The organism is Arenibacter sp. F26102 (assembly GCF_023015865.1).
Lineage (GTDB): Bacteria > Bacteroidota > Bacteroidia > Flavobacteriales > Flavobacteriaceae > Arenibacter.
On sequence record NZ_JALKBC010000019.1, the window covers coordinates 1 to 56,951 of the forward strand.

The following is a 56,951-nucleotide window of genomic DNA, read 5'->3' on the forward strand; positions in this document are numbered from 1 at the left end:
CATCATAACTGGGTGGGAGAAGACTTAACTGGTCTTGGTTATTGGTCTTCCATACTACTTTTCGGCTCATAACTAAAGTTACGATCCTTTAGCAGTAATTCAAAAAAAAGAGGCCGCCTTTTTAGACAGCCTCTTTTTTTATACTGTTAATTTCAATATTTATAGAATTATACCATTCTACCATTGGCTTCCACCCACTTAAACCTATAATTGTCTTCTGGGAATTTCATCCTGGTAGCGATTCGCTCCAATCTATCGGGCAATTTCATTAAATAATCCCTTGCTCTTTCCGCATCATCGTTAAGACTTCTAATGCTATCCAATTCCCAATAGCTATTCAATTTTTTCAAAATTTCTATGTAATCCTGAGCGGTGTATACTCCGAGTCTCTGGGCACAATTGGAAAAATTTTCAAAAGCCGTTCCTATGCTTCCGCCAGATTCCCTTAAGAAATGTGCTGGCATAACAATTTTTTTCTTCATCATATCGGCAAAAGCCAACATCATCTGGCTTGGGTCGTTTTCAAAAATAACCTTAACAAACTCCCTATATGCCAAATGGTGACGCATTTCGTCTCCAGCAATAATGGTACACATTTTACCTAGAAGGGCATTTCCTCCTTTTTTACACATTTGACCTACCCTTTTATGGGAAATATTGGTAGCCAATTCTTGAAAAGAGGTATATACAAAATTCTTATAGGGATCCCTATCAGTTCCTATATCGAAACCGTCGGCTATTAAATGTTGTGTGGTTATTTCCATTTCTCTCATATTAACCCTTCCGGCCAAATAAAGATATTTGTTTAACACATCACCGTGCCTATTTTCCTCGGCCGTCCAATGACGCACCCATTTGGACCAACCATTTTTGTTTTCTCCATGTTGGTCTATTCCTTCTACATCCATAAGCCAGGATTCGTAGGTAGGCAGTGCCTCCTCGGTTATGGTATCCGCAACCAAGGTAACCCAAAGATCATACCCTAATTCCTTGGCTTCTTCCCGTATTTGATTTACATGATCCATAAACCCTTCACTTTGTGTATCGGGTAAAAAATCTGTGGGTTGCCAAATATCCTGTATTGGAATAAGGTATTGGTCTATAAAACCATCCACCTTACCCTCAATGGATTTCATCACTTCTATTCTAACGTTCTTATTAGACATTCTTCAAATTTTATGTAAATATCCTTAATAATCTTGATAATCTGCCCCCAATAGGCAGTAAATTTTAGTTCCTTCCCATTTCGGACGGATAAAACAAATATACTGGATCACTCTGCCAATATTGTTTTGAATCCACATCCATAATTGTCAACGGACCTTTAAAAGCCGCCCCAGTATCCACATTCCAAATATTGGCCGCGTTTTTTGGGGTTGTCCTACCAATCCTCGTTACCGGTGTATGGCCAATAAAAATCTCTCGGTAATGCGTTAACCGTTGAGGATAATATTCATCCTTTTCGGTGAGTGATGGATCTATAGACAGCGCCAATTCCCAAAGTGTTCTATCCCAATAAAATGTCTTGGTAAAATACTCATGGGAAACTCCCCTTAAGTTAGTAAATCCTGCATGGATATACAAGCGATTTTCAGTGTCTATAAGATAATTCTCCAAATTATCATAAAATTGGATATGGGCTTTTTTGATTTCATCACCAACTTGTTCATATGAATTTTGAGTTGCACTTCCCCCATGCTGTAACCAAAGGGGATTATGATCTCCACTTTTCAACCAATCATTGCAAAGTTCATCGTGATTTCCCCTAATAAAAGTGCACTTATGGGTTGACCTTAATTTCAGTAGGAAATTTACTGTATTAACAGCATCACTCCAACCATCCACATAGTCGCCCAAAAAAACAAGATGATCTCCTGGGGCTACATGTGCCCTTGTCAAAACTTGCTTCAAGGCTTTTAATCCCGAATGTAGATCTCCAATTACCAAAGTTCTCATTTTGCAAAAATCGCAAATACTGCCCTAATATCCATGACAATTTGAACTAAAATTCAATTATAGTTTAATAATTAGCTAGTGTCCTTTTTCAATTCATTCTACCAAATAAACAATAAGCCTTTTGGGGAATACCATAGGAAGTTACGGTATTACACAAAAAATAAAATTCCGGTACTAATTCCACGGAATCAAATTTCTTAAAACGGACCCAATAAAAAATCACAATTATAAAAAATATAATTTATTTGTTAACTTTTTATTGTTGATAAAACTATATTATCTTGATTATCAATCCTTTGACTAAATTTTCTTGTAAACTTTTATGACAATTATCATATTTGGTTTCCTAATTATTTTAATACTTTTGTCCTTTATTTTAAATACACTAACTATTAAAAACTATTCTATGCCCACAAAAATTGCGCAAGGACCCAAAAAAACCTACAGTCAAGAGGAAGCCATTAATGCTTCACTAAAATATTTTAAAGGTGACGACCTTGCGGCCAAGGTATGGGTAAATAAATATGCCCTAAAGGATTCCGAAGGGAACATTTATGAGCTAACCCCGGAGGATATGCACCGCAGGATAGCCAGGGAGATTGCCAGAATAGAACAAAAATATCCAAATCCCCTAAATGAAGGGCAAGTCTTTGACCTGATCAAGAATTTTAAATATATCGTGCCTCAGGGGAGCCCTATGGCCGGCATTGGCAATCCTTTTCAGATAGCTTCCCTTTCCAATTGCTTTGTAATTGGCACTGACGGTAAGTCAGATTCGTATGGGGGTATCTTGAAAATAGACCAGGAACAGGTACAACTAATGAAACGCCGTGGTGGAGTTGGGCACGACCTTTCCCATATACGACCAAAAAAATCCCCTGTAAAAAACTCGGCTTTGACATCGACAGGACTTGTTCCCTTTATGGAAAGATATTCCAATACTACCAGGGAAGTAGCCCAAGATGGCAGAAGAGGGGCTTTAATGTTATCGGTTTCCATAAACCATCCAGATGCAGAAGACTTTATTGACGCCAAAATGGAGCAGGGAAAAGTAACCGGAGCCAACGTTTCCGTTAGAATGGACGATGATTTTATGAAGGCTATTGAAAGCGGCCTACCCTATACCCAAAAATTTCCCGTTCATAGTCCAGAACCAAAAATTTCCAAAACTATTGATGCTAAAAAACTATGGGGCAAAATTGTCCATAATGCTTGGCAATCCGCAGAACCTGGTATACTTTTTTGGGACACCATCATCAGGGAATCGGTGCCGGATTGTTATTCAGATTTAGGTTACAAAACGGTATCCACCAACCCCTGTGGGGAAATTCCACTTTGCCCATATGATTCTTGTCGCTTACTGGCCATTAATCTTTTCTCCTATGTAGAGCAACCATTTACGGATAAGGCGAGCTTTAATTTTAAGCTGTTCAAAGAACATATTGCTGCAGCTCAACGGATTATGGACGACATTATTGACCTTGAATTGGAAAAAATCGATGTTATTCTCGAAAAAATCAAGGCAGATCCCGAACTGGAAGAGACCAAAGCCGTGGAATATAATTTGTGGAAGAACATAAAAGATAAGGCGAAGAATGGCCGCCGGACAGGAATAGGCATTACTGCGGAGGGAGATATGCTGGCAGCACTAGGCCTGCGCTATGGCAGTGATAAGGCCAACAAATTTTCAATTGAGGTGCATAAAACCATAGCCTTGGAAGCCTACAGGGGCTCAGTACATATTGCAAAAGATCGGGGAGCATTTCAAATTTTCGATCCCGAGCGTGAAAAAAACAACCCTTTTATATTACGTCTAAAGGAAGCAGATGACAAACTTTACTATGAAATGCTGGAATATGGGCGTAGAAATATAGCTTTACTTACCATTGCCCCAACCGGCACTACTAGTTTAATGACCCAAACAACATCTGGCATTGAGCCTGTTTTTCTACCCGTATATAAGCGTCGCAGAAAGGTGAATCCGAATGATAAGGATGCCCGAATTGATTTTGTGGATGAGGTTGGTGATTCTTGGGAAGAATATGTAGTCTTCCATCACAAGTTTAAACAATGGATGTCCGTAAAGGGTATTGATACAGAAAAAAATTATACCCAAGAGGAACTCCAGAAAATTGTAGAACAATCACCCTATTACAAAGCCACTTCCAATGATGTGGATTGGTTGAGCAAAGTCCGCTTGCAAGGTGCTGTTCAAAAATGGGTAGACCATTCCATAAGTGTCACAATAAACCTTCCGAACGATGTTTCTGAAGAATTGGTGGGAAAACTTTATTTGGAAGCTTGGAAAGCAGGCTGTAAGGGTGTTACTGTTTATCGTGATGGCTCTAGGTCCGGTGTTCTGATCTCCAATGAAACAAAGAAGTCCGAAAATGATGACTCCCTAACAAATTTTCCCACCAAGCGTCCCCAAATTCTGGAAGCAGACGTAGTAAGGCTTCAAAACAATAAGGAAAAATGGATTGCCTTTATTGGATTAATTAACGACCAGCCCTATGAAATTTTTACAGGTATGGCCGATGATGAGGACGGTATATTAATTCCGAGGTGGGTTAACGAAGGAGTAATCATAAAAAGTAGGAACGAGGACGGCTCTTCCCGATATGATTTTCAGTACAAGAACAAAAGAGGCTACAAAACCACTATTGAAGGGCTATCGCATAAATTTAACCCAGAATATTGGAACTATGCCAAGTTAATTTCCAGCACCTTGCGCCACGGCATGCCCATTGTAAAGGTGGTAGACCTGATCAATAGTCTACAGCTGGACAGCGAATCTATCAATACATGGAAAAATGGCGTTGCACGAGCATTAAAAAGATATGTGGAAGATGGCACAGAGGCCAAGGGACAAAAATGTGATTCCTGCAATTCCAAGAATCTGATCTACCAGGAAGGATGCCTTACCTGCAAGGATTGTGGTTCTTCCAAATGTGGATAAATCTGCGCTGATTACATCTATTAATACAGAAAACTATGCCCCTATTTGCAACCATTTAGGGGCATTTCTAGTATTACTTCATATTTCTGTTTATTTTAGACTAATCAAATAAAACCAAGACATGAAAAATGTTTTCTGCATAGGGGAATTATTAATAGATTTTGTAGCCGAAAAACAGGGCAGTGATCTTTCAAAAGCCAATGATTTTACAAAAAAAGCAGGAGGTGCACCGGCAAATGTGGCCTCGGCTATTGCAAAATTGGGAGGTAAAAGTTTTTTTATTGGTTGTGTGGGCAAAGATCCCTTTGGCACATTTCTTATCAACACCCTAACAGAAGGGGAAGTGGATGTATCCCTGGCACAGAGGTCCGACACATTCACCACCTTAGCCTTTGTTTCCCTAGCCGCAGATGGCGAGCGAGATTTTGTTTTTAGCCGCGGTGCCGACAAAGAATTAACGCACGATAACAGATTAAAGAATCTTTTTAAAGATCAAATTGTCCATTTTGGGGCGGCCACCTCATTTTTAGGGGGTAGCTTGGAAGAAGCGTATTCACTTTATCTACAAGAAGCCATTTCCAATAATAGCTTTATTTCCTTTGACCCTAATTTTAGGGCCGATCTTTGGAAACGTACGGAAGCCATATTTGTACAAAAATGTATCCCTTTTATAGAAAAATCCCATTTGTGCAAATTTAGTTTGGAAGAGGCCCAGTTGATCTCGGGAAAAGAAAATATGGAAGAGGCATGTTCTTTTTTACACCAGTTGGGTGCCAAAATAATTACGGTTACCCTAGGTGGGGAGGGCACCTACCTAAGCACCCCTGGAATAAAAAAAATTATTCCTAGCATAAAGGTAAAACCCATTGATACCACAGGTGCGGGAGATGCTTTTATTGGATGCTTGTTAAAACAAATTGCACAAACCACTGACTTATATACCCTAATGGTCCCTTCAGGACCTTTGGAAAATATGGTTGAATATGCCAATAAAGCAGGCGCAATTACCACTACCAATTATGGCGCTATTGAATCCTTACCTACACAGGAACAAATAAACAAGGTATAGGAAGTTTGACCTGCTACTAATTATATTTCATTTTTCTAATGATTCGAAGGGATTCCTTAATAGATTGATACACCCTTATATCGTAATTCTTTATTGCCGGCTTTGCGTTTTCCATAATATCCCTGGCCTCTTCGAAGCCATTGACATAGCAAATTAACAATGTATCGGACATCAAGGATAAATCCATTTTTTCGCTCGGGCTCAAAGGTATTCCCTTTTCAATTTTTTTAAGTACGGCGATATTGGTATTATAAATATGATGAAGAGTTTTTTTATCATATAGGGGAGGTTCGAAAATCAAATCACTATTAATGGTATAGGTCCCATTATCAGAAAAAGTAATGACCACTTTTTCCAAAGGGTAATATTTTTGTTGACTACTTAATCCCAACTGTACATATTCAATCGTAGTAAAGGAATTTTCATCATAAGTTATGGTGATTTCATCAAATTCAGAAAAAAACAACTTTACCTGTTCATTGATCAATTCAATATCAACACGGGAGTAATAGGTTTCATTGTTTACTTTTTTTTGATGTCCTGCCCAGCAAACTACAAATTGCTCCTTAAATACCTTGTAATGACTAGTAAGAACCTTATGCCGTTCATTTAGAAAGTCGACCACCCCATCCAGGGTAAGTTCTATGTTATTTTTGGCATGCTGTTCTATGGTAGCCACGGCTTCGGCATTTACATCGGTCAACTCAATTCCGTAAGCCTTGGGCATACTAATGCTTCCATCCCTAAAGAATACCGCTCCCCCATAATACTTCCAAATATTCTTTCGCAAAGAACAAACCTCACCATTGGACCTTATGGTTACCAAACCAACTACCTTGCCTAACGGCAAATGGGGAAATGGAATATTTTCATAGGTAATTCGCGGCGGATTGTCCAAATAGGCATTTACTAAATTTTGAATTTTGCTGTCATCAAAAAAATCGACCCCTACTATTTCGTTATCTTCATCCTCTACTCCAATGACAATAAAAGAGTTGTTTTGCGGATTACTATTGGCCAGTGCACAAACATGTTTTAAAAATTTCGCCTTCCCCTCCCTTTTTCCAATATCTATAAACCGCTTTTTATCATAAAAGCTATTCTCGTCATTATGGGCAAGAAGGTTTTTTACGAGTAAGCGTTTATTGATCATAATTTCTTATTGACAATAGTAGCACTCGCTTGTGCCGTTGGCATAACCAGTAAATCTGCAATGTTGACATGTGAAGGCCTAGTGACCATAAAATGGATAATGTCTGCGATATCTTCTGGTTGAAGCGGCTTATATCCTTTGTAGGTGTCGGAAGCCCTGCCATCATCCCCTTTAAAGCGCACTTTACTAAATTCTGTTTCCACCAATCCTGGATTTATAGCCCCAACCCGAATACCATACTTATTTAAATCTATCCTCATCCCTTGATTTAAAGCATCAACAGCATATTTACTGGCGCAGTATACATTCCCCATCGGATACACTTCCTTCCCGGCAATGGAGCCAATATTTATAATATGTCCGGCATTGTTTTTTATCATTTGTGGCATTACGGCCTTGGAAACGTACAACAGCCCCTTTACATTAATATCCAGCATTGCTTCCCAATCGTCCAAATTTCCATCCTCAATAGAATCCAGACCATGGGCGTTCCCTGCATTATTGATTAGAATATCTACATTGGAAAACTCCTTAGGAAGGGAGTCAATTGCTTTAAATACAGCCTTTTTGTCCCGCACATCAAAAGCCAAAGTAAAAACCTTGGTATGTCTGGACAGTTCTTTTTTTAGTTCAGCCAATCGCTTTTTTCGCCTCCCGCATATGACTATATTTATTTTATTGGTAGCAAAAAGTTTGGCGGTTGCAAGGCCTATTCCACTGGTTGCCCCCGTTATAAATGCAATTGGTTTCTCATTGTTGGGAATACTCATAAATTTAGTTCTAAATATTGTTTCTATTTATACCGGTAAGCCCACTATTAAGGCACGTCTTCCCCCATACTTGCCTCCAACAATAAAAACCAATCTTCCATCCCAAGATCAATATTTAGTGCGTTCATTGCGTCGGTCAACCGTTTGGGATTGGTGGTTCCTACCACTGGATGTATTCCTGCAGGATGTGCAAAAGTCCATGCCAATAATAGCTGACTTGCGTTTACCTGGTATTTCTTCTTTAATTGTTTTAATACTTTTTTTATTCTCTTGGTCCGCTTATTCTTATCTCGATAATAGCTCCCCAAGGGGCTCCAGGCCATTGCCATCCTTTTATGAACAATGCAATCGTCCCACGCTCCATTGTTCATGGCTTCATTGGCAGTTAAGGAAAATTCCAACTGATTGGATTGCACCTCCACTGTCGTCTCCAATAGACCTATTTGCGAAGGTGTAAAATTGGACACTCCAAAATCCAGTATTTTACCCTCTTTTTTCAATTGTAGTACAGCCTCCCCGATTTCTTCTGGACGCATCAACGGACTAGGCCTATGCAATAGCAACATATCCAAGTAATCTGTTTTTAAATTTTTAAGGGACTGCTCAACAGACCAAATAATATAGTCCTTGGAATAGTTGTAATGCTTAACTCTGTTCTTGCGCTCATCACAGACCATTTGAATGCCACATTTACTGATCAGCTGTATTTTATCCCGGCCAATATTGGAAGAGGCAAAGGCATTTCCAAAAAACAATTCGTTGTTATAATCACCATAAATATCTGCATGGTCAAAAGTGGTAATTCCTTGATCCAAACAATGACCAATTAATTTTGCTCCCTCCCCGACAGAAAGCTTTTTGCCCCAATTACCCCAAGTCATTGTCCCGGCAATGACTTTGGAATAAGATGTATTATTTTTCATATGTTTGTGAAATTATGAATAATTCCCTTAAATAGTTCACAAAACTAGACCCATTGCTTAACTTTTAACCATACATTAACAGCCATTAACTAAATAAATTTTCAATTTGCACCCACTTTTGGAGTTAACCACTTTAAACAATACAAAACAAAGGATTATATGGAAGAAAATACTTCGGTAGATATTAGCGCCGTGAACGAGAAAATTGCCCAAGAAAGTGCTTTTATAGACCTACTTATTTTAGAAATGAATAAAGTAATCGTCGGTCAAAAACATATGGTAGAACGATTGCTTATTGGACTTTTGGGCCAGGGCCATATTTTACTCGAAGGTGTTCCCGGTCTAGCCAAAACTTTAGCAATAAATACCTTGGCAAAAGCTGTTCAGGGAAGTTTTAGTAGAATACAATTTACTCCGGATCTTTTGCCTGCCGATGTGGTAGGTACCATGATCTACAACATGAAAGTTAACGATTTCTCCATCAAGAAAGGCCCAATATTTGCCAATTTTGTTTTGGCAGATGAGATTAACCGTGCACCTGCAAAAGTGCAATCGGCTCTTCTTGAAGCCATGCAGGAAAAACAGGTGACTATTGGGGATGAAACCTTTATTTTGGACAAACCTTTCCTGGTTATGGCCACCCAAAACCCAGTGGAGCAGGAAGGAACTTATCCATTACCGGAAGCCCAGGTAGATCGATTCATGCTAAAGACGGTTATTGATTATCCCAAACTTAGCGAGGAGCAACTAATTATTCGACAAAATCTTAAGGGCGCCTATGAAGAGGTAAAACCTGTGGTAAGTATTAAGCAGATCCTAAGTGCCCAAAAGGCGGTAAGGGATGTTTATATGGACGAGAAAATTGAAAAATATATTCTCGACATCGTATTTGCTACCCGATACCCGGAAAAATACAATTTAGAAAGCCTAAAACCTTTAATAAGTTTCGGAGCTTCTCCAAGGGGTAGTATTAATTTGGCGGTAGCTGCCAAATGCTATGCCTTTATTAAAAGGCGGGGCTATGTAGTCCCTGAAGACGTACGGGCCGTTATTCATGATGTTTTACGCCATAGAATAGGCATTACGTATGAAGCGGAGGCAGAGAATATTACCTCGGAAGAAATCATAAATAAAATCGTAAACGAAATTGAAGTACCTTAATCAGTCTACAGTTATCGGTCCACAGTTATTGGTCTTTAGGCCATAATCACTGTGCCCGAATACTTTTACTGCAAACTGCAAACTGAAAATGGATACCAAGGAATTATTAAAAAAAGTTCGCAAGATCGAGATAAAGACGAGGCGTCTCTCCGACCATATTTTTGGAGGGGAGTACCACTCCACTTTTAAGGGAAGGGGCATGACCTTTAGTGAGGTACGCCAATATCAATTTGGCGACGATGTAAGATCTATAGATTGGAATGTTACCGCGCGCTACAACGAGCCCTATGTAAAGGTTTTTGAGGAGGAAAGGGAACTTACCATGATGTTAATGGTAGACGTGAGTGGTTCAGAACTTTTTGGCACCAGCAATCAGTTTAAAAAGGAAATCATTACTGAAATATCCGCCACCCTGGCCTTTTCGGCACTTCAGAACAATGATAAAGTTGGACTTCTTTTATTTACCAACGAAGTTGAACTCTATATTCCACCAAAAAAAGGAAAAAGTCACGCCCTTAGAATAATTAGGGAATTGTTGGAGTTTTCCCCAAAAAGTACAGAGACCAATGTTGGTGCAGCTTTAAAATTCCTTACCAACGTAATGAAGAAAAAAGCCATTGTTTTTGTACTCTCAGATTTTATTACCGATGATTACCTTCAAACATTGCGCATAACAGGTAAAAAGCATGACCTGACTGGAATTAGGGTATTTGATGAAAGAGAGGAAAACATCCCCAATATAGGGATGGTACAAATGCAGGATGCCGAAACAGGGGCAATTCAATTGGTGAACACCCAATCCAAAAAAGTAAGAATGGCCTATGGCAAGCATTATAGCGAGCGAGTTGACTATTTTCAGGATACTTTTACAAAATCCGGTTGTGGGGTGTTAAGCTGTAGGGTTGATGAAAGCTATGTAAAAAAATTATTGGGCTATTTTAAGAGAAGAGGTTGATTTAAATGAGGAACTTAGATTTGAGCATAAAAAATAGTTATTCGTATTCTCTACGGTATATTGTATTGTGCCTACTATTTAGCGCAGTACAAGGTTTTTCACAAAATTCTCCCACAATTAGGTCGGAGGTGGATACCACCTATATAAAGATCGGCGAGCAGATAAATTTTAAAGTCACCGTAGAAACGGATTCTACTTCCCAAGTAATTTTCCCGGAAGGACAAACCTTTTCGCCTTTGGAAACCGTTGAGGCCTTAATGACGGATACGGTTAGAAAATTGGATAGGATTACCCTTCAAAAAATCTACGCCCTTACCCAATTTGATTCGGGGTCCTATACCCTGCCCAGACAACAGATCATGGTAAATGGGAAACCGTTTTTTACGGATTCCCTAAAAATCGATGTGGCTACGGTACCTGTGGATACCCTGGCCCAGAAAATGTATGATATAAAGCCTTTGATCAATGTAGAAAAATCCAATGGGGATCTTTGGAAAATACTCCTTTGGGTACTGGGCATCCTTATTTTGGCCGGGGCGGCCTTGTATTGGTTCGTTTTTAGAAAAAAACCGTTGAGCGAAGAGGAAAAGGTAGCCCTATTACCCCCTTTTGACAGAGCAATTTTAGGCTTGAAACAATTGGAAAAATCAAAATATTTAATACAGGATGACTATAAATCCTACTATTCCGAGCTCACGGACATTGTCCGCTCCTATTTGGAGGAAGATGTTCATGTAACCGCGCTTGAAAGTACCACAGACCAATTAATTGATAAATTGGAAATGATGAAGGATGCGGGCCAATTAAAACTGGATCATGAAACCATCCAACAGTTCAAAAAAGTTCTACAAACCTCGGATTTGGTAAAATTTGCAAAATCCAAACCCGAAAACTCAGTAGCCGAACAGGATAGAAAATCCGTGGAACAAATTGTTATAAAAACCAAGGAGGCCATTCCAGAACCTACAGAAGAAGAGTTGCTACTACGTGAAGAGTATTTGGAGGAAGTGGAGAGAAAGAAACAGAAGAAAAAAATTATCATTGTTGCAGTATCTGCTGTTCTTGTACTGTTGTTTTCTACGGCTGCTGCTATAGGTTATTACGGATTAGGATACGTCAAGGACACGGTATTGGGCCATCCGACCAAAGATTTATTGGAAGGGGAATGGGTACAGAGCCATTACGGTTTCCCACCGGTAAGTTTACAAACCCCAAAAGTATTATTGCGCCAAGCAGTAAAATTGCCTCCGGAAGCCCAGGCCTCCATAAAAGAAATGCAGGCTTTTGCTTATAGGAGTTCCTATGGACTGTTTACTATTGGCACCACCTCCATTACCTTGACGCAACCAGAGGATCCGGACCTAGATAAGGCTTCCGAGCAGATCTTGAAAAATTTTGAGGCCCAAGGCGCCAAGAATATCACTACCAAACAAGAAGAGTTTACTACCTTGACGGGAGTCAAAGGAATTAAACTTTACGGAAGTGGAAAATTTGCAGTTCCTGAATCCAAAGAATTGATTTCCGGGAATTATGTTGTCCTATTTTTTGGGGGGAAAGGCTTTCAACAAAATGTAATCTTGACATGGTTGGCAGATGATAACTATGCAGATCAAATAGTGGACCGAATATTGAATTCAGTAGAAGTAAAAACGACCTTATAGATGTTTGAGAATATTTCCTTTGCGAACCCACAGTTTTTCTGGTTGTTACTATTACTCCCAGTGGCAATGCTTTGGTATTTCTTTAAAAGAAGGGAACAAACCGCTTCCTTAAAAATATCTAGTATTAAAGGGTTTCCCAAAGGTAGCATTCTACCCAAATTGAAACCGGCTCTCTTCCTCATGCGCTTATTGGCTTTGGCAGCAATCATTGTAGCCCTTGCTAGACCGCAAACTGAGGACATCTCCACCAAGACCAAGACCACTAAAGGTATAGATATTGTTATGGCCATTGATGTTTCCTCCAGTATGTTGGCAAAAGATTTAAAGCCGTACAGATTGGCAGCTCTTAAAAAGGTAGCGGCCGATTTTATTAACGAAAGGCCAAACGATAGGATAGGTTTGGTGGCCTACGCAGGGGAAAGTTATACCAAGACTCCCATTACAAGTGATAAATCTATAGTTTTAAGGGCTTTGGACGAAATAACTTATGGCCAATTAAATGATGGCACCGCTATTGGCATGGGGCTAGCTACAGCTGTTAATAGACTTAAGGAAAGTAAGGCGCTTAGTAAAGTCATTATATTACTTACGGATGGTGTGAATAATTCAGGATTTATAGAACCCCAAACCGCTGCAGATCTAGCCGTTGAATTTGGCATTAAGACATACACTATAGGGCTGGGAACAAATGGAAACGCCATGTCTCCCATAGCCTATAATGCCGACGGATCATTCAGGTACGGGATGCGGGAGGTAGAAATAGATGAAAGTCTGTTAAAATCGATAGCAGAAACTACGGGAGGTCAGTATTTTAGAGCCACCGATAACGAAAAATTGGAAGCCATCTACGAAGAAATAAATAAATTGGAAAAAACCGAGGTAGAAGAATTTAAGTATTACAAATACGAAGAAAAATTTAGACCTTGGGTCTATTTGGCAGGAGTTTTGCTCTTGTTGGAGTGGCTGGCAAGGATTACCCTATATAGGAGTTTTATCTAGATAAAAACAAACTGGCTCCCTGGGGTTTGATTTACAAATGAAGAATACAAAATGATTCAATTAGACGAAAAATCATATTTATACCTATTATCCATCATTCCGGTGATGGTTGTCCTTTTTGTGCTACTTCAATTTTGGAAAAAAAGAACACAAAGAAAATTTGCCGACCTAACTCTTCTAAAGCGATTGACCCCTGACAGATCCAATTTTAAATCCAGTTTAAAATTAATTTTTATTCTATTGGGAATTGCATCTTTGACCATGGCCTTGGTCAATCCAAAAATTGGTACCAAATTGGAAACGGTAAAAAGGGAAGGGGTAGATATTGTGTTTGCCGTAGACGTTTCCAAAAGTATGTTAGCCGAGGATATTGCCCCCAATAGGCTGGAAAAGGCAAAACGCTTGGTTTCCGAAATTATCAATCAATTGGCAAGTGACAGAATTGGAATCATTGCCTATGCAGGTCAGGCATTTCCGCAATTGCCCATAACCACCGATTATGGTGCTGCCAAAATGTTCCTGCAAAATATGAATACCAATATGCTCTCCTCCCAAGGAACAGCTATAGATCAAGCTATAGAATTGGCATCTACTTATTATGATGATGAAGAACAAACAAATCGGGTTCTATTTATAATCTCGGACGGTGAGGACCATTCTGAAGGTAAGGTGGCCAACGCTGTTGAGGAGGCAACCAATGAAGGAATAAGAGTATTTACAATTGGGGTTGGAAAAACCAAAGGAGCACCAATACCCCTTAAAAGAAACGGCATTGTTGAAAGTCTAAAAAAGGATAACCAAGGGGAAGTCGTCATTACAAAATTAAATGAAGAAGTGCTACAAGAAATTGCCGAAGAAGGAAATGGACTGTATATAAATGGGGAAAATACCGAAGATGCTGTTTCTATCATTAAAGAGCAATTGAACCAGATGGACAAGAAGGAATTTGAGGCAAAACAATTCGCCGAATACAAAGATCAATTCCAATGGTTTTTGGGAGCAGGCCTTTTATTCTTATTTTTAGACATTTTTGTCTTGGATAGAAAAACCAAATGGTTGAAAAAACTGAATCTATTTAACGAGCGATAAACGAAGAAGAATCATGAGAAAGATTGTTTTTATCATCATATTGATCGGAAGCTTTATCCATGCCCAGGAGGCGGATAAGGATAAAGAAAAGGATATTAAAATTGCTACCAATTACACTTGGGAGGGAAATAAAGAACTTTCTGAAAGCAATTTTGTAAATGCCGAGGCCAATTATAGGAGAGCGATCTCCAAGAGTGCCGAAAACAGTATTGCCCCCTATAATTTGGGAAATGCCTATTATGAAAACAAAACTTATAGCGAGGCATTTGGACGGTTTAAGCAGGCGGGGGAAAATGCTACCAATAAAAAAGACAAGCATAAGGCCTACCATAATATGGGCAATGTCTTTATGAAAAACAAAGAATACCAAAAAGCGGTAGACGCCTATAAAGAGGCCTTAAGAAATGACCCTACTGATGAGGAGACCCGATATAATTTAGCTTTGGCAAAAGAAATGCTGAAAAAGCAACAGGAGGAAGAGCAAAAAAATGATCAAAATAAGGACGACCAGAACAAGGACGACCAAAAGGATCAAAAAGACCAAAATAAAGATAAAAACGAAGGGGATAAGGACGAAGACAATAAAGGCGACCAAAAAGAGGACCAAGGAGACAAGAAGGAAGACGGGGATAAGGGCGAGGAGAAGGAAGAAGACAAGAAAGAAGGAGAAGGAGATAATGAAGAGCAAAACGACGAGCCCTACAAGGCAGAGGAGGAGAATCAACAACAACCAAGGCCCAACCAATTATCTCCACAACAAGTAAAAAACTTGTTGGAGGCGATGCAAAACGAAGAGAAAAAAGTACAGGAAAAAATAGATGCACAGAAAGTGAAGGGTGCTAAGATCAAAAATGAAAAAGACTGGTAATACACGTGAATATTAAAAAATACATATCGTTATTTTCCTTGTTGTTCCTTGGCCTAGTATTAAATGCCCAGGATGATGAGTCCGTAACCTTCGAAATGAATCTCAGCAAAGATGTTTTGGGCATTAACGAACGTTTACGCGTCGACTTTACCATGAACAGGGATGGGGATAATTTTGCCCCCCCCGATTTTGAGGGGTTCAGGGTACTTATGGGTCCATCACAATCCATTAGCTCTTCTTGGGTAAACGGGGTAAGGAGCTTTTCCAAAACCTATACCTATACTTTGGCTCCAACAGCCAGGGGGAAGTTTACAATTAAACAGGCTACTATTGTTATCAAAGGCGAAACCTATAAATCCCTTCCTAAAGAAGTGGAGGTTACGGCGGCAGTTGAAAAGCCCAATGCGGAAAAAACGGTAGATGACGTTGCCGATGAAAGCTTACATTTGGTAGCAGAAATATCCAAAACAAGTCCATATCTAAATGAAGCTGTTACCGTAGTTTATAAACTATACGCCAGCCCCACTATAGACGTAACCAATTTTAGGGCTTTGGACAACCCTAAATATAACAATTTCTGGAGTCAGGATATTCCAGTTACTAAATACGATATTCAGAATACCACCTATAATGGCAAGTCTTACAGATCTGTCATCCTAAAAAGAGTAGTCCTATATCCCCAAAAAACAGGGGAATTGGAGATTGAACCCCTTTCGTTGGATGTGAGCCTACAGATTCCAACCAACAAACGTGATTTTTTTGGAGGAAGAATATTTGCCCAAACCAACAAGACCGTATCTGCAGGCAATAGGACAATTAATGTTAAACCCTTGCCCACAGAAGGGAAACCAGCAGATTTTAGCGGTGCTGTTGGAGAATTTCAATTTTCGGTAACCACCAGCAAAACACATTTGAACGCCTCCGAATCCCTTCAGGCCAAAGTAGCCATTAATGGGAAAGGAAATCTAAAGCTATTCGAGATTCCAGGATTAAATTTACCCAGTTCCCTAGAAGTTTATGAGCCAGAGTTCAACGAAAGTGTTCGTACCACTCTATCCGGAATGGAAGGCAACGTCAGCAATAGCTATACCGTAGTACCAACATTTAGGGGAAAGTATCCTATTCCAAGTATAGCGTTTAGTTTTTTTAATCCCAAAACAGAAAAGTATCAAACTCTGAATTCTGGGGAAATTCTGATAAATGTATTGGAAGGACCCACAAGCGGAATTGTAAATAATACTGGTCCTATTACCAATAATAAACAAAGGGTTGTGGCAACAGGGAATCAGTTTATATTTAACAAATTACAGCCAAACCTTAAAGCCATTGGTAGCAATTACTTTTTTGGTTCAAACAGCTTTTTTCTTTGGTGGCTCCTTCCTATATTGCTCATTCCCATTACCATTCTCTTTGGTAAAAAAAGAGAAGCGATTGCCAGCGACGTTGAAGGAAACAAAATTAAACGCGCCAATAAACTGGCCAGAAAATATCTTTCTGCGGCCAAAAAAGCCCTAGGCTCCAAAGAATCATTTTATGTGGCTCTGGAGAAAGCGTTGCACAATTATTTAAAGGCAAAGCTAAAAATAGAGACGTCTGAATTTAGCAAGGATAAGATCGTCACTTTATTAAGTGAAAAAAATGTAGACGAAACAACCCAAGAAGGATTTGTTGGCCTACTTAAAAATTGCGAAATGGCCAGATATAGCCCTTTCTCCGATGTACAAATGCAACAGGATTACAACAAAGCCAGTGAGGTTATTTCACAATTGGACAAACAAATTTAAGCAATGGTACGTGTATTAACTATTTTAGCCTATTTGGTATGTACCTTGGGATATTCCCAAAACGAACCCCTATTTGACCAAGCTACGGCATTCTATAACGAAGGGGAGTATACCCAGGCTGCGAACAACTATTTAAAGATATTGGAGAGTGGGGAACATTCCGCCGAACTTTATTTTAATTTGGGGAATACCTATTACAAACTAAATAATATTGCACCGAGCATCTATTATTACGAAAAGGCATTATTGTTAAAACCAAATGACCAAGACGTTAGAAACAATTTGGCATATGCACAAAATATGACTTTGGATGCCATTGAACCCTTGCCACAGACCAGCATTTCAAAATTATACAATAAATTAACGGCATATCTCTCCTTTGACCAATGGGCCTACGTTGCAGTTGGCTTTATGATCCTCTTTGTATGCTGTTACATTGCATTTTATTATTTCAAATATTCCGCCCAAAAACGAATAGCATTTATTAGTAGCATAATATTTCTTTTATTTAGCGTTCTATCCGTAATATTGGCTTATTTTCAGTATTCTAAATTTCAATCCGATCAACCAGCCATTGTTTTCGCGGAAGAAGTTGGCATTAAATCCGAACCTAACAACAGGAGTCAAGCTATTTTCAATCTACATGCCGGTGCCAAGGTTCATGTACTTGAAGAATTAAATGACTGGAAAAAAATTCAAATAGCTGACGGAAAAACAGGATGGTTATTGGCCGATGATATCAAAGAACTAAAAGACTTTTAAAAATTATTTAACAGTCTTATAACAGTAATACCATTATCTTCGCAATATTGAATGTGCCTATGAAGAAAAGTTTCCTCTATATTCTTATGTTTTATTGGAGTTTTGCCATTATGGCCCCGGCAATTATTACCATAATTGGCGATAATACGGTTATTGTGGTATCCAACTTAAATGAAGAGGAAAATCAAAATTCAGTTAATAAGTACGTAGCTGAAAAGCACATTTTATATAATAATACAGAAGATTTCTTTTCATCCTTATTGAATAATAAAAAAGTAGCCCATTCCAGATACTTATTGGGTTCCTCCAATTATATATTGGATATTAATCTTCCTCCCCCGGAACTCCTTTCCTAATAATCATTACTTAATATTAGATATATTTTACGGCATAATTTTTCAAGGGAATTTATGCCCAATACCAATATATCCACTAATTTAACGAGCGTAAGTTTTAAGAATATGTTATGACTGGACTAAAACAACCAGCAAAAAACATATTCCCAAGTGATTTGCAATTAATTTATATCCAATAAAGATTAGGGCATAATTAAGTGTAGGAACATAGCTCATTTAAGATTTGAATAAAATAATTTAACTAATCAAAATAAAAAAGAGCATAATATAACCCATCAGGTATAGGTCCCAAAAGCTTAGTGGACATTACCAAAGATTCACTTAATAATTAAAGATATTAAGGTGTATGTATAACGAAGGGCGATTTAATTATGACCTTAAAAAAATATATAAAAGATGAAAAAACTAGATCAAGTTTTTAAAAATAACGAAAAATGGATTCAAGAAAAATTATCGGTAAGTCCGGAATTTTTCAGTGATATGGGCAAAGGACAAAGCCCGGAAATACTTTATATTGGGTGCTCGGACAGTAGGGTAACCGCCGAAGAACTTATGGGAGTGGGGCCAGGAGAGGTCTTTGTACACCGTAACATTGCCAATATGGTTATAAGCATAGACCTTAATGTTATGTCCGTGGTAAATTATGCAGTTGAACACCTAAAAGTGAACCATGTTGTTGTTTGTGGCCATTATTCCTGTGGAGGTGTAAAAGCGGCTATGCAATCTGCCGATTTAGGTATTTTAAACCCATGGCTGAGAAACATTAGGGATGTATACAGAATACATAAAAATGAACTTAATGCCATAACCGACGAGGACAAAAAATATGATCGCTTGGTAGAATTGAACGTAGAGGAACAATGTATTAATCTAATCAAGACTGCAGCGGTTCAAAAAGCTGCCAGAGATCGCGACCTTACCGTACATGGTTGGGTTTTCGATATACATACTGGAAAGCTCATTGACCTAAAAATAGATTTCGAAGGTATTCTAAAGAACATAATGGAAATCTACCATCTCGATTAGGTGAACGCTAGCAATTGGGTAAACCAGATTTAGCTAATTAGGCATTAATTAATTTAAAGATATCCCAATCATTGCACAACTCCAAAACGGTTTACCGTCGTTAGGATTTGTGCAGTGAATTGTCAATAACTATAATCAATTTAAAAACATTAAAATGAAAAATATATTTTCAAATTTAAAGGGCGATCTATTTGGGGGAATTACCGCCGGTATTGTTGCCTTACCCTTGGCACTTGCCTTTGGGGTTTCTTCAGGACTTGGTCCGGACGCCGGTTTGTACGGCGCCATATTCATAGGCTTCTTCGCCGCATTATTTGGCGGCACCCCGTCTCAAATTAGTGGCCCAACTGCTCCAATGACCGCGGTAAGTTTGGTTGTTATTGCAGGAATCGTGGCTGCAAATAACGGCGATGTTGAAAAGGCGCTGCCCTCTATACTTTTGGTTTTCTTATTGGCAGGGGTACTTCAAATTCTATTAGGAGTTATAGGAGTTGGGAAATACATTAAATACATTCCCTATCCTGTTGTTTCCGGTTTTATGACCGCAATTGGGGTCATCATCATCATTACCCAAGTTCTACCAGCCATCGGTTACTATCCAAAAGAGGATAAGGATTATGTTTCAGAATATACACCCATGGCGGAAGAGGTGCTGTTGGATAAAATCTTGAAGGAAGAGGCCGGTGAAGGTTACTTGGTATTGGAGGACTTTAAAGAGACCCAAAAAAGAGCCGCAGAAGTAAGTGAGGAACACATTTTAATCGAGGCCAAAACCTTAGCGGGCAATGAGGCCAAATCTGTTATAGGTACTGTGAAAATATTGCCAAGGGCACTGGCAAATATAGATTGGCTGGAACTTATATTGGCATTATCTACCATTATAATTATCTTTGGATTCAAGAAAATTACTACTGCGGTCCCTAGTACCTTGGTGGCATTGTTAGTCGTGTCCGGAGCTGCTTTTGCCTTTAATATGGATTACAGGCCGATAGCAGAAATCCCCAGTGGATTTCCTCTGCCCCATTTCGAAATGTTTACCGATTTTAAATTCGCGCAGATATCCCCATACTTATTTGCAGCCCTATCGTTGGCCGTACTTGGTGCCATAGATTCCTTATTAACGTCAGTTGTTGCCGATAATATGACCAAAACAAAGCATAATCCCAATAAGGAATTATTGGGTCAAGGAATCGGGAATAGTATAGCCTCTATTTTTGGAGGGATTCCAGGAGCCGGAGCTACAATCCGTACCGTTGTAAATATTAATGCAGGAGGAAAAACCCGCTTGTCCGGAGCAATAGCCGCCATATTATTGTTAGTAATCCTTTTGGCATTAGGCCCAGTTGCCTCACAAATCCCTGCAGCCGTTTTAGCTGGTATTTTGGTAACCGTAGGTATTGGCGTTATGGATTATAAAGGGTTAAAAGCTATACCGGCCATGCCAAAAAGTGAAGTTGCCATTATGATTTTGGTGTTGTTACTTTCTGTTTTTTGGGATTTGGTAAGTGCCGTTGGTATAGGTCTTATAATTGCATCGCTAATCTTTATGAAAAAAATGGGCGATCTAACGGCGGAACGTTCAGATGTGAAGCCCCTACTTAAGGAAAGAGCCTGGGCAGATGAGGGAACTTTCCCTGAGAGCCTTAAATCAAGCGTATTTATTAAACACGTCAAAGGCCCTTTATTTTTTGGTTCAACAAGTGATTTTCAACAACTTGCCAAGCAGATACCGAAGACGGCCTCCACAGTTGTCATTAGAATGGATAGAATGCAATATATGGATCAATCCGGACTATACGCCATGGAGGATATTCTAGTTGATTTACGACGCGATAACATAGAAGTGCTATTCGTGGATGTTTTGGACCAGCCAAGGTATATGATGGAACGAATAGACATTATTCCAGATTTGGTGTCGAAGGAGCATATATTCGATACTTTTCAAGATTGCACCAATTATATCAAACAAAAGGAAAAGGTTCTAAGCGAACGCATTCCTGCTTAAAATTATACGAGCCCCACTAATCAATGGGGCTCGTTTTTTATTTAAGCAAAATCTATTCGCCGCTTGGCATAAAAGTTTTAAATTTGTGGCTCCTATTTTTAGGAAAGACAAGCCAAGCAGTTACCATGATAGAGGAAATAAAGGAACATATATTGGAGGTAGAAAAATTTTATTCTACCGATAAAGAGGCCATAGAGGCATTCCGAATTAAATACTTAGGAAAAAAAGGATTGTTCAATCATTTTTTTTCAGATTTTAAAAACGTGCCCAACGAGCAAAAGAAGGAGTTTGGCCAAACCGTAAACCAACTAAAAACAGTTGCCACCGAAAAGGTAAACGCCCTGAAGGAGGCTCTTGAAAACAAGAAGGAGGAAAAAGGAATTTATGGGGACTTAACCAGACCTGGAGAGCCCTTGGGACTTGGAACGCGTCATCCTATCTCTATAGTTAAAAATCAGATCATCGACATCTTTTCCCGAATTGGGTTCAATGTTTCCGAAGGACCGGAAATAGAGGATGACTGGCACAACTTTACTGCCCTAAACCTTCCGGAATACCATCCGGCCAGGGATATGCAGGATACCTTTTTTATTCAGACCGATCCGGACATTTTATTGCGTACCCACACCTCATCGGTACAGGTGCGATATATGGAAAATAACAAACCTCCGATCAGGACCATTTCACCTGGTAGGGTTTACAGGAATGAAGCTATATCCGCAAGGTCACATTGCTTTTTTCACCAAGTGGAAGGTCTCTATATAGATAAGGACGTTTCTTTTGCAGATCTAAAGCAAACACTACAATTTTTTACCACCGAACTGTTCGGCAAATCCAAAATAAGGCTTAGGCCATCCTACTTCCCTTTTACAGAACCTAGTGCCGAAGTAGACGTTTATTGGGGATTGGAAACAGAAACGGATTACAAAATGACCAAGGGAACAGGTTGGTTGGAAATCATGGGTTGTGGTATGGTAGACCCCAATGTACTTACAAATTGTGGAATCGACGCCAATGAATATTCCGGCTTCGCCTTTGGAATGGGTATAGATCGTATCGCACTATTACTCCATCAAATATCTGATATAAGACTCTTGAGTGAAAATGATGTGCGGTTTTTAGAGCAATTTAAGAGCGCCTTTTAGTTTTTTGACTAGCACTCTTAGAAGTGTTGGCAATATATCCGTTTATTGAAAGTGGCTCGGCCTATAAATATTGAATAACAAAAATCCCCCAACCATGGAATTGGAAGGAGGACGAAACATTTATCGCCCAAGTGAAAAAAGATATAGAAATTCCGATTGCAAAAAATGTACATGTGGCCATTATTCCCGAATGGAACGATGAGTTCTTGGAAAAAAATTGGAATGCCTATATCATTAACGACCGGGATACCGCAATTGAAGCAGTAATAGCGGTATCCAACGGCTACGAAGGAGATAGAAAAACATCTACCATGCGCCACGGACTTGGCGACATCCCCGCTAAGGAATACCGAAAGATTGAAGTGTTGCAGGAAGATATTTTAGCTTTTAACAATGAATTTTTCGTTACTTTTTTCGCAGATGACAAACTATACGAAAAACGCTTCCTCTTCGAAAAATACTCTATTAACGAATCCAATCTAAGCCCCATCCCTGTTATGGAATTGGAGGGCGTACTGGCCCAATAGTCCATTAATTATATCCAAAGAACCCATTCAGGTATCCATCTCAATTTAACAAAACTTTAATTTCGTTTAGTTCGGTTTGTTCAGAACCAATAAGTATATTTGCGCCTTATTTTACTGATTTCGGACAATTTCAATTCCCAAAACAGTAATAAAGCTATTAAAAATGAAAGACAATATCTGCAAAGAGAAAATGGCCTTAGTTGAAAAACTAGGTGTTCATTTAGAGGGTAGAGAGCAATTGGCACCTGTTGCTGCCCGTATTTTGGCTTATATAATCCTTACGGGAAAGAAAGGGTCCACTTTTGAAGATATGGTAACTATACTATGTGCAAGTAAAAGTACAATTTCTACACACCTTAATCATTTACAGGATTTAAATAAAATTGAGTATTACACAAAGACAGGAGACCGCAAAAAGTATTTTATAATCAATAAAAATACAATTATACAACATGTGGATAGAATGATCAGCCATTGGAATGCAGAGCGGGTCATTCATTTAGAAATTAAAGCATATAAAGAAACCCAAAATAAATTAAAAATTGAAAATGACGACGAGAAGTTCGATTTATCCTTTCACAATGATTACGTAAAGTTCGTAGATGAAGCGACAGCTTCAGTTAAAGAATTAAGAGAAAAATTAATTAGCAATAAATTCCATATTTAAACTCAACTAAAAATGAAGAATAATAAATTATATACCATACTAGGACTAAGTGTATTCTTAGTTATTGTGAGTTGTGGCAGCAAACAAGAAAACCCTGCTGCAGCACAACAAGCACCAGCGTTACCTTTTCCAGTGTCCCAAGTAGAACATAAAACCGTAACAGGATATATAGATTACCCCGCAACTATTGAGGGTAGGGTAAACAGTGATGTTAGAGCTAAAACATCGGGGTATATTGAGAAAGTATATGTAGATGAAGGTCAAAAGGTACAAAAGGGACAAGTATTATTTAAATTGGAAACACAGTCTTTGAATCAAGATGCCGTTGCGGCACAAGCGCGTGTTAATGTAGCACAAGTAGAAGTAGAAAAATTGATTCCCCTGGTAGAAAAAAACATTATTAGCCCTGTTCAATTGGAAACGGCCAAAGCCAATTTAGCACAAGCAAAAGCTAGTTATAGTGGAGTTTCAGCAAACATTGGTTATGCAACTATTAAAAGTCCAATAGATGGCTATGTTGGTTCCATAAATTTTAGGGAAGGTGCCTTAATTAGTCCAAGTGATGCAACTCCATTAACAACTGTAAGTGAAATTGACCAAGTATATGCGTTTTTTAGTTTCAATGAAGCACAATACATAGACCATTTACAGAGATCTGAAGGGAAAAGTAAAGCGGAACGAATTAAAAATTCTCCCGATTTAAGTTTGGTTTTGGCCAACGGTAAAATATATTCAGAAAAAGGACGTATTCAAACGAGTACAGGTCAAATAAATCAAAATACCGGGACCATAAAAATTAGAGCGGCCTTTAACAATCCAAACGAAATCTTAACCAATGGTAACAGTGGTAAAATAAGATTTCCTATAGAATATAAGGATGCTGTAGTGGTACCTCAAACAGCCACTTTTGAGCAACAAGGCAACATTATGATATTTAAACTTGGTGCCGACAACAAAGTAGAAACATCCATTGTAAAAATAAAAGGCTCAGTAGGAAACCTATATGTTGTGGAATCAGGTGTGGATACCAATGATAAAATTATTGTTTCCGGTGTAGGTAAACTAAGAAACGGGATGGTCATTACACCTCAAGAAACTTCCTTTGAAGAGGCCATTAAACCTGTAGCAACATTATTTAAGAACTAGTCACCAACTAACAAAAATAGTAGTCATGTTAAAAACATTTATTGAAAGACCCGTTCTTTCAACGGTAATTTCTATTATAATAGTATTACTAGGAATTATCAGTATTACTAGCTTACCTATCGAGGAATACCCGGATATTGCACCACCGACTATTAAGGTTTCTGCAAACTATACTGGAGCCAACGCAGAAACAGTTATGGAGAGTGTCATCATCCCAATTGAAGAACAGATCAATGGTGTGGAAGGCATGACGTACATTACGTCTACTGCATCCAATACAGGAGCTGCAGAAATTACTGTATATTTTAATCAAGAAATTGATGCCGATATAGCAGCAGTAAACGTGCAGAACCGTGTGGCAAGGGCAACTCCCTTATTGCCCCAAGAGGTTACCCAAACCGGTGTTACCACGCAAAAACAGGAAACGAGTGCGTTAATGTTTATATCCATGTATTCTGAAAGCGAAAATTACGATGCTACCTTTATTCAGAATTACTTGAAAATTAACGTAATTCCAGCAATGCAACGTATTAGTGGTGTTGGGGATGTTAGCGTCTTCTCACAACAGGATTATGCCATGCGAATCTGGTTAAATCCAGAAAAACTTGCTTCTTACGGTTTAATTCCTTCAGACATATCCGCAGTATTGGCAGAACAAAATTTAGAAGCGGCAGCTGGTTCTTTAGGTCAGAACAACGGAGAATCGTTTTCATATACACTAACCTATAGCGGACGTTTTAAAAACGAAAGCCAATACAGCGACATTGTAATTAAAGCGTTGGGAGACGGGGAGTTTTTACGCTTAAAAGATGTGGCTACTATTGAGTTGGATGCACAATCTTACGCGGCTAACGCGATGAGTAAAGGTTATCCAGCAGTGTTTATGGGAATCTTTCAAACAAAAGGTTCCAACGCCCAAGAAATTATTGAGAACATTAAAATTACTTTGGAATCGGTTAAAGCCGACCTTCCGGAAGGTTTGGACATTTTTGTGCCATACGATACAAGTCTGTTCCTAAATGCGTCTATTGATAAGGTAATAACCACCTTGTTAGAGGCATTTTTATTGGTATTCTTAGTGGTGTTTATCTTCTTGCAAGATTTTCGTTCCACCTTAATTCCTGCAATTGCAGTACCAGTTTCCATTATTGGAACCTTCTTTTTCTTGAATATTTTCGGCTATTCCATCAACTTATTAACGCTATTTGCACTAGTGCTAGCTATTGGTATTGTGGTAGATGATGCTATTGTTGTGGTAGAAGCTGTTCATGCCAAGATGGACAACGGAGAACACAATCCTAAAAAGGCAACCTTAACAGCCATGAACGAAATATCCGGAGCTATTATATCAATTACCTTGGTAATGGCAGCGGTATTTATCCCGGTAACCTTTGTAACGGGTCCAACAGGTGTATTTTATGAGCAATTTGGTGTTACTTTAATTATTGCCATCCTTATTTCTGCTGTAAATGCTTTAACGTTAAGTCCGGCCTTATGTGCTCTGTTATTAAAAGAACACAAGGAAGACGAAGAATTAAAAGGAAAAAGCCCGATAAAACGTTTTTACACATTATTCAATCGTGGCTTTAACGCATCAATAGATAAATATGGCAAATCACTTCAATTTTTATACAGAAGAAAATTCGTTTCCGTTTTATTATTGATCATTGCCGTTATAGGAATTTATTGGGCATCCACAACAACTCCAACAGGTTTTGTACCTAATGAGGATAGAGGAATTATCTTCGCAAATATTGAGTTGCCACCAGGGGCCTCTTTGGATAGAACAGATGCCGTGTCAAGAAAATTATTCGACAAAATAGACGGTATCGACGGTGTTGTAGCCGTTAACTTTATTAAAGGTCGAAGTATCATCAGTGGATCGGGCAGTAACTTTGGGTTTGGTATTATAAAACTTGAGGATTGGAGCGAGCGTAAGGATGAAGCCCTATCAGCACAAGCCATTACAGGAAAATTATTTGGTATAGCCGCTACTATTCCAGAAGCTAATATTATATTCTTTTCACCACCAAGTATACGTGGTTTTGGTAACTCTGCTGGTTTTGAGATTAATTTACTGGATAAATTTGGAGGAGAGTTCACGGATTTGGACAAGGCCAAGAATGACTTTACCATGGCCTTAATGCAGCATCCAGAAATTAAATACGCAACGTCCGCATTTAACACGAATTACCCACAGTACGAAATGGAGGTGAATGTGCCTTTAGCAAAAGAAAAAGGAGTTTCCATAACAAGTATCTTTTCCACATTACAGGGATACATTGGTGGAATTTATGCCTCGGATTTTTCAAGATTTGGAAAGCAATTTAGGGTATACATACAAGCATTGCCAGAAGACAGAGCAGATGAAAGTGCGTTAAACAGTATGTACGTAAGAACGGATACAGGAGAAATGACGCCAATTACACAGTTTGTCAATCTAAAACGTGTATATGGTCCGCAATCGGTTACCCGTTTCAACTTGTTCAATTCTACGACTATAACTGGTGCCACAAACGACGGATTTAGTACAGGTGATGCCATCAGAGTTATTGAGGAAGAAGTAGCAAAACTACCGACCAATTATACTGTGGCCTATTCTGGATTAACCCGGGAAGAGGTGAATGCAGGAAACCAAACCACCTTTATTTTTATATTAAGTATCCTGTTTGTGTATTTCTTATTAAGTGCACAGTACGAAAGTTATTTACTGCCATTTGCAGTTGTATTATCCTTGCCGTTCGGTGTATTTGGCGCGTATATAAGTACAAAGTTTTTAGGTCTGGAGAACAATATATATTTCCAAATAGCCCTAATCATGCTTATAGGATTGCTCGCTAAAAACGCCATCCTTATAGTGGAATTTGCGCTACAAAGACGAAAGAATGGCGAGAGTATCGTTGATGCGGCCATCCATGGGGCAAAAGCGCGTTTACGTCCAATTTTAATGACCTCATTTGCCTTTATTCTAGGATTAATGCCATTGGTGTTGGCAAATGGAGTTGGGGCAGAAGGAAACAACTCTATCGGAACAGGAGCAGCGGGAGGAATGCTTATCGGAACCATTTTGGGTGTCTTTGTAATTCCCATCCTATTTATCTTATTTCAGTGGCTACAAGAAAAAGTCTCAAGTAAACCAGCAGTACAAACTATTGAAGATTAAGAACAATGAAATCAATTATAAAACATAAAAGTTTAAGTAAAGGTGCACTTGTACTAGTAGTTGCAATCACATTACAAAGTTGTTTTGTGGCACGGGATTATGTAAGGCCAAATTTGGATATAGAAACCGAAAACCTTTATAGAACCGAAAACCTTCCAAAGGATAGTGTTTCTATGGCAGACGTATCTTGGAAAAACTTATTTACAGATCAATATCTTGAACAATATATAGAGGAAGGTCTGCAGAATAATATGGACATAAGAATCGCAATTCAGCAAATGATAGCTGCTGAAGCTTATGCAAAACAAGGGAAAGCAGGTTATTTGCCAACATTAAGTGTGGGGCCCAACTATACACATCAGGAATATTCGGAGAACAGTCAGTTTGGTTCTATATTTAGTGGAGGTTTGGATACTTATGATATTACTGCAAATTTATCTTGGGAGGCCGATATTTGGGGGAAAATAAGAAGTAATAAAAGAGCATCGCAGGCAGATTATCTACAAAGTGTTGCAGGACATCAGGCCGTAAAAACACAATTGATTTCCAGCATTGCCAATTCCTATTACAATCTATTGGCTTTAGATGCACAGTTGGAAGTAACAAAGCAAACCATAGCAACCAGGGAGAGTAGTGTAGAGACAATCAAGGCATTAAAAGATGCAGGTCAAGTAACCCAGGTTGCAGTAGACCAAAACATAGCGCAATACAATAGTGCTAGAGCACTACAAATAGATATAGAAACTGCTATTTTTAAAGCAGAAAACACTTTGAGTATTTTACTTGGCAAAGCACCTCAGGAGTTTAAAAGAAGTCGATTGGACAATCAAAGCATTGATCAGGAAATAAAGTTGGGCGTACCTGCAAGATTGTTAAGAAACAGACCGGATGTTATGGCTGCAGAATATGCTTTGATCAGAGATTTTGAATTGACCAATGTGGCCAATAGCAGTTTTTATCCGTCCCTTACCTTAACAGCTTCGGGAGGCTTACAAAGTTTGGAATTAGATAAGTTACTAAATGCAAACTCCCTATTTGCAACCGTAGTTGGTGGATTGACACAACCTCTTTTGAATCAAAGAAAACTAAAAACCCAAAAAGAAGTTGCACTTGCCAATCAAGAAAGTTCCTTATTGAATTTTAAGAAAACCTTATTGGTTGCAGGAAGCGAAGTGTCCAATGCGTTATTTTCTTATGAAGCGGAAACCAAGAAATTCGAGTTCAGAAAAAATGAAGCGGAAGCCTTGCGAAAAGCAGAAAGTGATTCTGAGGAGTTGTTAAAAAATGGTTACGCCAATTACTTAGACTTGTTAACAGCTAGACAAAGTGCACTGAGTGCTGAATTAAACCTTATTACCAATAAACTAACCCAATTATCGGCTACGGTAGAATTGTATCGCTCCTTGGGTGGAGGCTGGCAATAGAAGCCAAGTTTATAGGCAATGGAGAAACAGGAGGAATTTTTAGAATTCGCTATTTCCAAATTTTTAAAATATGATAGCAAACTATCTAAGGGTATTTCATAAGCAGGGAAGAAATTGTATAGGAAAGCCTCAAAGACCCATTGACCACAGTACAAAATGATATAACAGAGGCTATAAAAAATAAATAAACAACCCTATCCAAGGAATAATTATAAATTACAGGGTAGGGTTGAATAATCTTAAAAAGTTTAGTCCATCGCTTTTATAGGGACCACACAAATACTATCCCATAGCCAATGAACTTTGAAATGTATTTTGAGCAAATGAAATACATGATTGTATCCATGAGCAGTTGCAACAAACTTAAATCAAGGGCCAAATCAGAAAGAATGTGAATTTGGCACTTGCCTCCCAGATATAGTTAAGCAGATTGGAATATGTACTATTTTCAATCAACAATCTCTTTTACCAATACACCGATCCAGAACTATTGGAACACTTGATCATAAATAATTTTAGAGGTATGGTAACAGAAAGTTATGCCTCCAAACTATCTTAGTTTGAACCCCTTGGCAGCCCACCATGGGTGTATTTCAATGGCCAGCCTGCCCGATTTTACCATAGGATCCATATTGGCCAGACTATCTGCCATTTCTTGGGTTGGTACATTGTAGATAGTAATGCCACGTATGTCACCATCATCCCCAAAAGGACCCGAAATATCGGCATATCCTTCCTCGTACATTCTACCCAAATGGGCCAAATGTAAGGCTTGTAGACTGTCTGTCTCTGCCTTGGATTGGGAACGATTTGGTCCACTCTTTAAAAAGGCAATAAAATATTGCTGCATCAAAATGGTATCCTTGGTCTTTTCATCTATATAATCGAAGGTTTTAAATCCCTGCGATTCCAAACTCTTTTTTAATTTGGCCGTAGAAATTGCCTTTTCAGCCAATTGTGGCCCTACAGTTTCATCGGGCATTCCCCCGGAATCCTTACAGGACAACAACAACAGACATATTAGTATTATATAATATACATTTATTTTTTCCATGTCTTAAAAGGGTTTTTGCTCAGCTGTGAATTGTAATATTTGATATCTGAAGTTACTTCATCCCCCAACCATTGAGGTTTTAAAAAGTCCTCATCCTCATGTTCCAATTCAATTTCCGCTACTATCAATCCCGAATTATCCCCAAAGAATTCATCCACTTCAAAAATATGATTACCAACCTCAATATAGTATCTCAGCTTATCTATTACCCCGGGCTCCGACAATTTGATCAAGGCCTCCGCCTCCTTAACGGAAATTTCCTTTTCCCATTCAAACCGGGTGGTACCGCTACGGCTCCCCTTTCCCTTAACTGTCATATATCCCTTATCACCTTTGATTCTTACCCTAACCGTTCTTAATGGGTCCGTATTCAAAAAACCTTGTACAATTCTTTCGTTTTTAATAGCGTCTGATTTGAAATCTTCCGACTTCACTAAAAATTTACGCTCTATTTCTATCATTTATAAAAGTTGGTTATATAGCTTAATTTGAAAGCTTTTGGTAAATATTCTTAATTTCATGGGTTTGGATTCTGGCTTTTTCGTAGTTATTGTTCGCCAACCAAACCATAGCGCCTGCAATAACCTCTGGGTTAATGGTTCTGAACTTCACCAAAGGTCCAACCAGGATGAAATTGAACAACTTCATAAACTGTTTGGCGACCCATTCCCCCATTCGTTTCTCTTCTCTCTTTCCCCCTATTAACGAGGGTTGCAAAATATGGGTCTTAGGAATTTTGCAATTTAAGACGGCCTCTTCCATTTCCCCTTTTAGCCTATTATAGCTAACGCCACTTTTGGCATTGGCTCCCATAGCCGAGATGACCAGGAAGGTTCCAATCCCATTTATACTGCATATTTTAGCCGCCGAAACCGGTATCCCAAAATCTATCCTTCTGTACATTTCCGCATCGGGGGTTTTAGCTTTGGTTGTACCAATACAACAATAGACCTCATCAGCTAAAAAGTGGTTCTTAAAAGTTTCCAATTTCAAAAGGTCTCCTACATGTTCTTCCAATTTAGGATGGGAAAAACCGATTGCGGTCCTAGAAAAAATAATTATTTTTACATAGCGCTTATCGTGCAGCAACCGCTGTAATAAAAATCCTCCTGTAAGCCCGGTAGCGCCCAATATTATGGCCGATTTTTTGTCTACTTTAGATTGTACATTCTCCATTTATCATCTTTAACATTATTATTGGAACCCACTAGTGTTAACTTGTTATAAATTTACGGTATGAATTTGGATTTCCCGCAACGAAAAATAATCCATGTAGACATGGACGCGTTTTACGCCTCCGTAGAACAAATGGACGACCCTACCTTAAAAGGTAAGCCCTTGGCCGTTGGCGGGGCTGAAAAAAGAGGTGTTGTTGCGGCTGCCAGTTACGAAGCAAGAAAATTTGGAGTCCGTAGTGCCATGAGCGGCTATATGGCCAAAAAAAACTGCCCAGATTTAATTTTTGTGCCTCCCCGATTTGAGCGGTACAAAGAGATTTCCCTGAAAATTAGAAACATTTTTTACGATTATACAGACCTGGTGGAACCTCTTTCTTTGGACGAGGCTTATTTAGACGTTACCACCAACAAAAAAGGCAATCCCTCCGCTTCCCTCATAGCAAAGGAAATAAGACAACGTATCCTTTCAGAAGTAGGCCTAACAGCCTCCGCAGGTATTTCCATTAATAAATTTATTGCCAAGGTAGCCAGTGATTACAATAAGCCAAATGGCCAAAAGACCGTTAATCCAGAAGAAGTAATTTCCTTTCTGGAAGAATTGGAAATCCGAAAATTCTACGGAGTAGGCAAAGTTACAGCCGATAAAATGTATCAACTTGGTATTTTTACCGGTAAAGATCTTAAGGGAAAATCCATTGAATTCCTCAAGGAACATTTTGGGAAAAGTGGCGAATACTATTATCATGTGGTAAGGGGAATACACAACAGTGAGGTAAAGCCCAACAGAATCCCCAAATCGGTCGGAGCAGAACGTACCTTTGGCGAAAACCTGAGCAGTGAAATCTTTATGCTACAGCGATTGGAAAACATTGCCATGGAACTGGAGAAGCGGCTAAAAAAGGCTAAAATTTCAGGGAAAACGGTAACCTTGAAAATAAAATATAGCGATTTCTCCCTTCAAACACGAAGCAAGACCCTCCCCTATTTTATTGCTGAAAAATCTTTGATATTGGAAACTACCAAAGAATTGCTTTACCAAGAAAAAATGGAAAATTCTGTTCGACTATTAGGTATATCCCTGTCCAATTTAAATACGGAAAAGAATGAACCCTTGGAACAAAAAATACTTACCGTGCAATTAAGGTTCGACTTCTGACACTTAAAAATTCCCTTCGCCTGCCTAAACATATTGCACTCCAGACCCCATCTATAAAAGGGTTGATTAGTTAAAACATCGAATTTCAAAAATCCTAAATAATCAGAAATACGTTTCAAACCAATAAAAAGGACCTGTAAGATTTTAATATCCTACAGGTCCACTCCAATATTTTAATAAAATATATTTCTAAAAATTACGGCTTTCTATTTGTGAAACTCGTAAAGTATTCACCATCCCCTTATCTTTTATGGGCATAGCAGCCAAACTGATCAACATATCGCCTACCTCTAAAAACCCCTTCTGACAGGCGATCTTATTCACATCCTCAATAGTCTCGTCAGTGGACACATATTTGTCGTAATAAAATGCCTTTACTCCCCAAAGCAAGTTGAGCTGCGTAAGGATCCTTTTATTGGAGGTAAATACCAGGATATGGGCCTTTGGTCTCCAAGCGGATATTTGAAAAGCAGTATAACCACTATTGGTCAAGGTAGAAATTGCCTTGGCCTTAATTTCATTGGCCATATTGGCAGCATGGTAACATATAGATTTGGTAATATATCTATTAGTCCTAACCTGTGGCGGTTCGTGCGGTACCTTAATTAATTCTGAATTCTCAACACTAACCAGGATACTGGTCATTTTCTCTATAACCTGTACAGGATAATTTCCAACGGAAGTCTCTCCTGAAAGCATTACGGCATCTGCCCCGTCCATTACGGAATTGGCCACGTCGTTCACCTCTGCACGGGTAGGAGTAAGGCTTGTTATCATTGTTTCCATCATCTGGGTAGCAATGATAACAGGTATTCTTGCTTTTTTGGCCCTTAAAACCAATTGTTTTTGAATAAGAGGCACTTCCTGAGCTGGAACTTCAACACCCAAATCTCCCCTAGCAACCATTAATCCGTCACAATAGGCCACAATCTTATCGATGTTTTCTACGGCTTCCGGCTTTTCAATTTTTGCTATAATCGGGATTTTATGCACGGAATGTTCCTTAATAATATTTTGCAGGTCTATTAGATCTTGGCTAAATCTTACAAAGGAAAGTGCTATCCAATCCACATCTTGTGAAATTGCAAAAATAGCATCCTTAATATCCTTTTCCGTTAGTGCGGGTAATGAAATATTGGTGTTAGGCAAGTTAACACCCTTTTTGGACTTTAAAGGTCCCCCTTGGATAACTTTTGCCCTTACTTCATCCTTGGAATTGGTAGAAATCACCTCGAACATCAACTTTCCATCATCCAATAGAATACGCTCACCGGCTTTTACATCTCTAGGAAAATTGGCATAGTTCATATACACCTTCTCCGCATTCCCCTCAAAAGGCTTACCGGTTACAAAAGTTATTTCGTCCCCAGGAACAACGACCACTTCCCCGGCCATTACACCGACCCTTAATTTTGGTCCTTGCAAATCGGCAAGAATTGAGGTGTTAGTTCCTAATTCGTCATTTAATTCGCGAATCATCTTTATACGTTCTGCAACGTCTTTATAATCGGCATGGGAAAAGTTTACCCTAAAGACATCCACTCCAGCCTCAATCATGTTCTTTAGAACACTCTTCGTACTAGTAGCTGGTCCTAAGGTTGCTACTATTTTTGTCTTTTTGTTTGTTGACATTATTTTAAAATATTAAATTATTTTTAGATTTTAGTTTACAGGCATCCACTATATAAGCCGTTATGATCTTTGGGATTGCCAGTACCGACTTCAAAATTTCTTCTTCCACGTCAATTTCATCGAGTTCTATCTTTAAAAAATAGTCCACATCCCTGTATTCCGGAACCAAATGATATTTCGTAAATGAGGGTTGGTCTTGAAAAAGATTTCCTATACTTAATTCCTCTTCCTTTACATCATTATTGCTAATAAGTGTGAAATAGCGATCATTTACCTCGTCTCTCCAATCAAATATTGGGAACGATCCACTTTGTGATATCTCCAAATCGTTCACGGACCTCTTCAACTTCGTTTTTAGACAAGAATTAAGTGCATATACCAGCATATAATCTTCGATACTGCTGTGCAAAGCGATTAAAGTGAAAGTTTCTTCATAAAAATCTTCCGAAATTTTGTGTATCGCTGCCATACTTTCCGTGAAAGGCGTAAATATAGGATTAATAACGAAACCAGCCTATCCATTTTAGCTATAAAACGTTGTGAAACCTACGAAAACGTTGGAGTTAAACAAATTTTGATGTCAACTGTTCCATTGCCCAGTTTGCTTAACAAATTTTAACATTCATCCGTAAATTTCAGAATCTTTACTCTTTGGATTTATCCATTTTGTCCTGTAGGGCAAAGTAGGCTCTCTTGGACGCCCTTTCTTCAGCCTTCTTTTTGGAGGTTGCCCTGGCCTTGGCCACAATTTTGCCCCCAATCGATAATTTCACGGCAAAATGCTTAATTACATCATTACCTGTGTCCTCGTATATATCGTAATTAAAGGATTTTTTTTGTTTTTGGCACCATTCAATCACCAGACTCTTGTAGCTTATGACCTTACCTTCCAGTTGTTCTATATCCACATAGGGATCTATAATTCTTTTACTGATAAACTTTTCACAATATTTATACCCTCTGTCCAAATAGATAGCTCCTACCAGGGCCTCAAAAACGTTACCGTGAATATTGTCACCAAATCGGGATTTAGGAATTCTGCTCTCAACGAAATCGATAAGTTTAAGATCTTTCCCCAACTCATTGAGATGTTCCCTACTTACAATTTTAGATCTCATTTTGGTCAAATATCCCTCGTCGCCATCCGGAACCTTGCTGTATAAATGTTTGGAGATTATCGTCCCCAGCATTGCATCGCCAAGAAATTCCAAGCGCTCGTAGTTCATAGGGAAGCCATCTTTATCTTTTCTGTTGGCCGATCGATGAACGAACGCTTTTAGATAAATTTCCAGGTTTTTTGGCTTAAATCCTAATATTTTTTTCATTCCCAAAAAAAAATCCCCATCCTGTTTTGAATGGGAATTAAATAAATTGGAAAAAGCGTTCATATTTAGAATTAGCTTATTTTTTTAAATATCACACATGCATTATGTCCCCCAAATCCAAAAGTATTGCTCAGAGCAACTTTTACCTCTCTTTCCTGCGCCTTGTTAAGGGTCAGGTTTAATTTTGAATCAATATTTTCATCTACCGTTGTATGGTTAATGGTCGGAGGCACCAAACTGTGTTCCATTGCCAAAATAGAGGCTATTGCCTCAATGGCGCCGGCTGCACCCAAAAGATGCCCTGTCATTGATTTGGTGGAGTTAATATTTATATCCTTTGCATGATCGCCAAAAACCTTGCTAATAGCCTTTAATTCGGCAACATCGCCTAAAGGAGTAGAAGTACCGTGAGTATTAATGGCATCCACATCCTCCGGTTTTAATCCTGCATCCTTTAAGCAATTTTCCATTACGCGCACTACCCCAATTCCGTCAGGATGAGGCGCCGTCATGTGATAGGCATCACTGGACAAGCCACCACCTGCAACTTCGGCGTAAATTTTCGCCCCTCTTGCAATAGCATGCTCATATTCCTCAAGTATTAAAGCACCAGCTCCTTCTCCAAGGACAAATCCGTCCCTAGTGGCATCAAATGGCCTAGAAGCCGACTCTGGACTTTCATTACGTGTAGAAAGGGCGTGCATGGCTCCAAAACCTCCCATCCCGGCTATGGTAACGGCTGCCTCACTACCTCCTGTAACAACAACATCACAATACCCCAAACGAATAGTGTTCAAGGCATCAATAATAGCATTGGCGGAAGATGCACAAGCAGAAACCGTCGTATAATTGGGACCCATAAAACCGTGCTTTATGGAAATATTACCAGGTGCAATATCTGCAATCATTTTTGGGATAAAGAATGGATTAAACCTTGGTGTACCGTCTCCTGCGGCAAAATTTAAAACTTCGTTCTGAAAAGTTTCCAATCCGCCTATACCAGCTCCCCAAATTACTCCAACCCTAAATTTGTCTATCTTATCAAGATCCAATCCTGAATCTTTAATGGCTTCATCAGAAGAAATTAGCGCATATTGGGCAAACCTGTCCAACTTTCTGGCCTCTTTTCTATCAAAATAATCTTCTGCATTATAGTTTTTTAATTCACATGCAAATTTTACTTTAAACTTCTCCGTATCATAATAAGTAATGGGTGCAGAACCACTTTTTCCGCTCTTTAAACCTTCCCAATACTCTTCAATATTATTGCCAATAGGTGTCAAAGCACCTAGACCAGTAACTACAACTCGTTTTAATTGCATTGAACTAAATTTTTGTTTAACTTAATAAGTTAGGTGTAAATTAAAAAAAATTATCCATGCAGCGTGTTTACCACATGGATAATTTTGAAACTTGTTCAAGAAATCATAAAATTACTTGGCTTCTTCTATATAACTTATAGCTTGACCAACTGTAGCAATGTTTTCTGCTTGATCGTCTGGAATTTGAATATCGAATTCCTTTTCGAACTCCATAATCAACTCAACAGTATCCAATGAATCTGCCCCTAAGTCGTTGGTAAAGCTAGCCTCTGTAACAACTTCATTCTCGTCAACACCTAATTTATCTACGATGATAGCTTTTACTCTTGATGCAATGTCTGACATAATAATATCGGTTTTAAAAATTTAAATTGATGGCAAAAATAAAAAACTTTGGTTTAATAACACTATTTGTCGTTAAAATGTGATGTAATTTAATAAAATTAAATACAAGAGTGCTATTTTAGCCCAAAATAATTTTCTGTCCTAACCCCAAAAAATTACATGAAAAGTATTGTCCTATTTGCTTCTGGCTCTGGTTCCAACGTTGAAAACATAGTTCAGTATTTTCACACAAATCCTGAAGTCTCCATTAGCTGCGTACTTTCCAATAAAAGGGACGCCAAAGTTTTTGAAAGGTGCAATAGGTTAAAAATTAATGCTTTATATTTTAATAAACATTCCTTTTATAATTCGGACTGTGTTTTAAATGTCCTTAAATCCCTAAGTCCAGACCTTATAGTGTTGGCAGGATTTCTATGGAAAATCCCAGATAACCTCATCAATAGCTACCCAAATAAAATTATTAACATTCATCCCGCTCTACTTCCCAAATATGGCGGTAAAGGAATGTACGGCATGCATGTACATGAATCGGTAAAGGTCAATAACGAATCCGAAACAGGTATAACCATCCATTATGTAAACGAAAATTACGACGAAGGTGCCATTATTAAGCAGGCAAAAGTTGCTTTGAACCCGAACGACACCCCTGAAATGATAGCAGAAAAGGTTCATCATTTGGAATATGAACATTTCCCCAAAGTAATAGAACAGGTATTAATGGGGAAATAATGGCCAAAAAGGATAAATTTTATACGGTTTGGAAAGGGAGCCGTCCCGGTATTTACACCAGTTGGAAAGACTGTAAGGCAGCAATCACCAATTATAAGGGCGCACAATATAAATCTTTCCCCACCTTTGAAGCAGCAAAAAAAGCCTTCAATGGCAATTATGAAGATTACAAGGGCAAGAAGATCGGTACCTCCACGCTGAGCAAAGAACAATTACGTAAAATTGGCGAACCCAATTATAATTCAATTTCTGTAGATGCCGCCTCCAGTGGAAATCCAGGTATAATGGAATACCGAGGGGTGGACACAAAAACCAAAAAAGAACTTTTTAAACAAGGTCCATTTAGGCAAGGCACCAATAATATAGGTGAATTTCTGGCATTGGTTCACGGACTTGCCTTTTTAAAACAACAGAATAGTGATCGAATAATATATACGGATTCCAAGACAGCGATGAGTTGGGTCCGAAAAAAAACATGTAATTCCAAATTGCCCGAGACTCCCGAAAACAAAGTGGTTTTCGATCTTGTACGGCGTGCCATTGCGTGGCTGGAAAAAAACACCTACAATACTACCATAGTTAAATGGGAAACTAAGGCCTGGGGTGAAATTCCTGCAGATTTCGGAAGGAAATAGTCATATAATCATTTTTTGAAATTTGATTTCCAATGCTATGGAATTAGTAGTTCAAAAGCCTATCTTTGCAGCAAATTTCAAAATTTAATGGGCAAACTTTTAATTGTAGGCACCGTTGCCTTTGACGCTATAGAAACCCCTTTTGGCAAAACCGATAAAATCTTGGGTGGGGCAGCCACATTTATAGGTTTGGCAGCCTCCCAGTTTAAAGTTAAATCTGCCATCGTTTCTATTGTGGGCGAAGATTTTCCACAGGATTATTTAGATTTGTTGACCGCCAAAAATATTGATATTTCTGGCCTACAGGTCATTAAAGGCGGCAAAACTTTCTTTTGGAGTGGAAAATATCACAACGATCTTAATTCCAGGGACACCCTGTCCACAGAATTAAACGTTCTTGCCGACTTCAACCCGGTAGTTCCAAACAATTTTAAAGATGCCGACGTATTAATGTTGGGAAATTTACACCCTGACACTCAATTGAGTGTAATTAATCAGATGGAGGAACGACCAAAACTAATAATTTTGGATACCATGAACTTTTGGATGGACCATGCCCTTAATGAGTTGAAAGCAGTAATAAAACACATAGACGTTATCACCATTAACGATGAAGAAGCCAGACAGCTTACCAATGAGCACTCCTTGGTAAAAGCTGCGGAGAAAATTCATGAAATGGGCCCGAAATTTGTAGTAATAAAAAAAGGAGAACACGGAGCCTTGTTATTTCACAAATCAAAGGTATTTTTTGCGCCAGCATTGCCATTGGAAGAGGTTTTTGATCCAACCGGAGCTGGTGACACCTTCGCCGGAGGATTTGCCGGATATTTGGCAGAGTCGGAAAACATTAGCTTTAACAATTTAAAAAGTGCAGTTATCCACGGTTCCAACTTGGCTTCATTTTGTGTTGAGCGTTTTGGGACACAAAGAATGGAAAAATTAGAAAAGAAAGAGGTAAACAATAGGTTGCTCCAGTTTAGGGAGCTGACCCAGTTTGATATTGAATTACAATAAATATATGCCCTAGTCTAACAGGGCATTTTTAATTTAAAGTTACCATGAGCGACGCTATTAAGCATGAATGTGGAATTTCCTTGATCCGGTTATTAAAACCGTTGGAATATTATCAAGAAAAGTACGGGTCTGCCTTTTATGGGGTAAACAAGATGTACTTAATGATGGAAAAGCAGCACAACCGCGGCCAGGATGGTGCCGGTTTTGCTAGTATTAAATTGGATATGGAAGCCGGCGAGAGGTATATGAGTCGGGTAAGATCTATAGACCAGCAGCCCATACAGGACATTTTTGCCCAAATAAATGAACGTATAAACACTTCATTTAAAGAAAATCCGGAATACGTAAACGACGTAGCCAAACAAAAAAAGCACATACCTTATATTGGGGAAGTACTTTTGGGACATGTACGATACGGTACTTTTGGCAAAAACAGCATAGAAAGCGTACATCCCTTTTTAAGACAGAACAATTGGATGCATCGTAACCTGATCGTTGCCGGTAATTTTAACATGACCAATGTTAATGAACTTTTCGACAATCTGATTCAAATAGGGCAACACCCCAAGGAAAAGGCCGATACCGTAACGGTAATGGAGAAAATTGGACATTTCTTGGACGATGCGGTAGCCCAGCTCTATAAGGACATAAAAAAAGAAGGTTTTAATAAAAGGGAAGCCTCACCAATAATTGCCGAAAGATTAAATGTTGGCAAAATTTTAAGAAGAGCGGCAAAAAACTTTGACGGTGGCTATGCCATGGCAGGTATGTTGGGGCATGGTGATTCATTTGTACTTAGAGATCCAGCAGGAATAAGACCAGTCTATTACTATCAAGATGACGAAATTGCCGTGGTTGCCTCAGAAAGACCAGCAATACAGACGGTTTTCAATGTTAGTTTCGAAGATGTTAAAGAACTTGATCCAGGACACGCCATTATAATCAAAAAAAATGGCAAGGTTAAATTCAAGAAAATTTTGGACCCTACCGAAAGAAAGGCCTGTTCATTTGAACGTATTTATTTCTCCCGGGGAAGCGACAAGGAAATCTACCAGGAAAGAAAGATGTTGGGAAAATTGCTTTTTCCATTGATCTTGAAGTCCATAGATGACGATATTAAAAATACTGTATTTTCATATATTCCCAATACTGCAGAAACCTCCTTTTTCGGAATGGTAATCGCGGCACAGAATTACATGAACAAGAAGAAAGAAGAACAGATACTTTCTATTGGCAGAAAAATAACAAGGGAAGAACTTCATGAGATCTTGGAAGTAAGGCCCAGGATAGAGAAAGTGGCCATAAAGGATGCCAAACTCCGGACCTTTATAACTCAAGACAGCAGTAGGGACGATTTGGTTGCCCATGTTTATGACATTTCCTATGGATCTGTGAAGGAAAATGACAATTTGGTTATCATAGATGATAGTATAGTCCGTGGAACAACCCTCCAAAAAAGTATTCTTAGAATTCTTGACCGACTATTGCCCAAAAAAATAATTGTCGTCTCGTCCGCCCCTCAAATCCGTTACCCAGATTGCTACGGAATAGATATGGCCAAACTGGAAGATTTTGTTGCATTTAAGGCCGCTTTGGCCCTACACGAAGAAAGAAATACAATGCACCTTGTAGAGGAAATCTATAAAAAATGTTTGAAGCAAACCAATACACATGATTCGGAAGTTGTTAATTATGTGAAGGAATTCTACAAACCTTTTACCGCTGATGAAATTTCCGATAAAATTGGTCAATTATTAAGTCCTCCTGATATTAAAGCAGAGGTTCAGATTATATATCAAAACATTGAAAACCTTCATGAAGCCTGCCCAAAAAACTTGGGGGACTGGTATTTTACAGGAAATTATCCTACTCCAGGAGGCAACAGGGTGGTAAACAGGGCGTTTATCAACTTTTTTGAAGGCAAGAACGAACGGGCATATAATTAATTTCATCGATGAAGCGTAGGTTTTTATGCACTTCATCGATGAAATACACTCTTTAACGTAATTTTGATCAAAAACCTGCCGTGCACATGTACTTTAGCATTGCCATAGCATAAGTAGGTTAAGTTCATGGTAAGATTTGGGGCAAAAAAGGTGGAGACTTCTCCACCTTTTTTATTGGATCAAATTAAGATTCCTTTTATACCTATGTAGTATATCCAGCATTTCCTACTGTTTATCGAACAAGCTGTATTTCAACTTATTAAAGAGACATTCATCTAAAACCTTTTCCCCCCAGCTTTGATTACTATACTTTTGGAGGACCATAGCATAAGTAGGTTAAGTTCATGGTAAGATTTGGGGAAAAAGGTAGAGCTATGCTCTGCCTTTTTATTTTAAGTAAAGTGAGTATTATGAAGGAGGTAAGAATGGATCAGGAACAATTGTTGTGTTTATGAAAAAATTGGGATTAATTTGATCAGTCGTGTTTTTTGATCAATAGTTTTAATTAATAGGAGCAATTTAGTAAAACCAATGATTAAATTATTCTTTCATTTTCTTTGCTTGTCCAAAGAAAACGAAACAAAAGAAAAGACCCTTCTTCGCTAGGTGGCCCCTAAAATCTCTGGATTTTAAGGAGCGATGCCATGGCCTAAATTATTTCCAAGGCTTCAATAATTCTTAACGGCCATGCCATCTCCACGACGGAAGAAGAACGACCGAACCAAAGACCTTGAGGACAATGCCCAAAGATATTTAATAACGGAAAATGACTTATCCTAACATGAAGATCGACGGAACGATAGGACCAGCCTATTTTCAATTTCGTCTTAAATCAAGTGGTTTCCACATTGGGTTCAGGTAGCTGTCCAAAGAGCATTTCACCTTAGTGAAAGCGGCCTGGAAGGTGCGGCTGTGGAAATTGCGTAGATTCAGAGAAATTTAAAATCAGCCTAGCGTTTTTTGGTTCGTTTTTTGGGCGATGCAAAAAATGAACAGAACACAAACTTGAGATAGTAAATTATAACTTTTTCTAATTCACACACAACTTTTGGGATTGATCCCAAATTGGACCTATCAAGGCTTTATACAAAGCAGAATGAGTTTCATTTAGCAGTTAAGTATTTTCATGCCTAAAATCTTTCCTCTAAACATGCTTTCCCTTTTCCCAGCCATATTTTTCCAAATAATGTTTTCCACTCTCAATTGCCCCTTCCTCCAAGTGGGTGGCCATGGTATCATTCCACCTATTTAGAAACCCAAAGAGAGAAATAACTCCCAACATTTCTACAATTTCGCCTTCATCCCAGTGCTTGTATAATTCCTTCTTTATTTTTGGATTCATAGTATTGGGTACTTGCGAAGCCGCCAATGCAAAATCTAGTGCCGCACGTTCGGCCTCAGAAAATGCCTCATGTGTTTTATACTCCCAAATATTATCCAATTGCTCTTGATCTGCTCCGTAGCGCTCTGCAGCCCTAATGGCATGTGCCTGACAATAGCGACATCCAGTGGCATTACTACTTACCCAGGCCATCATTCGTTTTAAAGCGGAGCTAACCCTGCCCTCATTTGCCATAACCGCCATGTTGAGACCAATAAAGGCCTTGGAAATAGCAGGTCGATGTTGCATTGTTAATACAGAATTGGGACAGAAACCCAGAGTTTCATTAAAAAACTCAGCCATCTTTTTTGTCTCTGAATCATGATCGGCATCTAAAGGATCTACAAGGGACATGGTTCGTGAATTATGTGTATTTTTGACCTATACAAGTAACGAAAAAAACACCTACATGACAAATCAAATCACCACCAAATGGCTTGGCAATATGGCCTTTGAAAGCAACAATCCTTCCGGGAATAACCTTGTTATAGATGTAGCTCCTGAAAATGGCGGAGAAGGCATGGGATATAGACCCAAGGCACTTATGTTAACTGCTCTGGCCGGTTGTTCTGGACTGGATGTAGCTTCACTTATTAAAAAAATGAAACTTGAGGTAGAAGAGTTTAGAATTGAAACTATTGCCAACCTAACGGAAGTGGACCCCAAGTATTACGATAAGGTATTAATAGAATATCATTTTAAGGGTATTAACCTGAATGAAAAAAAATTGCAACGGGCAGTTGACCTTTCGGTTGAAAAATATTGTGGGGTAATGGAAATGTTCCGACAATTCTCGAAAATGGAGATTAAAACATATTTCAATAAAGAGTAAGATGAGACCAAAATAGTGGAACGCCATTCTTACTTGAATTTTAAAAAAGGAACCCTTATCTACGACCTCTCCCAATTGCCTAAAATACGCTACTATATAAAAGTTGTTATTGACGGCAAGGAAATGTTTAAAAAATAGAATTAGGCTTAAGGAATAATTGCCATGCGCTGGACCATTAAACCAAAACCCGAACAAGCACAAATAGATGCCTTAGCGACTACGCTACAGGTAGAGCAATTGGTAGCTCAATTATTATTGCAGCGTGGCATTACCAACTATGAAGATGCCAAGAGGTTTTTTAGACCACAGCTTTCGCACTTGCACGATCCCTTTTTAATGAAGGATATGGACAAGGCTGTAGCACGGATAGAAAAGGCAATAAGCCAGAAGGAAAATATATTGGTATTTGGGGACTACGATGTTGATGGCACAACTGCAGTTGCCCTGGTTTCGTCCTATTTGGAAGACTCTTATCCAAACGTGGCCACCTATATCCCAGACCGCTACATTGAGGGTTATGGAGTTTCCTATCAAGGCATAGATTTTGCCGAGGACAATGGATTTTCCTTAATAATTGCTTTAGATTGCGGAGTAAAAGCGATCGACAAAGTTGCCTATGCCAAGGAAAAAGGGATCGATTTTATTATTTGTGACCACCACAGGCCGGGAAAAACTTTGCCCGATGCTGTAGCCGTTTTGGATCCAAAAAGAGCAGATTGCACTTATCCTTATGACGAACTGTGCGGCTGTGGGGTGGGATTTAAACTGATACAGGCGCTAGGTAGTAAAAAAGGGGAGACTACCGAGGATTTAATTCCGTATCTAGATTTGGTAGCTACCGCTATCGGGGCAGATATCGTCCCAATTACAGGGGAAAATAGGGTTATGGCCTATTGGGGGCTTCAGGTAATAAACCAAGAACCCAGGGTTGGATTTAAGGCCATTATCAATCAGATAAAAAAACAAGTCCTTACCATCACCGATGTAGTGTTTATTATTGCACCGCGAATTAATGCCGCAGGTCGTATGGAGCATGGGCAGCACGCGGTTAACCTCCTTAAAGAAACCGATTTGGAACGAGCGGAATTTTTTGCCGCAGAAATAGAGAAATACAATACGGACCGAAGAAATCTGGATCAAGAAATTGCAAAGGAAGCTCTACTTCAGATTCAAGAAAATAAGGAAGAAGAAGGTTTTACCTCGGTAGTCTATAAGGAAACCTGGCATAAGGGAGTGATCGGAATTGTTGCCTCGCGACTAATTGAAACATATTACAGACCCACTTTGGTTTTTACAAAGAGCGGCAACAAATTGGCGGCATCTGCAAGATCTATTAAAGGTTTCGATGTGTATGAAGCCTTGGAGGGCTGCTCGGAAACCATTGAACAATTTGGAGGACACATGTATGCCGCGGGACTTACCCTTCTTGAGGAAAATTACGAAGCCTTTAAAGCTAAATTTGAGGAAGTGGTTTCCAATACCATGGACCCCAATTTACTATCACCCGAAATTATGGTGGATGCCATAATTAGCTTAGATCAAATTACCCCTAAATTAATGCGGATCATAAAACAATTTGCCCCTTTTGGACCAGGAAATTTGACTCCAGTCTTTATGGCAGAAAATCTTAAGGATACTGGTTACGCAAAAGTAGTTGGCCAGGAGGGAAAACATCTAAAATGTAAACTTTTTGATAAAAATAGTGGCTCCAAAAGGGCTTCAATTGATGCAATTGGATTTAATTTAGGTCAGAATTTACCCACAATTACGAATACATCAGTAAGTGCCGTTTTTTCTTTGGATGAAAACGAATGGCAGGGAAGTATATCACTTCAAATGAAGTTAAGGGACTTAAAAGAGCACATTAGTTATCAATATTAAATTATTAATAACTTTTAATTATTAATAAATACTATCGTTAACAGGCCCTGATTGCAAACTACAGTAAGAAATAGGCTACAATTATTTTTGTTTGACCCAACTTTACCATTTTTTCAATTTTCGTTACAGTTTCTTTTAAAAGCACCCTTCTAATTTCAGCTTACAGTGGCCTCAAATTTTTTCAGGGACAAGGTAGAACCATCAAATTCGCCATAGGTAAAATAAGAAATCCAATCGCCCAAATTTACATAGGTAGATTGATCGTTCAAGGAGATTTCCAAAGGCAGGTGCCGATGCCCAAAAACGAAATAATCATAGTGCTGCTGCTCCAATTTCCGCTTGCAATATTGCACCAACCATTCGTTTTCCTCCCCTAGAAATTTAATATCCTCATCGCCCGAAATCATTTTGTTCTTTACGGAAAGATATTGAGCCAATTTTACACCAAAATCTGGATGTAACCAATTGTAAAGCCATTTGGAAACCGGATTGGTGAAGACTTTTTTCATTCGCTTATATCCCTTGTCACCAGGTCCCAGACCATCACCATGCCCTATTAAAAAAGATGTTCCGTTTAAAAGAAAGGACTCTGGTCTATGAAATACGGGAATATTCAACTCATCTTCAAAATATCCGTTCATCCATAAATCATGGTTGCCCACAAAATAATAAACGGGAATCCCCGAATCGGTAATTTCCGCAAGTTTACCCAACGTTCGTGTAAATCCCTTAGGCACCACCGTCTTATATTCGAACCAAAAATCGAACAGATCTCCAAGGAGAAAAATAGCGGCAGCATCCTGTTTTATGATATCCAACCATGCCACAAACTTTTTTTCGCGAGGAAAACTGAGGTCTTTGGTAGGAGCTCCCAAATGATTATCACTGGAGAAGTAAATCTTTTTGCCCTTGGGAACGTCAATAGTTTTCATTCTGGGCCTTTTTAATTATCAGAAGCATACCATTCTGCAAAGGAGGTATCGGTTTCTTGAAGCTTAAGAGAATGTAAGCTGATATTTTTCGGCAATCTGGCCATAATTTTATCTGCAAAATCCAAAACCATATTTTCACTTGTAGGCTGGTAATCGGCCAATATTACATTGTGCCCCCTATCCGTTAATTCTTGGGCCAATTCCACATGGGGTGTATTTTTGTTAAAAACCGTGGCATGATCAAATTGGTCCACAATTTCTTCCTTGACAATTTTCTTTAAATCCCCAAAATCTATAACCATTCCCAATTTAACATGGGCCGTATCTGTAATGGGCCGGCCAATTACGGTTACGGAAAGTTTATAACTGTGGCCATGTACATTTCTACATTTCCCGTCATAACCGTACAATGCATGTCCAGTTTCAAAATTAAACTGTTTGGTAATCCGAATGTTGCCCATAATATTTATTTGGACTGCAAAGGTAATTTATTCTTGGAAACTAATCGTTGAGCACGGGTTGTGTCCAAGCTGATTCATATTTTATATCCTCAATTGGATTTTCTTGAAGTTTTGAAGAAGTAATTTTACTTCTAACAAAGAGAATATCGTCTGTTATTTCAAAATTGGCGGTATTAGCTTCAACAGATTTCAACTCCTTGACTTCTGTTTCCCCTTTAAGGCAGCCAAGAAAGCTTATGGTATATTTAACTCCTGTTTCCGGCTCTACTTCCACCTTCAAATTTTTCTTTCCAGACTCCAAGGCTTTGAGTGTAACCCCGGTTGTAGAATAAAAATTCCCCTTTTCCATGGCCTCTATTAATGAAGGCGCGGACAAGGTGTCGGCCTGCACCATCACCCAACCCCTGCCGGAATTACTCCATTTATGTCCCATCTTATGGTAATTGTGCGAGTCATCTGTTGCCAAACCATACATAATGGGCTTTTTACTTTCGATATAGGAAATATTAATCTGGTCCCACATTTCCTCTGTAGAAATATGAGTTGAATCTCCCATATTGTGAACCATGGGATGACCGTTATACACCTCAAAAAAACGCTCTCCCTTTAAAGATATCATATCTTCCAAGCTTATACTGTAAAAAAAGTTGGGGTGATTAATATGGGGCATAATTGGCACTCCCGTTTCTTTACGTTGTTTAAGTACAGCGTTTAGATTGTTTTGCATGACATCGGATATACTGTTGCCTCCCTGGGGATCTATCTTTTCCTGAATATTGGTTGCATTCATATGAACGTGCTTGTCCTCATATCTGTCCGTAATTTCCTCCGAATGAATCACCAAAAATTCTCCCGCCTTTTCAAACAGATTGCTATATTCCGCATAGGTCTTTAATTTCACCTCCACTTTTCCTGAGTCCATTTTATAATCTACCCAATCCTCACCATAGGTTTCCAAATATTTCCTAAAGCTATTTTGATAAATGGAATCCTCCCGAACCTTTATCCACTTCTCCTCCATGGAAATGGTATTATGATCGGATAGGGCTATAAATTGATAGTCGTTGGACTTGTACCAATCCAAAATAGTCTCAGGAAACTCGTCCCCATCACTCCAAAACGAATGGGTATGCAAATTTCCCTTATACCACCTTTTATTCCCGGTTTTATCCGCGCTTTTATTATCATCTCCACAACTTCCCAGTACGAAAGCTATAGTCAACAAAATGGACGGCAAAATGTATTTCATATATTCAGTTGTTTGGTATTTGAATTTCAAAAGTTAATGAAAAAGTATTAGAAATCAGGTATTAAGCCTAAAATGGATCATAAACATTATCTTCATACCATAGATGGTTTGCGAAGTTTTTATAGACTTAGCGCATTATGTAAAACCAATCCTATTTTCATCTATTTTTGCCCGATTTTTAAAACGACATTAACTTGGTAGAACTTTTTGAGCAATTGGAATTTAAGGAGAATCCACTTTTCGAAAAAGTGATCGAGGATATCCTAATTCAGAAATACAGTATTGTCGACGATTTTTTCTCGATGGAAGAAGTAGCCCAATTACGGGGTTCCCTACTTGACAAATACGAAGAGGACGAGTTTAAAAAAGCCGCTATTGGAAATCGCTTGAACGAATTGATCATAAAGGCGATCCGTGGGGATTTTATTCTATGGATGGATGAGAAAAGTAATGATGTTCTGGAACAACAATTTTTCTTAAAAATAAATGAGCTTGCAAATTATCTGAACAAGACCTGTTTTATGGGAATAATGTTCAAAGAATTCCACTATGCCATTTATCCGGAGGGTACTTTTTATAAGAGACATTTGGATACTTTTCAAAACGACGACCGCCGCAAACTATCCATGGTCTGTTATTTGAATGAACCAGACTGGGTAGCTGAAAAAGATGGTGGTGAATTGGTACTTTATCTACCTACGGAAAATGGCGAAGAGGCAAAACACATCACCCCATTTCCTGGACGTGTAGTAATTTTTGAAAGTCAGGAATTGGAGCATGAAGTAAAACCTGCACATCGTGAGCGCCTTAGTATCACAGGGTGGTTAAAAACCAGATAGTCTACTTACCTTTTATATTTTCTATTATTTTTAATTCGATTAACGAAATAAACCACAAGTAAAACTAGGGCTAATAGAGGGAAAACAAAGTTCCCGTTTAAGAACGATAAAATATCCATTGTAAAAGTTTAAAAAAATAAAACGGTCATCAAGTTCGGTTATTGTCTCTTCACAAAAAAAGCCACAATTGCCGAGGTAACGATCCCCATGGTCAATGCGCCAAAAACACCCTGAATCACATAACTTTTCAGACTAAAATAACTTTCGGCAGCTTCTTGGGTCATTTTACCCGAATCCACGGCGAACTTAATAATATTTGTAAAATATTCAGGAGTAATAAAGGTACTGGTTATATATTGGGTCAGCGGACTTAATAAAGAGATGATTACACTTAAAATGATACCACTGATAAATCCCTGTTTCCAGTTCATTTTCCCATTATAGTCCACTTTTCTTTTGTCCAAAAGTGCCAAGACGTATACTGTGATGGCTATGATCGCAAAAAAGTTGGTATATATAGCGTGTTTTTCTATAAGCACGTCATGCCAACCCATAGATTTCTCAAAGGCCATCCAAAGTAGGGTAGCCAGTGAAAAAATAATGGCCCATTTAATTTCAATACGGAACTTGCTCATAATATTTCTATTTCTTAAATTTTGAGAGGGCGCTTTTGGTTTCTTCAGAAATGGCCAAACGACCTGTAATTTCGGCCCTGTTCGTCAATAGGGTGTCCCAATGACCAGTCCCTTCCCAAAGCACTTTCTTCCATTCCTGTAAGGCTTCCTGATTATAACTAGCCAATTTTTCAGTGAAAATTTCCAACTCTTTGTCCATCTCCCCCATTTTATCATAAACCTTGGAAAACAAACCCTTTTCCTGTGCCCAATAGGCATTTTTCCATTCATTGGGTGATAGGGACAGTTCCGAGAGGCCAGCAAGACCTATTTTTCGCAGTACCGCTGGGGCAATTACCAATGGAGCTATCCCTATGGTGAGTTCGGATAAACGTATGGCCGCTGCCTCGCAGGCAAACACATAGTCACATGCCGATATAATTCCTACACCACCTCCTACCGCCTTACCTTGTACTCTTCCAACTATAAGCTTTTTACAAGTCCTCATGGCATTGAGCAAATGGGCAAATCCGCTAAAGAATATTTTTCCTTCAGATAAAGTGCTCACTTCCACCAATTCATCAAAGGATGCTCCTGCACAAAAAGCCCTATCCCCTTCTGATTTCAATACTATTACAGAAACCTCGTCATTTACTGATAATTCCCCCAAAGTTGCGGTAAGTCTTTCCAAAAGTTCCACAACGAATGAATTACTGGCAGGATGCCCAAATTCTACCGTAGCAACCCTATTTACAATGTTAGTATATAAACTTCCGTTTGATCGGGTAGTGCCCATATTATTCTTGTTAGTTTTTATCCCTCCTAAATTTACGCCCATACCTGAAATTGTGGGTCAAAGTTTTATAGTGGTATTTCAAAATTAAACGTTTTGAAGAAGCGGACGAAACTTTCGTCTAAATTTCCATACCAATGCACCTCCCCTAATAAACATCCAAAGGGTAAATGAAAGCCAAATACCATAGAGCCCCCAACCAAGATATTTACCTACAAAGAGCAAAGGAACAAAACCTATGAAGGTCGCGACCAGCAGGACATTCCTAAGATATTTCATTTCCCCCAGACCCTTAAATAGTCCGTCGAAAACAAAAGCCACCATATTCATGGGTACACCAAGGATTACGATAAAAAATATGGAATAGAAGGCTTGTAATACCGAAATGTCGTTTGAAAATATACTCCCTATGGGTCTATAGAATACGAAGCCTGCCACAACAAGAACTAAACTTATAACAAAACCGTACAACATTATTTTTTTGGCCAATTCCCAAAGTCCATCGTAGTTCTTGGCACCCAACAACTTACCTCCCATTATGTTCCCGGCGGCTCCATACCCATCAATAAAAAAAGCCGAAAAAAGCCAAAGGTTTATGGCAATGGTATGGGCCCCTATGTACTTGTCGCCCAAAGCGGTTGCTTCCCTTACCGCCAAAATCAAGGCCGTATTTAACGCCAGCGCCCTAACGAAAAGATTTAGGCTCATGACTACCAATCTACCCAACTCTGGATGTAGGGGGAATTTAAGGGCTAGGCTGATATTTGTTTTAGTAACCAGCAATACAAATGCCATTAAAGCCATTATGCCCTGGGCAATTAAACTGGCCCAAGCCGCACCTTCCAAATACATAGGAGAAATAATGCCATCCACACCGTATACGAATACAAAGTCAAGGCCTATATTCAAAACTGCCCCCGTGATGGCGATCAACATGGGATAGTACGTATTCTGCAATCCTCGAAAAATACCCATTACGGCAAATACAAATAAGGTCAAAGGGAATCCCCAGACCCGAATGGAGTAGTAAGAAATACAGAGCTCCAAGATTCTGCCTTTGGCATTGAGCAAAACAAATATTTCTTCCACAATAAAAATGGTAGAAAGGAGGATAACAATACTCAATAGAATGTTTAAGAAAATAGCCTGTGCAGGGAGTGTTTTAACCCTGTCCAACTTCCCCGCGCCCAAGTATTGTGACAAAATTGCGGAAATAGCGCTACGGGTTTGACCTAAAATCCATATCAACATAGACAAAAACGCGCCCACTATACCCGCTGCTGCCAAGGACTCCATCCCATCTTGAGGTATGTTGCCCACAATGGCAGTATCGGTAATGGATAGTAATGGTTCCGCAATACCTGCTATGGTAGCAGGAATGGCAAGATTATTAATAGTTTTAAAATTTATAACTGTCTTCAAAAAGGAATGTTTTACAATATTAGTTCGTAACAATGAAAGGGAAATTGACTCTGTTTGGGGAAATAAATATCCCCAACGGTTTTGTAACCTCTAGCCGAATAGAATTTATTGTTGCGGCTATTTTTGCTAAAAGTATCAAGCCTTACGGATATATAACCCGCTTTCCGGGCATATTCCTCCGCAAAATCCATTAATTTCACAGCATGCCCTTTTTTTTGTTCATCTGGATGAACGGCCAACCGATGAATATAAATATTCCTTCCATTCGGAGTTAACCAGTTAATTGGATAATATTCAGAATCCATTAAGGTGGAGATAACTACTGATCCAATTAATTTTCCCTTTTCTTCCAAAACATAAAGTTCCTTTCGAGTAACATCCAACCAGAAAGCCTCTTGTGAAGGGTAATTTTCGTTCCATTGATAAATGCCCTGTTCTATCATATTATTGGCGCAGGCCTTGGTAATATTAAGAATGTCGGGAATTTCCAATATCTTTGCCAATCGAATCATGCACGGTTAATTTTAATTTGTAAATTTATGCTATTCATGAAGACATGAAGACTCGTGTCATGTAAGGGCACAACCATTTTATTAACATTAACCAAAATTTTTATAACGCCATGTCTGACCAACAAACTAGTATAGGTGTTAAAAGCAATTATAACTAAACTTATGAAATAAGCCATAACGATTTTGGATACCAACCGAAATAATTAATATGGCGAATTACTCCCGATAGGTATCGGGATGACCAATAATCAAATAAAAATAAGCAGATGAAAAATATCCTAGTTCCCATTGGAACCTCTGAAAATGCACACGAAACATTACAATACGCGGTGGACTTCGCGACCGAATTTGGTTCCAATATTTTTGTAATGGAAGTATTTAGTGTCAGTGCCAGTGCCAGTACTTTGGCGAACATCAGGGAAAAACTTGCTGAAAGCAGTAAGGAACATATAAAGGCAGTCATTGAAAAGGTGGATTCCAAAAATGTAACTATTAAAATGGCCACTTATAATGGAGACATAGTAGATGGATTAAAAGACATTGACAAGGATTTAGGGATAGATCTAATAATTTTGGCTCCAAGAAGTAACGACATACAAGAGGAATTGTACCTAGGGCATACTTCTGGGAAAATTGTAAAACAAACAGACATACCCACTCTTATTGTACCAAAGGGGACTGTTTTTAAACCGTTTAAAACAGTATTGACAGCCTTTAAATCTGGCGTATTAAAGCAGAAAAGCATTTTATATCCTTTGATAGAAATTAAGAAGAAGTTTGAGTCCAAGGTTAGTCTCTTATTTGTAAAAACGCCAGGCTACACCAAGGAAGACCTCAAAATAAATATGTCATTAATGGGATTGAGTTCAGAACTTATCCAATCTGAAAATCCTTCTACATATTTAGGGGTATTACAGCATTTTGAAGCAAAACACCCAGACTTACTTTGTGTTTTTAGGAGAAAAAGAGGTTTCTTTAAAAAACTATGGGAAAAGAACACGATTCCCAAATCGGAATTCTACGCTCCAGTCCCCGTTTTGGTGCTAAGTGTGAAAAAAGATTAAAATATTGGAATAAGCTTAAATTGTACTTTGATAGTGTCAGAAAAAGTATTTTCTTTGCGGCAGCCAAATTTGGGGGATTAGCTCAGCTGGCTAGAGCGCTTGCCTGGCAGGCAAGAGGTCACCGGTTCGACTCCGGTATTCTCCACGGTTAAAGCCCATATACATAATGTTTATGGGCTTTTTTATTTTTGGTTGACAATCGAGTTGATAATTTTTTATAATAAGTGTATTCGAGTTATTTTTAAAATATGATTCACAAACCTAGCGGAGTTCTTATTGTGTAACCATTTTGCATGCTTTCCGCCATTGCCTTAGAATGTTGATATAATGCAGCTTGACTATTTCGAAGAACATTATATTTTTCAATCTTATCGGTCATTGCCGGATTAATTAAAATCCACAAATCCATATCTTTTAAAATATTTTCAATTTGATTTCTATAATAATGCCTAAAACCATCTTCTAACTCCACCTTTCTTAGGGATTCTTGCAATACATAAATACTCCTTATTTGTCCAATCATAGTTTCTATTGGTTCTTTAAGAGTGTCATTAATTTCCATTACCGCGTCTCCTGAATCAACTTTTTTTTGTCCTGGATAAGTCATAATCCTATCCCTATAAGAATTTACGGTTTTAGAAATATATCTAATATAACTATACCCCTCAATCCGGTTATCAGCGTAATAATCATCCCTAATCGAATTAAATAGAACTAATATTGAGTTGAAAGTTTGTTCTTTTTGAATGAGTCTTATTTGTGTATTATGGTCCTTCCTTTGTTGGGCGTTAGCAAATATTTGAGCAGAAAAAGACTTGAATACTAAATAGGCAGCCAAGAGATTCACAAACGGCGAAGTAATACCGCCAATAGTATCACCAATTGGCCCGGAATCTTCAAAACTAAAAAGCGAGCTATATTGAGTTAGAGCAATCGGAGCAACTATTATTAATAGAATAAATACCCCAATAAAAAAATATTCCCATGGCTTAAAAAGGATTATGTCAAATTCCTCCCCATTATTAGCTTTTTCCTTTTCGCTATTTTTTCCTTTCATTATAAATATGTTTTGTCATCGTACTATAATTTAGATTGAATAAATTTATAGGAAAGATAACATTTTAGATAATAAAAAAACCGCTAAACTAATAGCGGTCTTTCACATCAAAATAAATGGACAAACAAAAATTTTAATTCATTCCTTGGGTATTGGTTAACCTTATCGGTATTGCAACGGGTCCGTTTGATTTTGCCGATTCCACGTTGTTTCCTTTATCTCTAATATTAAGATCTATACTACCTTTTACCATGGCATCCCTTGTGGCCTGTCGGCTTTGTTCTGCCCTAACTTCCGGACCGTCCAATGGTTTGCGGCTGTCGTTCACATCCAATTCACCTGACATTTCGCCGATTTTATCCAACCCAATGGATGCCATTTTTCCGACCTTACCGGGCATATTGGATAACAACGTTAATAATTGTTTCATTGGCCATAAAATGTACTTCATTAGGCTTTGGCCAATGTTTTTAAAGAAATCCGTAAAACTGAAATTCTTGAACCATTTCACCAGGTTGTCCCACACCGCGCCGATCATTCCCGTAAACGTTTTCCATTGCTTACCAAACCATGCGGTTATGTCGTCCCAATAATAAAATATAGCAATTACGGCGGCAATGGCGGCCACAATAGCCAAAATTGGCCACAATCCTAAATTTAGGGCCACCCCAAACGCTGTGGTTGCGGTGGTTGCTAACCAGGTGCCCGCGGTGGTTACGGCCATAATTGTTTTGTACGCTCCTAATGCAACGGCATTTTGCCCAATGGCTATGGATGCAGTTGCACTTAAAGCACTATGGACACCTAAAACAATATTATATGCCGCAAACGCGGCCTGTGAACCATACACTAATACTTTTAACGCTCCAAAGGTGCCAATTAAACCCGCGCCAACGGCCACAACCGTTTCCATGTGGTCGGCAACAAAGAATAATGTATTTTGAACCTTACTTAACCCACTCCCGGCGGTTGCTGTTCCTATCAAGACATTATTAAAACTATTCTTTACAGAATCCAAGGCGGTGTTAACCGTTTTAGATGCCGCGGAAAATTCGTTGTTTAAATCAATATTTTGTTTAAACGCTGAATTGGCCAACTTCAACTTTTCTTCCAACAAATTAAAGTTTGTGGCCAATGGAATAATTCCTTTAGACACCGTTTCACCATCCAAACCTAAACCGGACAACGTTTGTTGAACGCTACCCCCTTGAACATTTATATTATTCAGTCCTTTGATCAACGCGGTAAACGCCGCTGTTTTATCCGATGCAAAAATATTTTTGGCTTCTTTAGAGGTCAACCCCATTACCTTAGCGTAGGCCGCCAGTGTTTTACCACCTTTGATTGTCGCGTCCTCTATTCCGCGGAAAACTTTACCAACCGCAGTTCCCGCAGCTTCGGGCCGGACGTCCAAAGATTTTAACGCGGTGGAAATTCCAAGTATTTGGGTCGATTGTAATTTATATGCCGCCGTGGCCCTGGCTACCTCGCTAGCAACTCCCAATATTTCTGATTCCGTCGCGGCCGATGTATTTCCAAGTCCAACCAATGCAGACGCAAACCGATCCACTACCCCGACACCCTCACCGGTAATTGTTAATAATCGAGCAATTGACGCGGCCCCGGCTTCCCCTTGTATATCGCTCGCTTTTTCTAATTTTGATAAGGTGGTTGAAAACTTTAAAATATTGGCGTTTCCTGTTACTCCAAGTTGCCCCGCAACCTGGGCCAATTCCAATAGTTTATCTGACGAAATGCCGCGCAATTTTTTAGATGTCATCAACACTTCATTACTGAACTGTTTTAAATCTCTGCCTATAATGCCGGTTGTTTTGCTAACTCCAACCAATCCCGTTTCGTAGTCCCGGACCCCCCCTATTCCGCTAGCAAATAAGGTCCCCAGGCCAATACCAAGAGTTAATTTGGTAAGATTGCCCAGTTTAGAAAAAGTCCGATTTATTGAATGATCAAACCGCTTTATTGCCGCAATTCCATTGTTTGAAAAATTAC

Annotated in this window: 51 protein-coding genes and 1 tRNA gene; 29 read left to right on the top strand and 23 right to left on the bottom strand. The window is 38.7% G+C overall.

What is annotated here, in order from left to right:
• Window positions 1-167: 167 nt before the first annotated feature.
• Both MWU78_RS19955 and MWU78_RS19960 read right to left on the bottom strand, forming a co-directional pair.
• Window positions 168-1,166: an acyl-ACP desaturase gene (locus tag MWU78_RS19955; protein ID WP_247001107.1), complete on the bottom strand. Its 999-nt coding sequence runs from the start codon at window positions 1,164-1,166 to the stop codon at window positions 168-170.
• A gap of 64 nt (window positions 1,167-1,230) precedes the next feature.
• On the bottom strand, window positions 1,231-1,956 hold the full coding sequence (locus tag MWU78_RS19960) for a metallophosphoesterase (RefSeq protein ID WP_247001109.1): 726 nt from the start codon (window positions 1,954-1,956) through the stop codon (window positions 1,231-1,233).
• Between the two features lie 406 nt (window positions 1,957-2,362).
• On the opposite strand from MWU78_RS19960, the gene MWU78_RS19965 reads away from it, so the two are divergent.
• Both MWU78_RS19965 and MWU78_RS19970 read left to right on the top strand, forming a co-directional pair.
• A complete protein-coding gene (locus MWU78_RS19965) occupies window positions 2,363-4,915 on the top strand; it encodes an adenosylcobalamin-dependent ribonucleoside-diphosphate reductase (RefSeq protein ID WP_247001111.1) in 2,553 nt (850 codons plus the stop codon).
• 121 nt (window positions 4,916-5,036) lie between these two features.
• Window positions 5,037-5,984 carry a carbohydrate kinase gene (locus MWU78_RS19970; protein ID WP_247001113.1) on the top strand — a complete coding sequence of 316 codons (948 nt, stop codon included), beginning with the start codon at window positions 5,037-5,039 and terminating at the stop codon, window positions 5,982-5,984.
• A 16-nt stretch (window positions 5,985-6,000) separates the two neighbouring features.
• On the opposite strand, the gene MWU78_RS19975 is transcribed toward MWU78_RS19970, so the two are convergent.
• From MWU78_RS19975 to MWU78_RS19985, 3 genes are read right to left on the bottom strand one after another with little or no spacing between them, the layout of a single operon-like run.
• Window positions 6,001-7,137, bottom strand: coding sequence for an ATP-binding protein (locus tag MWU78_RS19975; protein WP_247001116.1), 1,137 nt, complete (start codon window positions 7,135-7,137; stop codon window positions 6,001-6,003).
• Window positions 7,134-7,907, bottom strand: coding sequence for an SDR family NAD(P)-dependent oxidoreductase (locus MWU78_RS19980; protein ID WP_247001118.1), 774 nt, complete (start codon window positions 7,905-7,907; stop codon window positions 7,134-7,136). Before MWU78_RS19980 ends, MWU78_RS19975 begins: the two co-directional genes overlap by 4 nt.
• A gap of 47 nt (window positions 7,908-7,954) precedes the next feature.
• Window positions 7,955-8,830, bottom strand: a complete 876-nt coding sequence (locus MWU78_RS19985) for an aldo/keto reductase (protein ID WP_247001120.1) — start codon at window positions 8,828-8,830, stop codon at window positions 7,955-7,957.
• A gap of 159 nt (window positions 8,831-8,989) precedes the next feature.
• Here MWU78_RS19985 and MWU78_RS19990 point away from each other — a divergent pair, with 159 nt between their 5' ends.
• The 17 genes from MWU78_RS19990 (at window position 8,990) to MWU78_RS20070 (ending at window position 29,568) form a co-directional block, all read left to right on the top strand.
• On the top strand, window positions 8,990-9,991 hold the full coding sequence (locus tag MWU78_RS19990; RefSeq protein ID WP_247001123.1) for a MoxR family ATPase: 1,002 nt from the start codon (window positions 8,990-8,992) through the stop codon (window positions 9,989-9,991).
• Between the two features lie 88 nt (window positions 9,992-10,079).
• Window positions 10,080-10,946 carry a DUF58 domain-containing protein gene (locus MWU78_RS19995; RefSeq protein WP_247001125.1) on the top strand — a complete coding sequence of 289 codons (867 nt, stop codon included), beginning with the start codon at window positions 10,080-10,082 and terminating at the stop codon, window positions 10,944-10,946.
• A gap of 5 nt (window positions 10,947-10,951) precedes the next feature.
• Window positions 10,952-12,607, top strand: a complete 1,656-nt coding sequence (locus MWU78_RS20000) for a BatD family protein (RefSeq protein ID WP_247001127.1) — start codon at window positions 10,952-10,954, stop codon at window positions 12,605-12,607.
• A complete protein-coding gene (locus tag MWU78_RS20005) occupies window positions 12,608-13,606 on the top strand; it encodes a VWA domain-containing protein (protein WP_247001128.1) in 999 nt (332 codons plus the stop codon).
• A 51-nt stretch (window positions 13,607-13,657) separates the two neighbouring features.
• On the top strand, window positions 13,658-14,695 hold the full coding sequence (locus MWU78_RS20010; protein ID WP_247001130.1) for a VWA domain-containing protein: 1,038 nt from the start codon (window positions 13,658-13,660) through the stop codon (window positions 14,693-14,695).
• A 13-nt stretch (window positions 14,696-14,708) separates the two neighbouring features.
• A complete protein-coding gene (locus MWU78_RS20015; protein WP_247001132.1) occupies window positions 14,709-15,563 on the top strand; it encodes a tetratricopeptide repeat protein in 855 nt (284 codons plus the stop codon).
• Window positions 15,564-15,568: 5 nt separating this feature from the next.
• Window positions 15,569-17,347 (top strand): BatD family protein, encoded by a 1,779-nt coding sequence (locus tag MWU78_RS20020; protein WP_247001134.1) that lies wholly within the window; start codon window positions 15,569-15,571, stop codon window positions 17,345-17,347.
• Between the two features lie 3 nt (window positions 17,348-17,350).
• Window positions 17,351-18,109: a tetratricopeptide repeat protein gene (locus MWU78_RS20025; protein ID WP_247001136.1), complete on the top strand. Its 759-nt coding sequence runs from the start codon at window positions 17,351-17,353 to the stop codon at window positions 18,107-18,109.
• Window positions 18,110-18,168: 59 nt separating this feature from the next.
• Window positions 18,169-18,465 (top strand): hypothetical protein, encoded by a 297-nt coding sequence (locus MWU78_RS20030; RefSeq protein WP_247001138.1) that lies wholly within the window; start codon window positions 18,169-18,171, stop codon window positions 18,463-18,465.
• Between the two features lie 396 nt (window positions 18,466-18,861).
• On the top strand, window positions 18,862-19,491 hold the full coding sequence (locus tag MWU78_RS20035) for a carbonic anhydrase (RefSeq protein ID WP_247001139.1): 630 nt from the start codon (window positions 18,862-18,864) through the stop codon (window positions 19,489-19,491).
• A gap of 154 nt (window positions 19,492-19,645) precedes the next feature.
• Window positions 19,646-21,496, top strand: a complete 1,851-nt coding sequence (locus tag MWU78_RS20040) for a SulP family inorganic anion transporter (protein ID WP_247001141.1) — start codon at window positions 19,646-19,648, stop codon at window positions 21,494-21,496.
• 125 nt (window positions 21,497-21,621) lie between these two features.
• A complete protein-coding gene (gene pheS / locus MWU78_RS20045; RefSeq protein ID WP_247001143.1) occupies window positions 21,622-22,641 on the top strand; it encodes a phenylalanine--tRNA ligase subunit alpha in 1,020 nt (339 codons plus the stop codon).
• Window positions 22,642-22,772: 131 nt separating this feature from the next.
• The gene (locus MWU78_RS20050) at window positions 22,773-23,168 is read left to right on the top strand and encodes a hypothetical protein (RefSeq protein WP_247001145.1); all 396 of its coding nucleotides are present in this window, start codon (window positions 22,773-22,775) and stop codon (window positions 23,166-23,168) included.
• A 163-nt stretch (window positions 23,169-23,331) separates the two neighbouring features.
• Window positions 23,332-23,835, top strand: a complete 504-nt coding sequence (locus tag MWU78_RS20055) for a transcriptional regulator (RefSeq protein ID WP_247001147.1) — start codon at window positions 23,332-23,334, stop codon at window positions 23,833-23,835.
• Between the two features lie 12 nt (window positions 23,836-23,847).
• Window positions 23,848-24,981 (top strand): efflux RND transporter periplasmic adaptor subunit, encoded by a 1,134-nt coding sequence (locus tag MWU78_RS20060; protein ID WP_247001149.1) that lies wholly within the window; start codon window positions 23,848-23,850, stop codon window positions 24,979-24,981.
• A 25-nt stretch (window positions 24,982-25,006) separates the two neighbouring features.
• Window positions 25,007-28,144 (top strand): efflux RND transporter permease subunit, encoded by a 3,138-nt coding sequence (locus MWU78_RS20065; RefSeq protein WP_247001151.1) that lies wholly within the window; start codon window positions 25,007-25,009, stop codon window positions 28,142-28,144.
• Window positions 28,145-28,149: 5 nt separating this feature from the next.
• Entirely contained in the window at window positions 28,150-29,568 is a 1,419-nt protein-coding gene (locus MWU78_RS20070) for an efflux transporter outer membrane subunit (RefSeq protein WP_247001153.1), read from the top strand.
• A 550-nt stretch (window positions 29,569-30,118) separates the two neighbouring features.
• Here the strand turns inward: MWU78_RS20070 and MWU78_RS20075 are convergent.
• The 3 genes from MWU78_RS20075 to MWU78_RS20085 are packed head-to-tail and all read right to left on the bottom strand — an operon-like array spanning window position 30,119 to window position 31,798.
• Window positions 30,119-30,622, bottom strand: coding sequence for a YciI family protein (locus MWU78_RS20075; protein ID WP_247001155.1), 504 nt, complete (start codon window positions 30,620-30,622; stop codon window positions 30,119-30,121).
• Window positions 30,610-31,083, bottom strand: coding sequence for a CYTH domain-containing protein (locus MWU78_RS20080; RefSeq protein ID WP_247001157.1), 474 nt, complete (start codon window positions 31,081-31,083; stop codon window positions 30,610-30,612). Before MWU78_RS20080 ends, MWU78_RS20075 begins: the two co-directional genes overlap by 13 nt.
• A gap of 22 nt (window positions 31,084-31,105) precedes the next feature.
• On the bottom strand, window positions 31,106-31,798 hold the full coding sequence (locus MWU78_RS20085; RefSeq protein ID WP_247001159.1) for an NAD-dependent epimerase/dehydratase family protein: 693 nt from the start codon (window positions 31,796-31,798) through the stop codon (window positions 31,106-31,108).
• A 60-nt stretch (window positions 31,799-31,858) separates the two neighbouring features.
• Here MWU78_RS20085 and dinB point away from each other — a divergent pair, with 60 nt between their 5' ends.
• Window positions 31,859-32,956 carry a DNA polymerase IV gene (dinB, locus tag MWU78_RS20090; protein WP_247001168.1) on the top strand — a complete coding sequence of 366 codons (1,098 nt, stop codon included), beginning with the start codon at window positions 31,859-31,861 and terminating at the stop codon, window positions 32,954-32,956.
• 189 nt (window positions 32,957-33,145) lie between these two features.
• Here the strand turns inward: dinB and pyk are convergent, their stop codons facing one another.
• From pyk to MWU78_RS20115, 5 genes are all read right to left on the bottom strand, one after another.
• The gene (gene pyk / locus MWU78_RS20095; RefSeq protein ID WP_247001170.1) at window positions 33,146-34,588 is read right to left on the bottom strand and encodes a pyruvate kinase; all 1,443 of its coding nucleotides are present in this window, start codon (window positions 34,586-34,588) and stop codon (window positions 33,146-33,148) included.
• 4 nt (window positions 34,589-34,592) lie between these two features.
• Window positions 34,593-35,057, bottom strand: a complete 465-nt coding sequence (locus tag MWU78_RS20100) for an IPExxxVDY family protein (protein WP_247001172.1) — start codon at window positions 35,055-35,057, stop codon at window positions 34,593-34,595.
• 175 nt (window positions 35,058-35,232) lie between these two features.
• Complete coding sequence (rnc, locus tag MWU78_RS20105) at window positions 35,233-35,976, bottom strand: ribonuclease III (RefSeq protein ID WP_247001174.1); 744 nt, start codon at window positions 35,974-35,976, stop codon at window positions 35,233-35,235.
• 8 nt (window positions 35,977-35,984) lie between these two features.
• On the bottom strand, window positions 35,985-37,235 hold the full coding sequence (gene fabF, locus MWU78_RS20110) for a beta-ketoacyl-ACP synthase II (RefSeq protein WP_247001182.1): 1,251 nt from the start codon (window positions 37,233-37,235) through the stop codon (window positions 35,985-35,987).
• A 111-nt stretch (window positions 37,236-37,346) separates the two neighbouring features.
• Complete coding sequence (locus tag MWU78_RS20115; protein ID WP_008269813.1) at window positions 37,347-37,580, bottom strand: acyl carrier protein; 234 nt, start codon at window positions 37,578-37,580, stop codon at window positions 37,347-37,349.
• Window positions 37,581-37,739: 159 nt separating this feature from the next.
• Here MWU78_RS20115 and MWU78_RS20120 point away from each other — a divergent pair, with 159 nt between their 5' ends.
• The 4 genes from MWU78_RS20120 to MWU78_RS20135 all read left to right on the top strand — a co-directional run bounded on the left by MWU78_RS20120 (window position 37,740) and on the right by MWU78_RS20135 (window position 41,904).
• Window positions 37,740-38,309 carry a phosphoribosylglycinamide formyltransferase gene (locus MWU78_RS20120; RefSeq protein ID WP_247001184.1) on the top strand — a complete coding sequence of 190 codons (570 nt, stop codon included), beginning with the start codon at window positions 37,740-37,742 and terminating at the stop codon, window positions 38,307-38,309.
• Window positions 38,309-38,944, top strand: a complete 636-nt coding sequence (locus MWU78_RS20125) for a ribonuclease H family protein (RefSeq protein ID WP_247001186.1) — start codon at window positions 38,309-38,311, stop codon at window positions 38,942-38,944. Before MWU78_RS20120 ends, MWU78_RS20125 begins: the two co-directional genes overlap by 1 nt.
• 87 nt (window positions 38,945-39,031) lie before the next feature.
• Window positions 39,032-39,958 carry a PfkB family carbohydrate kinase gene (locus tag MWU78_RS20130; RefSeq protein ID WP_247001188.1) on the top strand — a complete coding sequence of 309 codons (927 nt, stop codon included), beginning with the start codon at window positions 39,032-39,034 and terminating at the stop codon, window positions 39,956-39,958.
• 44 nt (window positions 39,959-40,002) lie between these two features.
• A complete protein-coding gene (locus MWU78_RS20135) occupies window positions 40,003-41,904 on the top strand; it encodes an amidophosphoribosyltransferase (RefSeq protein WP_247001190.1) in 1,902 nt (633 codons plus the stop codon).
• 1,144 nt (window positions 41,905-43,048) lie between these two features.
• Here the strand turns inward: MWU78_RS20135 and MWU78_RS20140 are convergent.
• On the bottom strand, window positions 43,049-43,639 hold the full coding sequence (locus MWU78_RS20140; protein WP_247001192.1) for a carboxymuconolactone decarboxylase family protein: 591 nt from the start codon (window positions 43,637-43,639) through the stop codon (window positions 43,049-43,051).
• Between the two features lie 55 nt (window positions 43,640-43,694).
• Here MWU78_RS20140 and MWU78_RS20145 point away from each other — a divergent pair, with 55 nt between their 5' ends.
• Both MWU78_RS20145 and recJ read left to right on the top strand, forming a co-directional pair.
• A complete protein-coding gene (locus MWU78_RS20145) occupies window positions 43,695-44,117 on the top strand; it encodes an OsmC family protein (protein ID WP_247001194.1) in 423 nt (140 codons plus the stop codon).
• A gap of 162 nt (window positions 44,118-44,279) precedes the next feature.
• Window positions 44,280-45,998 carry a single-stranded-DNA-specific exonuclease RecJ gene (recJ, locus tag MWU78_RS20150; protein WP_247001196.1) on the top strand — a complete coding sequence of 573 codons (1,719 nt, stop codon included), beginning with the start codon at window positions 44,280-44,282 and terminating at the stop codon, window positions 45,996-45,998.
• A gap of 155 nt (window positions 45,999-46,153) precedes the next feature.
• On the opposite strand, the gene MWU78_RS20155 is transcribed toward recJ, so the two are convergent.
• Genes MWU78_RS20155 through MWU78_RS20165 form a run of 3 tightly spaced genes read right to left on the bottom strand, consistent with a single transcriptional unit; the run spans window position 46,154 to window position 48,640 of the window.
• Window positions 46,154-46,921 (bottom strand): UDP-2,3-diacylglucosamine diphosphatase, encoded by a 768-nt coding sequence (locus MWU78_RS20155; protein WP_247001216.1) that lies wholly within the window; start codon window positions 46,919-46,921, stop codon window positions 46,154-46,156.
• A 20-nt stretch (window positions 46,922-46,941) separates the two neighbouring features.
• Entirely contained in the window at window positions 46,942-47,391 is a 450-nt protein-coding gene (locus tag MWU78_RS20160) for a 6-carboxytetrahydropterin synthase (protein ID WP_187581398.1), read from the bottom strand.
• 40 nt (window positions 47,392-47,431) lie between these two features.
• Entirely contained in the window at window positions 47,432-48,640 is a 1,209-nt protein-coding gene (locus MWU78_RS20165; RefSeq protein ID WP_247001198.1) for a histidinol-phosphatase, read from the bottom strand.
• Between the two features lie 194 nt (window positions 48,641-48,834).
• On the opposite strand from MWU78_RS20165, the gene MWU78_RS20170 reads away from it, so the two are divergent.
• A complete protein-coding gene (locus MWU78_RS20170; RefSeq protein ID WP_247001200.1) occupies window positions 48,835-49,479 on the top strand; it encodes a 2OG-Fe(II) oxygenase in 645 nt (214 codons plus the stop codon).
• A 158-nt stretch (window positions 49,480-49,637) separates the two neighbouring features.
• Here MWU78_RS20170 and MWU78_RS20175 read toward each other — a convergent pair whose 3' ends face one another.
• The 4 genes from MWU78_RS20175 to MWU78_RS20190 form a co-directional block, all read right to left on the bottom strand.
• Window positions 49,638-50,114: a DUF4199 domain-containing protein gene (locus MWU78_RS20175; RefSeq protein ID WP_247001203.1), complete on the bottom strand. Its 477-nt coding sequence runs from the start codon at window positions 50,112-50,114 to the stop codon at window positions 49,638-49,640.
• A 7-nt stretch (window positions 50,115-50,121) separates the two neighbouring features.
• Complete coding sequence (locus tag MWU78_RS20180) at window positions 50,122-50,889, bottom strand: enoyl-CoA hydratase/isomerase family protein (RefSeq protein WP_247001218.1); 768 nt, start codon at window positions 50,887-50,889, stop codon at window positions 50,122-50,124.
• An 84-nt stretch (window positions 50,890-50,973) separates the two neighbouring features.
• Window positions 50,974-52,308: an MATE family efflux transporter gene (locus tag MWU78_RS20185; RefSeq protein ID WP_247001205.1), complete on the bottom strand. Its 1,335-nt coding sequence runs from the start codon at window positions 52,306-52,308 to the stop codon at window positions 50,974-50,976.
• 11 nt (window positions 52,309-52,319) lie between these two features.
• Window positions 52,320-52,820 (bottom strand): GNAT family N-acetyltransferase, encoded by a 501-nt coding sequence (locus MWU78_RS20190; RefSeq protein ID WP_247001207.1) that lies wholly within the window; start codon window positions 52,818-52,820, stop codon window positions 52,320-52,322.
• 266 nt (window positions 52,821-53,086) lie between these two features.
• On the opposite strand from MWU78_RS20190, the gene MWU78_RS20195 reads away from it, so the two are divergent.
• Together MWU78_RS20195 and MWU78_RS20200 are read left to right on the top strand one after the other, a co-directional pair.
• Window positions 53,087-53,884 (top strand): universal stress protein, encoded by a 798-nt coding sequence (locus MWU78_RS20195; RefSeq protein WP_247001210.1) that lies wholly within the window; start codon window positions 53,087-53,089, stop codon window positions 53,882-53,884.
• A gap of 71 nt (window positions 53,885-53,955) precedes the next feature.
• Window positions 53,956-54,029 (top strand) — tRNA-Ala (locus MWU78_RS20200).
• Between the two features lie 108 nt (window positions 54,030-54,137).
• Here MWU78_RS20200 and MWU78_RS20205 read toward each other — a convergent pair.
• Both MWU78_RS20205 and MWU78_RS20210 read right to left on the bottom strand, forming a co-directional pair.
• Complete coding sequence (locus MWU78_RS20205) at window positions 54,138-54,941, bottom strand: hypothetical protein (RefSeq protein ID WP_247001212.1); 804 nt, start codon at window positions 54,939-54,941, stop codon at window positions 54,138-54,140.
• 133 nt (window positions 54,942-55,074) lie between these two features.
• Window positions 55,075-56,951, bottom strand: a 1,877-nt coding sequence (locus MWU78_RS20210; RefSeq protein WP_247001214.1) for a phage tail tape measure protein, incomplete at its 5' end; no start/stop codon positions are given.

Coding starts and splice junctions, on each gene's coding strand:
- dinB (WP_247001168.1), top strand. CDS start 31,859: ATGAATTTGGATTTCCCGCAACGAAAAATAATCCATGTAGACATGGAC.
- MWU78_RS20085 (WP_247001159.1), bottom strand. CDS start 31,798: ATGGAGAATGTACAATCTAAAGTAGACAAAAAATCGGCCATAATATTG.
- MWU78_RS20060 (WP_247001149.1), top strand. CDS start 23,848: ATGAAGAATAATAAATTATATACCATACTAGGACTAAGTGTATTCTTA.
- MWU78_RS20180 (WP_247001218.1), bottom strand. CDS start 50,889: ATGGGCACTACCCGATCAAACGGAAGTTTATATACTAACATTGTAAAT.
- MWU78_RS20080 (WP_247001157.1), bottom strand. CDS start 31,083: ATGATAGAAATAGAGCGTAAATTTTTAGTGAAGTCGGAAGATTTCAAA.
- MWU78_RS20130 (WP_247001188.1), top strand. CDS start 39,032: ATGGGCAAACTTTTAATTGTAGGCACCGTTGCCTTTGACGCTATAGAA.
- MWU78_RS20125 (WP_247001186.1), top strand. CDS start 38,309: ATGGCCAAAAAGGATAAATTTTATACGGTTTGGAAAGGGAGCCGTCCC.
- recJ (WP_247001196.1), top strand. CDS start 44,280: ATGCGCTGGACCATTAAACCAAAACCCGAACAAGCACAAATAGATGCC.
- MWU78_RS19975 (WP_247001116.1), bottom strand. CDS start 7,137: ATGATCAATAAACGCTTACTCGTAAAAAACCTTCTTGCCCATAATGAC.
- MWU78_RS20000 (WP_247001127.1), top strand. CDS start 10,952: ATGAGGAACTTAGATTTGAGCATAAAAAATAGTTATTCGTATTCTCTA.
- MWU78_RS20025 (WP_247001136.1), top strand. CDS start 17,351: ATGGTACGTGTATTAACTATTTTAGCCTATTTGGTATGTACCTTGGGA.
- MWU78_RS20195 (WP_247001210.1), top strand. CDS start 53,087: ATGAAAAATATCCTAGTTCCCATTGGAACCTCTGAAAATGCACACGAA.
- MWU78_RS20115 (WP_008269813.1), bottom strand. CDS start 37,580: ATGTCAGACATTGCATCAAGAGTAAAAGCTATCATCGTAGATAAATTA.
- MWU78_RS19990 (WP_247001123.1), top strand. CDS start 8,990: ATGGAAGAAAATACTTCGGTAGATATTAGCGCCGTGAACGAGAAAATT.
- MWU78_RS19980 (WP_247001118.1), bottom strand. CDS start 7,907: ATGAGTATTCCCAACAATGAGAAACCAATTGCATTTATAACGGGGGCA.
- MWU78_RS20065 (WP_247001151.1), top strand. CDS start 25,007: ATGTTAAAAACATTTATTGAAAGACCCGTTCTTTCAACGGTAATTTCT.
- MWU78_RS19985 (WP_247001120.1), bottom strand. CDS start 8,830: ATGAAAAATAATACATCTTATTCCAAAGTCATTGCCGGGACAATGACT.
- MWU78_RS19970 (WP_247001113.1), top strand. CDS start 5,037: ATGAAAAATGTTTTCTGCATAGGGGAATTATTAATAGATTTTGTAGCC.
- MWU78_RS20040 (WP_247001141.1), top strand. CDS start 19,646: ATGAAAAATATATTTTCAAATTTAAAGGGCGATCTATTTGGGGGAATT.
- MWU78_RS19995 (WP_247001125.1), top strand. CDS start 10,080: ATGGATACCAAGGAATTATTAAAAAAAGTTCGCAAGATCGAGATAAAG.
- MWU78_RS19965 (WP_247001111.1), top strand. CDS start 2,363: ATGCCCACAAAAATTGCGCAAGGACCCAAAAAAACCTACAGTCAAGAG.
- MWU78_RS20160 (WP_187581398.1), bottom strand. CDS start 47,391: ATGGGCAACATTCGGATTACCAAACAGTTTAATTTTGAAACTGGACAT.
- MWU78_RS20145 (WP_247001194.1), top strand. CDS start 43,695: ATGACAAATCAAATCACCACCAAATGGCTTGGCAATATGGCCTTTGAA.
- MWU78_RS20120 (WP_247001184.1), top strand. CDS start 37,740: ATGAAAAGTATTGTCCTATTTGCTTCTGGCTCTGGTTCCAACGTTGAA.
- MWU78_RS19960 (WP_247001109.1), bottom strand. CDS start 1,956: ATGAGAACTTTGGTAATTGGAGATCTACATTCGGGATTAAAAGCCTTG.
- pyk (WP_247001170.1), bottom strand. CDS start 34,588: ATGTCAACAAACAAAAAGACAAAAATAGTAGCAACCTTAGGACCAGCT.
- MWU78_RS20070 (WP_247001153.1), top strand. CDS start 28,150: ATGAAATCAATTATAAAACATAAAAGTTTAAGTAAAGGTGCACTTGTA.
- fabF (WP_247001182.1), bottom strand. CDS start 37,235: ATGCAATTAAAACGAGTTGTAGTTACTGGTCTAGGTGCTTTGACACCT.
- MWU78_RS20140 (WP_247001192.1), bottom strand. CDS start 43,639: ATGTCCCTTGTAGATCCTTTAGATGCCGATCATGATTCAGAGACAAAA.
- pheS (WP_247001143.1), top strand. CDS start 21,622: ATGATAGAGGAAATAAAGGAACATATATTGGAGGTAGAAAAATTTTAT.
- MWU78_RS20035 (WP_247001139.1), top strand. CDS start 18,862: ATGAAAAAACTAGATCAAGTTTTTAAAAATAACGAAAAATGGATTCAA.
- MWU78_RS20175 (WP_247001203.1), bottom strand. CDS start 50,114: ATGAGCAAGTTCCGTATTGAAATTAAATGGGCCATTATTTTTTCACTG.
- rnc (WP_247001174.1), bottom strand. CDS start 35,976: ATGAACGCTTTTTCCAATTTATTTAATTCCCATTCAAAACAGGATGGG.
- MWU78_RS20015 (WP_247001132.1), top strand. CDS start 14,709: ATGAGAAAGATTGTTTTTATCATCATATTGATCGGAAGCTTTATCCAT.
- MWU78_RS20100 (WP_247001172.1), bottom strand. CDS start 35,057: ATGGCAGCGATACACAAAATTTCGGAAGATTTTTATGAAGAAACTTTC.
- MWU78_RS20190 (WP_247001207.1), bottom strand. CDS start 52,820: ATGATTCGATTGGCAAAGATATTGGAAATTCCCGACATTCTTAATATT.
- MWU78_RS20075 (WP_247001155.1), bottom strand. CDS start 30,622: ATGGAAAAAATAAATGTATATTATATAATACTAATATGTCTGTTGTTG.
- MWU78_RS20135 (WP_247001190.1), top strand. CDS start 40,003: ATGAGCGACGCTATTAAGCATGAATGTGGAATTTCCTTGATCCGGTTA.
- MWU78_RS20010 (WP_247001130.1), top strand. CDS start 13,658: ATGATTCAATTAGACGAAAAATCATATTTATACCTATTATCCATCATT.
- MWU78_RS20165 (WP_247001198.1), bottom strand. CDS start 48,640: ATGAAATACATTTTGCCGTCCATTTTGTTGACTATAGCTTTCGTACTG.
- MWU78_RS20005 (WP_247001128.1), top strand. CDS start 12,608: ATGTTTGAGAATATTTCCTTTGCGAACCCACAGTTTTTCTGGTTGTTA.
- MWU78_RS20055 (WP_247001147.1), top strand. CDS start 23,332: ATGAAAGACAATATCTGCAAAGAGAAAATGGCCTTAGTTGAAAAACTA.
- MWU78_RS19955 (WP_247001107.1), bottom strand. CDS start 1,166: ATGTCTAATAAGAACGTTAGAATAGAAGTGATGAAATCCATTGAGGGT.
- MWU78_RS20205 (WP_247001212.1), bottom strand. CDS start 54,941: ATGAAAGGAAAAAATAGCGAAAAGGAAAAAGCTAATAATGGGGAGGAA.
- MWU78_RS20030 (WP_247001138.1), top strand. CDS start 18,169: ATGAAGAAAAGTTTCCTCTATATTCTTATGTTTTATTGGAGTTTTGCC.